The following is a 57,671-nucleotide window of genomic DNA, read 5'->3' on the forward strand; positions in this document are numbered from 1 at the left end:
GCCCAAAAACTTCACCAGTACAAAGTTGTTCACCAGCACAGTGCCGACCAACAACAAAACATATTCGGTCATAGTTATTACGTTCTTAAAATCCGATCTTGATATTATCGTGTTTTGTGACACCAATAACAACCAGTGAACGATGTGGTTTTACATACACGATGGAAAAATAGTCGTCTAATTGATGTATTTTGATGAATCAATAAGAAATTGAATCGTTTGCTGAATGTATTGTTAGCGAGAGGATACTACCTATTAATTTTCATCTAATGTGTGATTTTAAAAAAAGCCCGCCTCTCCCAGGTAGAAAAGAGAGGCGGGCAACGCATATTTACAAGCTAATTATTTAAACTTTCTGAGTGCTTGATGGACTGTGTTTATATCTTACTTGTGAAGGTACGAGTGATGACGTCTTGCTGTTGCTCTGTCGTTAGAGAGTTAAAACGTACCGCATAACCAGACACTCGAATCGTCAACTGAGGGTATTTCTCTGGATGTTCAACCGCATCCAATAACATCTCTCGGTCCAGAACGTTGACGTTAAGGTGTTGACCACCTTCAATCGCAATGCCCTCGTTGCTTGCTTCGTGATGGAAGTAACCATCCATTAGCGCAGCTAGGTTCTTCTTCTGACTCAAGTCATCTTTACCCAATGCGTTAGGCACAATTGAGAAAGTGTAAGAAATACCATCTTTAGCGTAAGCGAACGGTAATTTAGAAACCGATGCCAGAGACGCAACCGCCCCTTTTTCATCACGACCGTGCATTGGGTTTGCACCCGGTCCAAAAGGCATACCTGCGCGACGGCCATCTGGTGTATTACCCGTTTTTTTACCGTAAACCACGTTAGATGTGATTGTTAAAATCGATTGAGTTGGCACTGCTTCGCGGTAGGTGTGCATCTTCTGAATTTTCTTCATGAAGCGCTCAACTAGATCACAAGCGATGTCATCAACACGGGCATCGTTGTTACCAAATTTTGGATAATCACCTTCGATTTTAAAATCAACGGCGATGCCATCTTCATCACGAACGGGTTTCACGGTTGCGTATTTAATTGCTGCTAAAGAGTCTGCAACAACAGACAGACCTGCAATACCACACGCCATCGTGCGGTGCACGTCGCGATCCATCAATGCCATCAGTGATGCTTCGTAGCTGTAACGGTCATGTGAGTAATGGATGATGTTCAACGCTGTGACGTATTGCGTTGCTAGCCACTCCAACATATTGTCGAAACGAGGCATCAAAGCGTCAAAGTCGAGAATTTCATCTTGAACTTTGTCCACTACCGGACCCACTTGCGCTTTCGATTTTTCATCGATACCACCATTGATGGTGTAAAGCAGTGCTTTTGCAAGGTTGGCACGTGCACCAAAGAATTGCATGTGCTGACCAACAACCTGCGGGCTCACACAACAGGCAATCGCGTAGTCGTCATTGTCGAAATCAGGACGCATTAGATCGTCGTTTTCGTATTGAACCGAAGAGGTATCAATCGACACTTTTGCAGCATATTGTTTGAACGCTTCAGGCAATTGCTCTGACCAAAGAATCGTCATATTTGGTTCAGGAGCAGGGCCCATAGTATGTAGCGTATGTAAGTATCGGAATGTCGTTTTAGATACTAGTGTACGGCCATCAACACCCATACCTGCCATGGCTTCGGTTGCCCAGATTGGGTCGCCAGAAAACAATGAATCGTATTCTGGTGTGCGTAGGAAGCGAACCATGCGTAGCTTCATGATGAAGTGGTCAATCATTTCTTGCGCTTGTGATTCATCAATCAAATCGTTTGCGATATCGCGCTCTAGATAGACGTCTAGGAAAGTCGAAGTACGGCCCAGTGACATTGCTGCGCCGTTTTGCGATTTAACCGCCGCTAGGTAGCCAAAGTAGGTAAATTGGATCGCTTCTTGTGCTGTTTTTGCAGGTAGCGACATATCAATGCCGTATTTCAGACCCATTTGACGAATGTCTTCAAGTGCTTGAACTTGATCGGCTATTTCTTCGCGAAGACGAAGTGTTTTCTCAAGATCGTTGCCTTGTTCTAAGAACGTTTGTGTTGAATTGTATTGTTCTTTTTTGTCTGCTTTTAAGAAGTCGATACCGTATAGGGCGAGACGGCGATAGTCACCAATGATACGACCACGGCCATAAGCATCAGGAAGGCCCGTGATGATGCCGGATTTACGACAGGCTAGAATTTCTTTGGTGTAAAGGTCGAAACACGCTTTGTTGTGAGTTTTACGGTATTCAGTGAAGATTTTTTCAACCGTTGGATCCAATTCGCGGCCATAAACTTCGCACGAGTTTTTTACCATGCGAATCCCGCCATTGGCGATGATTGCACGTTTTAGCGGTTGATCAGTTTGTAAGCCAACGATCTTTTCCAGATCTTTGTTGATGTAGCCTGCATCGTGGGAAGTGATTGTTGAGGGCAAGTCTGTGTCAAAATCAATAGGGGCGTGTGTGCGGCTTTCTTGTTTTATGCCTTCAAGCACTTGGTTCCATAATGCTGAAGTGGATTTGCTAACCTCGGCTAAGAAAGACTCGTCTCCCTCATAGGGTGTATAGTTTTTTTGGATGAAGTCACGTGTGTTGACAGAGTTTTGCCATTCACCAGCAGTAAATCCAGCCCATGCATCTAGCATGTCAGTTGTCGGAATAGTCATAAGTAAATCCCTAAGTTATTGATAATTAGAATGGAGGCGACGAGTAGGACGGAACCATTCTTAACCCTTTTAATCGTATGGATTTATTTGGTATGAGTAAAATGAATGCTTTTCATTTTTTCAATGATTAAATTGCATTAATAATAGATTCAATTGGTTATGATTATTTTTTGCTAGAAAAGAGACAGAATTAAATGTGTGGTACTGTGAGAACACTATCTATGACAATGTTATGAGTTCTGTAATTTGAACTTATTTCGGTGTGATTTTATGACGCCTAGATTGGCTTAGATTTCATGGCGATTAAGATACAAAAAAAGCCGTGTCTTGCGACACGGCTTTTCTATAATCTGGCTCCTCCTGCTGGGCTCGAACCAGCGACCTGCGGATTAACAGTCCGTCGCTCTACCAACTGAGCTAAGGAGGAATTGCTTTGCTTGAAAGCGGGACGAATCTTACCGAGCACTCAAACTACTGTCAACAGTAAAAAAATACATTTTTAGAAAAAAATATTGAGTTAAGGGCTTTACTTTTCTGTATGGCTTGCCAGTAAAGGCTCGAGGTTAGTTATCCACTAAATTTGTGGATAAGTATGTTGATGAGATCTGGGTAAAGAAAATTGATATGCAACTAAGTTTTTATTTAATGAATCTTTAGTCAGAGTTATGCGTAAAATAAGCAAATAAAACAGAGATTTATCGATGTTAATCAAAAGGTATTCAAAGTGGATAAAAATCAATCTTTTGGGGATAAGAAAGTTTTAAGCTAATTTTTGGGGAAAAGTTGTGGAAACTATAATGTGAAGAATGTGTGTAGCTCTTCAACTAGGGCGAAGTACTATATCAGAGTCACTTTTGTATGGCTATAGCATTCTAGACAAACAAGAAAATTTATTAACAATGATGGTTAAATTCTCGATAGACGTAGATTTCATTAGCTAAGGTGTATATATATACAGCCAAAGCGCAGTAAAATTGAGGAAGGGTATGAGTAAAGTCTATGAATTGGTCTCCGATTATCAGCCGTCGGGCGATCAACCAGGAGCGATCAATCAGTTGCTTGAGGGGCTCGATGCTGGGCTAGCACATCAAACCTTGTTGGGGGTCACAGGCTCAGGTAAAACCTTCACACTAGCGAATGTGATTGCTCAAGCCCAACGACCTGCAATATTACTTGCGCCAAACAAAACGCTTGCTGCTCAGTTATATGGTGAGATGAAGTCATTCTTTCCTAATAATGCGGTTGAGTATTTTGTTTCTTACTACGATTACTACCAACCTGAAGCATACGTTCCCACAACAGATACTTTCATTGAAAAGGACGCTTCGGTTAACGCCCACATTGAGCAAATGCGACTGTCTGCCACTAAAGCTTTATTGGAACGGAAAGACGCTATTATAGTTGCTTCGGTTTCAGCTATCTATGGTTTGGGTGATCCGGAATCCTACTTACAAATGATGCTTCATTTGCGACGTGGAGATGTGATTGATCAGCGTGATATGCTTCGTCGCCTAGCGGAGCTCCAATACTCGCGCAATGATGTTGCTTTTGAGCGAGGGCAGTTCCGTGTCCGTGGCGAGGTGATTGATATATTCCCTGCTGAATCAGACCAAGACGCTGTGCGCGTTGAGATGTTTGACGATGAGGTGGATTGCATCAGTGTGTTCGATCCATTGACAGGCGTGGTGAAACAACGAGACTTGCCGCGCTATACCATCTATCCCAAGACACACTATGTCACGCCAAGAGATCGCATTCTTGAAGCGATTGAAAATATTAAAGTCGAACTAGAAGTGCGCAAAAAGCAGCTTCTAGATAACAACAAGCTACTGGAAGAGCAGCGAATTAGCCAGCGCACTCAATTCGATATCGAAATGATGAATGAGTTGGGCTTTTGCTCCGGTATCGAAAACTATTCTCGTTATCTCAGTGGACGCTCGGAAGGTGAGCCGCCACCAACCCTGTTTGACTACTTACCTCATGATGGCTTGTTGATCATCGATGAATCTCACGTGACAGTACCGCAGATAGGTGCCATGTATAAAGGTGACCGTTCGCGTAAAGAAACGCTGGTGGAGTTTGGTTTCCGTTTACCTTCAGCTTTGGATAATCGTCCACTGAAGTTTGAGGAGTTTGAAGCACTAGCGCCACAGACGATTTTCGTCTCTGCTACTCCTGGAAATTACGAACTAGAAAAATCGGCGGGTGATGTAGCGGATCAAGTCGTTCGCCCTACAGGCTTGCTTGACCCTGAGTTGGAGGTTCGCCCAGTAGCGACACAAGTCGACGACCTATTGTCTGAGATCCGTATTCGCGCTGCTAAAGATGAACGAGTTCTGGTTACAACACTGACCAAACGAATGGCTGAAGATCTCACCGAATACCTTCACGAACATGATGTTAAGGTACGTTATTTACACTCAGACATTGATACTGTTGAGCGTGTGGAAATTATCCGTGATCTTCGCCTTGGGGAATTTGACGTGCTGGTGGGAATAAACTTATTGAGAGAGGGCCTGGATATGCCAGAGGTCTCGTTAGTTGCAATTTTGGATGCGGATAAAGAGGGCTTCTTGCGGTCTGAACGCTCACTCATTCAGACCATTGGTCGTGCTGCGCGAAACATCGAAGGTAAAGCGATTCTATACGCTGACCGAATCACCAACTCAATGAGAAAGGCGATGGATGAAACTAACCGTCGTCGCGAGAAGCAGGAAGCGTACAACGAAGAAATGGGTATTTCGCCACAAGCGCTCAAACGAAATATCAAAGACATCATGGAACTTGGCGATATCACTAAGTCTAAACGCCAGCGTAACACTAAACAGGTACCATTATCGAAAGTGGCGGAGCCTTCGCAAACTTACGAGGCACTGTCCCCTCAGCAGCTAGAAAAAGAAATCAGTCGACTGGAGGCGGCGATGTATCAGCATGCGCAAGATTTAGAATTTGAGTTAGCGGCACAAAAGCGTGACGAGATTGAAAAACTACGAGCGCAGTTCATCGCAAATAGTTGAACAAACTTACCGATTTAGCTATCCAAGCATTTAGGTCGCTTGTAAAAAAAAGAAGCCAATAGGCAGTCGGGTCTATTGGCTTGTTTTGTGAACATATCGTTCACTAACAACGTCAGTTGGCTAGGTGACCCGAGGGGTCACTATCGTTACAGCATGGTTTGTGCCACTTTTTAAATAATTGATATTATTTTTGAATTTTTTCCTTTGCCCATAATTTAGCTAATGTTATTTGCAAAATGCAAAGCGTAATGCGATTATTGTTTAAAACACAACAAAATAATAGCTAGGTTATGCAACAAAAACCCGAAGGCCCAAAGTCTCGTTACCTTTTAATGGTCGAGGACACAGCATCTGTTGCGGCTCTGTACCGCTCATACCTGACACCGCTTGGCATAGATATCAATATTGTCGGCACAGGTAGGGATGCCATTGAGAGCCTAAATCATCGAATTCCAGATCTTATTTTACTCGATCTCCGTCTGCCAGATATGACGGGGATGGACGTTTTACATGCCGTTAAAAAGAGTCATCCCGACGTACCTATAATCTTTATGACCGCTCACGGTTCTATCGATACCGCTGTCGAGGCCATGCGTCATGGCTCACAAGACTTTTTAATCAAACCGTGTGAAGCAGACCGTTTACGTGTCACGGTTAACAATGCCATTCGTAAAGCGACCAAGCTAAAAAATGAAGCCGATAATCCAGGTAATCAGAGCTATCAGGGGTTTATCGGCAGTAGCCAAACCATGCAGCAGGTTTACCGTACGATAGATTCAGCGGCGAGCAGTAAAGCGAGTATTTTTATCACAGGTGAAAGTGGTACTGGTAAAGAGGTATGTGCCGAGGCTATTCACGCAGCAAGTAAACGTGGTGACAAACCTTTTATTGCAATTAACTGTGCTGCAATTCCAAAAGATTTGATTGAGAGTGAACTGTTTGGTCACGTAAAAGGGGCCTTTACTGGCGCTGCGAATGATCGTCAAGGGGCTGCTGAGTTAGCGGATGGCGGCACACTTTTTCTAGATGAGCTTTGTGAGATGGACTTGGATTTACAAACCAAGTTGCTACGATTTATTCAAACGGGCACATTCCAAAAAGTGGGTTCCTCAAAAATGAAGAGCGTGGATGTGCGCTTTGTGTGTGCCACTAACCGTGATCCCTGGAAAGAGGTACAAGAAGGTCGATTCCGTGAAGATTTGTACTATCGTTTGTATGTCATTCCTTTGCATTTACCGCCTTTACGCGAACGAGGCGAAGATGTTATTGAAATTGCATACTCACTGTTAGGTTACATGTCACACGAAGAAGGAAAAAGCTTCATACGTTTTGCGCCTGATGTCATCGAGCGATTCAACAGCTATGAGTGGCCGGGTAACGTTCGTCAGTTACAAAACGTGCTACGCAATATCGTTGTTCTAAACAACGGTAAAGAGATTACGTTGGACATGTTACCGCCACCGTTGAATCAACCGCTTGACCGTCCGTCGTCTGTGGCTAAATTAATTGAGCCGAAAGCGATGACCGCATCTGAGATTATGCCATTATGGATGACGGAAAAAATGGCAATCGAGCAAGCGATTGAAGCATGTGATGGCAATATTCCTCGAGCGGCGGGATACCTTGATGTCAGTCCGTCGACGATTTACCGCAAGTTACAGGCATGGAACGGCAAGGAAGAGCGGCAAAAAGTATGAGTGTAAATGTATTAAATCAGCAAAAAATAGATGAACTGTCGATGGAAATTGGCAGTGACAACGTACCTGTACTGTTCGATATCTTCCTAGGAGAAATGGATACCTATATCGAGAACTTATCCCAACTACAGGGGGCAGAGCGATTAGCTTACTCAAAAGAAATCAGCCACGCGCTGAAAAGTAGTGCTGCGAGCTTTGGGGCAGATCGCCTTTGTGAACTGGCGATGTCCATAGACAAAAAAGCGAAAGCCGATGATTTAACTGCGGAGTCTGAGGAATTAGAGGCGATGTTCGATCTTTTGCACGAAACTCGAGATGCTTATCGCTCTTGGCGACAGTAGCTATTTATTCCTATTAACCATTTTTCTTAGTAAACATCTGTTCTTACTGGATGCCTGAACTAAAACCCTTCGATGACAGAAGGGTTTTCATTATCAACAAACAACTTAAAAGAGGGCGCTAGTCAGGTAACGTGCTCCTAGATAGAAAGTTGTAGCTGATTTTCAATCGCTAGTTTGAGCTTGTTTCTATCGTGACGCCAGTCTCGGTTAGAGGAGGCGAGTGACTCCGTCACTACATTCCATTGACTTAAGACGTCTTGCTCGGTTTTTTCTGCTAGAACCACGTCTATTTTTCTTCCTTGGCAGGCACGTTCACACCATTCTAACTTTTGAGCCATCGTCATACGTCCTGCTGGGCCGTATTCTGGGCTCAGGTTAGCAACAAAAATGACTTTTGCTTTTGTGTTTGCTGCAATCGCTTTGCCGAGTTCAGGCAGCAATAAAGGAGGCATGATACTAGTTAAAAAACTGCCAGGGCCAAGAATAATCGCGTCCGCTTCCGCCAAAGCTGTGATGGCTTCTTTGGTAGCAGGCACTTCTGGTGAAAGATCCAAACGTCGCAAGTCTGCTTTCATTTCGTCGACATTTGTTTCTCCCGTAACCCACTTCCCATCTACGGATAACGCGGAAAGATCCGAAGGGTGTTCGGACATAGGAAGGATGTTAACGTCGACTTTTAACATATTGCGAATCAGATTAATGGCATCTAAAGGCCTGACCGATAAGTTATCGAGTGCAGTAAGCATCAAATTACCAAGATTATGACCATCAAGTTCGCCAGTGCCTTTGAAGCGATATTCAAACATCATAGAACTGATCGAAGGCTCTGTAATGAGCTGATTAATACAGTTACGTGTGTCTCCCCAAGCGATTCCTCCTTGGCAGTGACGAATTCTTCCTGTTGAACCACCATTGTCAGTCGTGGCAACAATCCCAGTTGCATTGCTGCCAAAATCTCGTAATGCGGCCAGCATTCGACCTAAGCCATGACCACCGCCAACAGCGACCACTTTTTTATCTGTGTAGATATTCATTATGTTCTTCTAATAATCTAATAAAAAACGGCTACAATTTATCTTAAGGAGTGTCTTAAAGGTACTCACTTAGCGGTAAATTGTGTCTCTAGAGAGTTTTTTATCACTCAAGTCTGGATTCCATTACAAATATTAAGTATTTTACACCGCAAAGCTATCAGAGATTTCATATCTCTGGTTGCCATAACTCCGAGCTCACTATTGCTAAGTCCTTGGATAAGCGTTTTGAGCCAGTGGCATACTGTCACAAGGGCATGATTGGAAATGGCCATGCCTCCCGTGTTTGGAAAGGTGTTCCGTGGCGCAACAATTCGAAGACAAATTTCATCGTAAGTTTTATTACTTGCGTCTGTCTGTGACCGACGTATGTAATTTCAAATGTACCTATTGCCTTCCTGATGGCTATAAGCCTTCGGGCAATAAAAACTCGTCTTTTTTATCTCTCCCTGAAATCAAACGGGTCGTAAAAGCATTCGCTGATTGTGGCACGTCAAAAGTGCGCATCACTGGTGGTGAGCCTAGCTTACGCAAAGATTTTACCGACATAATCCATTCAGTAGCGGCGACGCCTGGCATTCAAAAAGTTGCAACGACAACCAATGGCTATCGCATGGCAAAACAAGTCGCAGATTGGCGTGAAGCGGGTTTAACCCACATTAATGTCAGTGTGGATAGCCTTGACCCGCGTATGTTTCATCAAATCACAGGTGAAAATAAGTTTACTGAAGTCATGAATGGTATCGAACGTGCGTTCGAGGTCGGTTATGAGCAAGTAAAAGTTAATGTGGTGTTGATGAAAGATCTGAACCATCACGAGCTGCCAGCGTTTCTTAACTGGATAAAAGATCGTCCAATCCAACTGCGTTTCATTGAGTTGATGCAAACGGGTGAGATGGATGAGCTATTTAATAAGCACCATGTATCCGGAGTTGCAATTCGTAACCAGCTAATTGCAAATGGTTGGTTGCTGAAAGTGCGCTCGCATAATGATGGTCCTGCGCAAGTATTTGTTCATCCTGATTACAAGGGTGAAATAGGTCTTATCATGCCTTATGAAAAAGACTTTTGTGAAAGCTGCAACCGACTGCGCGTTTCTGCGATGGGTAAGCTGCACCTATGTCTGTTTGGAGACCACGGTGTAGAATTGCGTGATCTTTTGGAACGTGATGAGCAAGAGAGTGAGCTTATTGAACGTATCCAGGCGCAGTTACAAACCAAGTCGGTAAGCCATTTCTTGCATGATGGCAATACTGGTATGACGCCACACCTCGCGTCTATCGGCGGCTAACTTCATTCAACTTTTAGAGCGAGCTTAGTGATAAGCTGGCTCTAACTTTTTCCGAATCGATACCAAGCGTATCAAAGCTAATTAAGAGAATAGGTGAACAAATGGGTCACGCTGAAAGCAAATTCCAACCTGCAAATATTGCCGTTCTAACGGTATCTGACACTCGTACTGAAGAAAACGATACCTCTGGTCGTTACCTAGCTGAGCATGCTCAAGAAGCGGGTCACAACGTAGTAGACAAGCAAATTGTTATTGATGACATGTACAAGATCCGCGCGATTGTTTCTCAATGGATTGCTGATGAAAGCGTACAAGCGATCATGATTACTGGCGGTACAGGTTTCACCTCACGTGATAGCACGCCAGAAGCACTTAAGCCTCTATTTGATAAAGAAGTTGAAGGTTTTGGTGAGTTGTTCCGTATGGTGTCGTACGAAGAGATCGGTACGTCTACGATTCAGTCTCGTGCGATTGCTGGTTTTGCTAACCACACCGTGATCTTCGCAATGCCAGGTTCAACTGGTGCGTGCCGCACAGGCTGGACAAAAATTATTAAACAGCAGTTGGATGCAAGTCATCGCCCTTGTAACTTCATGCCACACCTATCTGTATAACCTTTCCTAAAAGCGAAGGAAAAACAATGACCCAATTTACACATATCAATGCTTCTGGCGAAGCAAACATGGTTGACGTGTCAGCAAAAACGGAGACGGTTCGTGAAGCTCGTGCTGAAGCATTTGTTCACATGGCCCCAGAAACACTTCAACTGATTGTCTCTGGCCAGCACCACAAAGGTGATGTATTTGCGACGGCTCGTATTGCTGGTATTCAAGCTGCGAAGAAAACCTGGGATTTGATTCCACTTTGTCATCCGCTACTACTCTCTAAAGTTGAAGTTCAACTGGAAGCTATCGAAGCAGAAAACAAAGTTCGCATCGAATCAGTATGTAAACTTGCGGGTAAAACTGGTGTGGAAATGGAAGCGCTCACGGCAGCTTCCGTTGCTGCTCTAACGATTTACGATATGTGTAAAGCAGTACAAAAAGACATGGTCATTGGTCAAGTTCGTCTACTAGAGAAAACGGGTGGTAAATCTGGTCACTTTAAGGTGGAATCATGATTAAAGTACTTTTCTTTGCTCAAACTCGCGAGCTGATTGGCATCGACAGTGTCGAGTTAGACGGGCCGTTTGAAACGGTTGAATCAATTCGTTCACATCTAGTGGAAGAAGGCACTAAGAAAGATGGCAAGTGGGATTTAGCGCTCGAGCCAGGAAAGCTACTTGCTGCAGTGAACCAATCCATCGTCCCTCTGGATACACAAGTAAAAGCAGGTGACGAAGTTGCGTTTTTCCCGCCGGTAACTGGGGGTTAAGATGGATTCTCGTGTTTCTGTACAAATTGAAGACTTTTCGGTTGAGCAAGAATATCAACGTCTATCTGAAGGGACGGCTGCCGGCGCTGTCGTTACATTCGTTGGTAAAGTTCGAGATATGAACCTTGGGGATAATGTCATTGGTTTACATCTAGAGCACTATCCGGGGATGACAGAGAAGAGCTTGAGCGACATTTGCGATCAAGCTGAGTCTCGCTGGCCACTATTAGGTGTACGCGTGATTCATCGTGTCGGAGACATGGATAGCGGTGATCAAATTGTATTTGTGGGCGTTTCCAGTGCGCACCGCGGCGCGGCATTTGATGCGTGCGAGTTCATCATGGATTATCTGAAAACCCAAGCACCATTTTGGAAAAAAGAGCGTACGACGAATGAAGATCGTTGGATTGAGTCGCGCGACACCGATCATCAAGCTGCACAGCGTTGGGAAAAATAGAACTAACCCGCATTCTAGTGAAAAAAGCTAAGTGCTAATGGCACTTAGCTTTTTTTGTATTTATCTTCATTGTATTGCTCACTTTGTTTCAATATTTCCTATCTTTTGTCTGGTGATATTCTTCACAATAAAAGTTTTTTGCCCAATATATAAACAATTATTTGTTAGACTTGATTTGTCATAAATGTTAAATGATGTGTAAATATCTAGCATAAGATGCTAGTAAATGGTTTAAACTCAGATTAATCGAAAGTTTCGCCTGTTAAATGTCGCTTCTGGTCTTTATTTGGCTGGTGAATGCTTTGGGGTTAGAGTTTACTGCTAGATATGTGTGGTTTAGTCAGCATTATTGGTTTTTTTGCTACATTTTTATGGCAAATTACTTCAATGATTGCTAATGTGTGCCGCAGTCTTTGTAAGGTTTTAGACTTTTGTGCTCAGAAAGTGCACTAAAAAAATCTAAAACTCTGACCGTTCCAGGCCCTTACAAAGAAGTCATGGATGCTAACGAAAAAATTTGGAGTTTTACGCATGTATAAGAATAAAATCACGCGCGCTTTATTTATTGGTGCTGGTCTTTCTCTCGCTCTAGCTGGTTGTGGTGAAAAGCCTGCGGAGAAACAAGCTGCTGAGCCTGCTCCGGCTCCAGCCCCTGAAGCTAAATCTGATTCTAAAGAGCCAAAACTTGCTGCTGTTCAAGAATTGGTGCGTGGTAACGGTACAGAAGTTGCGACAATAGACCCTCATAAATCTCAAGGTGTTCCAGAATCCCACGTGATTCGCGATCTTCTTGAAGGCCTTGTAAACCAAGATGCGGACGGTAACACTATCCCTGGTGTTGCAGAATCTTGGGAAACTGAAGACAACAAAACATACACTTTCCACTTACGTGAAGACGCAAAATGGTCAAACGGTGATCCTGTCACTGCAGGTGATTTCGTTTACAGCTTCCAACGTGCAGTCGATCCAGCAACCGCCTCTCCATATGCTTGGTACATGGAATACACCAAGATGAAGAACGCAAAAGACATTGTTGCGGGTAAAAAAGATAAGAGCGAGTTAGGTGTTAAAGCGGTTGACGACCACACGTTAGTGGTTGAGTTAGATACTGCAGTACCATATTTTGTAATGATGATGGGCCACACGACAGTGAAACCTGTTCATCAAGCAACTGTTGAAAAGTTCGGCGATCAATGGACGAAGCCAGAGAACTTTGTAGGTAACGGTGCTTATGTTGTTGACAACTGGGTTGTAAATGAGCGTTTGGTTCTAAAACGTAACGAACAGTACTGGGACAACGAAAACACGACGCTTGATCAAGTGACTTTCTTACCAATCGAGAACCAAGTAGCGGAAATGAACCGCTTCCTAGCGGGTGAAATCGACTTCACGAACGAGCTGCCTACAGAGCACTTCAAGCGTCTGAAGAAAGAGCACCCACAAGAAGTGTCTGTAACCGGTAACTTATGTACTTACTACTACATCTTCAATACGAAGAAAAAGCCGTTTGATGATGTTCGTGTGCGTAAAGCGATTTCTTATGCGATTGACCGTAACATTGTGACTGATGCGATTTTAGGTCAAGGTCAAAAGCCAGCTTACTTCCTAACACCTGAAATTACGGCAGGTTTCAACCCAGAAATCCCTGCATACGGCAAAATGACGCAAGAAGAGCGTAACGCAGAAGCTGCGCGTCTATTGGAAGAAGCGGGTTACGGCGCAGACAACCCTCTTGAATTTAACCTTCTATACAATACATCAGAGAACCACAAGAAACTTGCGGTTGCACTGGGTTCAATGTGGAAGAAGACACTTGGTCTTGACGTTACGCTAGAAAACCAAGAGTGGAAAACTTACCTATCTACCAAAGATTCTGGCAACTTTGAGGTTGCTCGTGCAGGTTGGTGTGGCGACTACAACGAAGCTTCATCTTTCCTAACGCTGATGATGAGTAATAACACTACTGGTGGTATTCACTACGACAGCAAAGAGTACGATGCGATCATGAACAAAGCATTTGCTTCAACTTCTGACGAAGAGCGTCAAGCGCTTTACCTAGAAGCAGAGAAGTTGATGGCAAAAGATATGCCAATCGCACCTATCTACCAGTACGTGAAATCACGTCTACTATCACCGAAAGTTGGTGGCTTCCCAGTAAATAACGCGGAAGACAAGATTTACTCTAAAGATCTCTACATCACAGAGTAATTCGTAACTCGATAGAACTATAAAAATGAGGCCCTACATGTGAGAAATTGCATGTAGCGCCTATCTTTAGTCCAAAAGAATTGGACGACTTCTTTAATTTAACTGTCACAGACTGAAAGAGTGAGTTTATGCTTAAATTCATCGCAAAAAGGATATTTGAGGCGATCCCAACAATGTTGGTTTTGATCACCGTATCTTTCTTTCTTATGCGCTTTGCACCGGGAAACCCTTTCTCGACAGAGCGTCCATTGCCACCCGAAGTAATGGCAAATATCGAAGCTAAATATGGCTTGGATAAACCTGTATTTGAACAATACACCACGTATTTGACCAATGTTATCCAAGGTGATTTCGGACCGTCATTTAAATACCTTGATTACTCAGTAAACGAGCTGATCGCGGTTGCCTTACCTGTTTCGGCTAAAGTGGGCTTCATCGCCTTTATCTTTACTTTGATAATGGGGGTTACCGTCGGTACCATTGCTGCGCTCAAGCAAAATACTTGGATTGATTACACCATTATGTCGACTGCGATGCTTGGTGTCGTAATGCCATCCTTCGTATTAGCGCCTGCGCTTATCTACATATTCTCGCTTCACTGGAATATCTTCCCTGCGGGCGGTTGGCAAGATGGTAGCTGGCAGTATTTAGTGCTTCCTGTTATTGGTATGTCGCTACTGTATGTTGCTACCTTTGCTCGTATTACGCGTGGTTCGATGATCGAAACCCTAAACAGTAACTTTATTCGTACGGCACGTGCTAAAGGTCTAAGTTACCGTTATATCATTATCAAACACGCTCTTAAGCCGGCACTTCTCCCTGTTGTTTCTTACATGGGTCCAGCTTTCGTAGGTATCATCACCGGTTCCGTTGTTATCGAAACCATTTTTGGTCTGCCTGGTATTGGTAAACTATTCGTTAACGCTGCGTTTAACCGTGACTACTCGCTAGTAATGGGGGTAACCATTCTGATTGGTTTCCTATTCATTCTATTCAACGCGATTGTAGATATTTTACTTGCAATGATTGACCCGAAAATTCGCTACTAACAGGGACGTTTGGTTATGTTAACGAAAAAAGAAAACCTAGAAGCGATTGAGAAATTCTCCGAAAACTTGGAGATTGAAGGTCGCAGTCTTTGGCAAGATGCTCGTATCCGTTTCATGCGCAACAAAGCGGCGATGGTGAGCTTATTCCTTCTTGTTCTAATGACGTTGGCGGTTATTATCCTGCCAATGATCGCACCGTACACATTTGATGATACTGACTGGTACGCGATGCACGTTGCACCGAATGCTGACCATTGGTTTGGTACTGACAGCTTAGGCCGTGATTTATACGTGCGTACGCTAATTGGAGGTCGTATTTCGTTGATGGTAGGTGTTATGGGTGCATTTGTAGCGGTACTGATTGGTACGCTTTACGGCGCAGCATCTGGTTTCATCGGCGGTAAAGTTGACCGCGTAATGATGCGTATTCTAGAAATTTTATACGCGGTACCGTTTATGTTCCTGGTGATTGTACTGGTAACATTCTTCGGTCGTAACATCATGCTGATCTTCGTTGCGATTGGTGCTATCGCATGGCTAGATATGGCGCGTATCGTACGTGGTCAGACTCTTAGTCTACGTAGCAAGGAGTTTATCGAAGCGGCACATGTGTGTGGTGTAAGCAACTGGAAAATCATTACTCGTCATATCGTACCTAACGTACTGGGTATTGTAGCGGTATACTCTACGCTGCTTATCCCAAGTATGATTCTAACGGAATCATTCCTATCATTCCTTGGTCTTGGTGTTCAGGAACCAATGACAAGTTGGGGCGCTCTTCTACAAGAAGGTGCACAGACAATGGAAGTAGCAATCTGGCAGCTGGCATTCCCAGCAGTGTTCATGGTTGTGACGCTATTCTGCTTCAACTACGTTGGTGACGGCCTGCGCGATGCGCTGGATCCAAAAGACAGATAATTAAAAGATAAGATTAAGGAAGCAATGATGAGCTTATTAGATGTCAAAGATCTGCGCGTCGAATTCACCACGCAAGATGGTATCGTAACCGCAGTAAACGATTTGAACTTCTCTCTCAACCAAGGCGAAACCTTAGGTATCGTTGGAGAGTCGGGATCAGGTAAATCTCAAACCGTATTCGCAATCATGGGCCTTTTGGCTAAGAACGGTATTATTTCTGGTAGCGCAAAGTTTGAAGGCAAAGAAATCCTAAACTTACCAGAAAAAGAACTGAACAAAGTGCGTGCGGAACAGATCGCAATGATCTTCCAAGACCCAATGACATCACTGAACCCTTACATGAAAGTGAGTGATCAGTTGATGGAAGTGCTTATGCTGCACAAAGGCATGGGCAAAGCGGAAGCATTTGAAGAATCAGTACGCATGCTGGAAGCGGTAAAAATCCCTGAAGCGCGTAAGCGTATCACGATGTACCCGCATGAGTTTTCAGGCGGTATGCGTCAGCGTGTAATGATCGCGATGGCGTTGTTATGTCGTCCTAAACTGCTTATTGCCGATGAGCCAACAACAGCACTTGATGTGACGGTACAAGCACAGATCATGGACTTGTTGAATGAGCTGAAATCTGAGTTCAACACAGCGATCATCATGATCACGCACGACCTTGGTGTGGTTGCAGGTTCGTGTGACAAGGTGCTGGTGATGTATGCAGGCCGTACTATGGAGTACGGCAACGTAAACGAAATTTTCTACAATCCAAGCCATCCTTATGCGGAGGGGCTGCTGAAGGCGATTCCTCGCCTCGATACTGAGGGTGAAATTCTGCCGACCATTCCTGGTAATCCACCAAACTTGCTTCGTCTACCGCCGGGCTGCCCTTATCAAGAGCGCTGTCACCGTGTGATGGATCGTTGTAAGCGCGAGGCGCCAATTCTGACACCATTTGGTGATGGTCGTCAGCGTGCATGTTTTTCTGAATGGGAGGCTTGGAACAAATGAACGCAGTAGACAAAAAACTAATTCTGGACATTTCTGAGCTGAAAGTTCACTTCAGCATTGCCTCAAAGTCGGCATGGCCGTGGTCAAAGCCTTCGAGCCTGAAAGCGGTAGATGGCGTGAACGTTCGACTATACGAAGGGGAAACGCTTGGTGTAGTAGGTGAATCAGGTTGTGGTAAATCGACGTTTGCTCGTGCCATCATTGGTCTGGTTGAAGCTACTGACGGCCAAGTAGTGTGGTTGGGTCAAGACCTTACTAAAATGAAAAGCGTTCAGCGCCGTGAGACGCGTAAAGAAATTCAGATGATTTTCCAAGACCCATTGGCATCGCTGAATCCGCGTATGACTGTTGGTGATATCATCGCTGAACCTCTTGAGACATTCTATCCAGAACTGTCTAAGCAGGAAGTGAAAGATCGCGTTAAAGAGATGATGGCGAAAGTTGGCCTATTACCTAACGTGATTAACCGTTACCCACACGAGTTCTCGGGTGGTCAGTGTCAGCGTATCGGGATAGCGCGTGCGCTTATCCTTAAGCCTAAGATGATCATTTGTGACGAGCCAGTATCGGCGCTTGATGTATCTATTCAAGCTCAGGTTGTTAACCTGCTTAAAGAGATTCAAAAAGAGTTAGGGCTTTCTCTGGTATTCATTGCGCATGACTTGTCTGTCGTTAAACACATTTCAGATCGCGTTTTAGTTATGTATTTAGGTAATGCCGTGGAACTTGGCGAGGCCGAGGCTCTGTTTGCTGATCCTAAGCACCCATATACGCGTGCGCTGATGTCTGCGGTTCCGATCCCGGACCCGGATATTGAGCGCAATAAGAAAATCCAAATGTTAGAGGGTGATCTTCCTTCACCTATCAACCCACCGTCGGGTTGTGTATTCCGAACTCGTTGCCCACAAGCAACCGAAGAGTGTGCGAAGACAAAGCCAACCATTTTAGGTAATGACGTTCACGCGGTATCTTGTTTACACGTTAGTGTATAAATTCAGCCTGTGACGGGCTTAAGCGCGACACCTTCATCGGGTCGCGCTTTTTTTATGTGTCTGATTTATACATTCGAATTTCTTGAACATGATGTCCTAAGTTCGATGATTCTCTGTTTGATAGGAAACGCTAATATAGACACAAACAGAACGAGAGGAGAGCAATCATGGGTAAGTTGGTTGAAGGTGTTTGGCAAGATGTCTGGTATGACACAAAATCAAATGGTGGCAAATTTGTGCGCGAAGATGCCGGATTCCGTAACTGGGTTAAAAACGACCCTGATGCGGAGTTTACACCAGAGTCCGGTCGATACCATTTGTATGTCTCTCTTGCTTGTCCGTGGGCACATCGAACCCTCATTTTCCGCAAGCTGAAAGGTTTAGAACCACATATTGATGTCACGGTCGTTTGCCCTGATATGCTCAGCCAAGGTTGGCAAATGGGGCTTCCTGAGCCATTGTTTGGTCACACGCGCATGTATCAAATTTACACGCAGGCCAAACCCGATTACACGGGCCGCGTAACCGTGCCTGTACTTTGGGATAAAAAGACCAATACTATTGTGTCAAACGAGTCGTCAGAGATCATTCGCATGTTCAATTCGGAATTCAATGCGTTAACAGGGAATCACGACGACTACTATCCAGATCATCTAAAACACGTTATTGATGAGTGGAACGATTTTGTTTATCCGAATGTCAACAACGGAGTGTATCGTTGTGGCTTCGCGACTACACAAGAGGCGTATGAAGAAGCGTTTGATTCTTTGTTTAATGCGTTAGATAAAATCGATGCTCACTTAGCGACGCATCGTTACTTAGCAGGGAACACAATTACTGAGGCTGATTGGCGTTTGTTTACGACTCTTATTCGTTTTGATGCGGTGTATGTGGGGCATTTCAAGTGTAACAAGCAGCGCATCGCAGACTACGAAAATATACAAGGCTACTTAAAAGAGTTATATCAAGTCGAAGGCGTCGAAGAAACGACGGATTTCTATCACATTAAACGCCACTACTACTTCAGCCACACTGGGATTAATCCGACGCAAGTTGTACCCAAAGGGCCTGATTTAGACTTAAATACTCCTCATGGAAGAGAAAGTATTGGCTAGTTTGCTGCTTTCATCGCAAATGAAAAAGTACTTAACGGTTAGTAATGCCGTTAAGTACTTTTGTGTCATCTAAATACCTGGAGTAGGAAGTTTACTTTTTCATTCATCGCCACCTTACTTAGCGCGTACGATGTCCATCACTAGCTTTCCGTCCACTTTTACAGGACCGTCCTCTTTAGCGCCGAGCGTATACTCAAACACGCCAGTCTTCATGCCACCTTTCTCTCCGTGGACCATTAACATCAGCATATCGCCTGATTCTACTGGTTCCATCAAAATTGCATTTACGTTTTCATTCTTTCCCATTTTTAACGGAGCGTAGCCGATAACAGGACCAGGCTTCATTGATTCGTCTGTTCGGTGGACAACCATCCACCCATTGTCATCAGCATGAGCCATTTCAGCGGTCACCGTTCCTCCGGACATATCTTGATCGACGCCTTTAATACTCGGGGCGGAAAAGCTGAATGAAGAAAAACTAATCAGAAACGCAGCTAAACCAAACTTTATCAGTGATGTATTGATGAAATCCTTCATATATATTCCTTAGCAGTCAATGAGTTTTTGCATTGCAGTAGCTTTTACGTATTTCCTAGCAAAAAAGTTTAGCTAAAACGTAAATAATGTCGATAAATTGAACAGGACCGTGCTGCTTTGGAGCCAATGCATTTTTTGGGAGTGGGTCAATCGGTGTAAGAACAAGCACGAGCAATGTCGATTAGGTATGGGGGGCGATAGGGAGAAAAGCTTTGTGCACCAGTAATTATAGGTTGTGCAGTGATTGGTATAAAAAACAAATAAGTGTTCTGGCCAGCAATAGAAAAAGCCCTCGACGAATCGAGGGCTTTGTATCTATATCCAACTAGATGTCAGAAGCGATTATTTAGCTTCTTGGTCTGCTTGGATAGCTGTTAGAGCGATGGTGTACACGATGTCGTCTACTAGCGCGCCACGAGACAAGTCGTTTACAGGCTTACGCATACCTTGCAGCATTGGACCGATAGATACTAGGTCAGCTGAACGTTGTACCGCTTTGTAAGTTGTGTTACCCGTGTTTAGGTCTGGGAATACAAATACTGTCGCTTTACCTGCAACTGGAGAGTTTGGTGCTTTAGAAGCAGCAACGTTTTCCATAATAGCAGCGTCGTACTGTAGAGGACCGTCAATGATAAGATCAGGACGTTTCTCTTGAGCCAGTTTTGTAGCTTCACGTACTTTATCAACGTCTGCACCCTTACCAGATTCACCAGTAGAGTAAGAGATCATTGCAACGCGTGGTTCGATACCGAATGCTGCTGCAGAGTCAGCAGATTGGATAGCGATTTCAGCAAGCTGTTCAGCAGTTGGATCTGGGTTGATTGCACAGTCACCGTAAACCAGTACCTGATCAGGCAGAAGCATGAAGAATACTGAAGATACGATAGACGCATTTGGTGCCGTCTTGATGATTTGGAACGGAGGAACGATAGTGTTCGCCGTAGTGTGAACAGCACCAGAAACTAGGCCGTCAACTTCGTCGTTCTCAAGCATCATTGTGCCTAGGAATACTGAATCTTGTAGCTTCTCACGAGCCACAACTTCAGTCATGCCTTTCGCACCGCGCAACTCAACTAGGCGAGCAACGTAGTTTTCACGAACAGCATCTGCATCGATGATGGTTACACCAGTACCTAGCTCAACGCCTTGTTGAGCTGCTACGCGACGGATTTCATCTGGGTTACCTAGAAGTACACAGTCTGCAATGCCGCGTTCAGCACAGATTGCCGCTGCTTTAACTGTGCGTGGTTCGTCACCTTCTGGAAGAACGATACGCTTACCTGCTTTACGAGCAAGTTCAGTTAGCTGGTAACGGAACGCTGGTGGGCTTAGACGACGAGACTTCTGAGTGCCTTCAGTCATAGACTCGATCCAGTTACCGTCAATGTGGCCAGCAACGTGTTCGTTGATGAACTCGATACGCTCTTTATCGTCTGCAGGTACTTCGATGCTGAAGCTCTGTAGGTTTAGAGACGTTTGCCAAGTGTTACCTTGTGCTTTGAAGATAGGTAGACCAGTGTCGAATGCTGGTTTACATAGGCCTTCGATTTCGCTAGGGATATCGTAACCGCCAGTTAGCAGTACTGCACCAATATCCACACCGTTCATTGCAGCAAGAGAAGCAGCAACGATAACATCAGGACGGTCTGCAGAAGTAACAAGTAGAGAACCCGGTTTGAAGTGCTCAATCATGTTTGGCAGAGAACGTGCACAGAAAGTGATGCTCTTGATGCGACGAGTGTTGATGTCACCTTCGTTGATGATATCTGCTTTCAGGTGTTTAGCCATGTCGATTGCACGAGTCGCAATCAGATCAATGCTCCATGGCACACAACCTAGTACACGAATTGGAGAAGTGTTGAAAATTTCCATCACTTTCAATTCGTTTTGTTTCGCGCTGTCTGCATCGTCAAAGATTTCAGATAGGTCAGGGCGAGTACGGCCAGCTTCGTCAACAGGAGCGTTTAGCTTGTTGATGATAACACCAGAGATGTTTTTGTTTTTAGTGCCGCCGAAGTTAGAACATGCTACTTCGATACGCTCTTTCAGTTGCGCAGGGTTATCAGTACCTGGAGTCGCAACTAGCACGATTTCTGCACCAAGTGTTGCCGCGATTTCCGCGTTTACTTGGTTTGCAAATGGGTGCTTACGAGTAGGTACAAGACCTTCGATTAGCGTAACGTCTGCGTCTTTGTTGATTTGGTTGTAACGTTCAACAACGGTTTCTAGCAGCTCGTCCATGTTGTCGTTACCGATTAGGCTTTCAGCAACAGACATCGCCATTGGTTCACCGATCTTCATATCGCTGTTACGACCAACGATAGTTGAAGTCAGATCTGGCTGATCACCACCTGAACGTGGCTGACAGATTGGCTTGTAGAAAGAAACTTTAACGCCTTTACGCTCCATAGCGCGAAGAACACCCATGCTAACGCTTGTTAGGCCAACGCCTGCGCTAGTAGGGATAAGCATAATAGTACGAGACATTCGTAGAGTACCTTTAGCTATTTGGGGGATAAAAGCTCAACTCTTATTCCATGAAGCTCGAAGAATAGGAGTTGAGCCCCTAAGAAATTCGTTTGAATTCCTGGCTAGCCGAGTGGCTAGCCAGGAATTCAATTAAAGACCTGTCAGGCGAGCAGTGTCTTCAGCGATGACTAGCTCTTCGTTAGTAGAGATAACCATTGCAGGGATACGGCTGTTTTCAGTCGTGATAACGCCTTCGCCGCCGAAGCGAGCTTTAAGGTTAGCTTCGCTATCTACTTCGATACCGAAGATGCCAAGACGGTTTAGAACCATTTCACGGATAGGGCCAGAGTTCTCGCCGATACCGCCAGTGAAAGTGATTGCGTCTAGACGGCCTTCCATTGAAGCAGTGTAGCCAGCAACGTATTTAGCTAGACGGTGGCAGAACACGTCCATTGCGCGTGTTGCTTCTTCTTTTTGACCGTAGTTGTCTTCAACGAAACGACAGTCAGAAGTCACTTCAGTTAGACCTTGAAGACCAGACTCTTTAGTTAGCATCGTGTTGATTTGATCAACAGAGTAACCTAGAGCGTCGTGTAGGTGGAAGACGATAGCAGGGTCGATGTCGCCACAGCGAGTACCCATTACCAGACCTTCAAGTGGAGTAAGACCCATAGAAGTGTCTACAGATTGACCGTTCTTGATCGCACATACAGATGCGCCGTTACCTAGGTGACAGTTGATGATGTTTACTTCTTCAACTGGTTTGTTTAGTAGGCCTGCAACTTCACGAGTGATGAACAAGTGAGAAGTACCGTGCATGCCGTAACGACGGATACCGTGTTCTTTGTATAGGTTGTATGGAAGAGCGTATAGGTAAGACTCTTCAGGCATAGTTTGGTGGAACGCAGTGTCAAATACAGCAACGTTTTTCAGCTCTGGGAAGTTTTTCTTAGCCGCTTCGATACCGATGATGTGAGCAGGGTTATGAAGAGGTGCAAATGTTGCAGCGTCTTGAATACCTTTTAGAACTTCATCAGTAATTAGTGCAGATTGAGTGAACTGCTCGCCGCCGTGAACGATACGGTGACCGATTGCGCCTAGGTTAGCTTTAAGCTCTGGCTTAGAAGCAAGAATAGTTTCTACCATAAACGCTAGTGCTTCTTCGTGAGCTGCACCATTGCCTAGTTGAGCTTCGTGCTTGCCATCAAGTTTCCACTTGATGCGAGCTTCAGGAAGGTGAAGACACTCAGCAAGACCTGACAAGTGCTCGTCGCCGTTCTCGGCATCAACAACGGCAAATTTAAGAGAAGAACTACCGCAGTTTAAAACTAAAACTAGCTTAGACATGTATGACTACCTGTTATTCGTCTGATAAAAAATCAGTTAAAGAATGAAAAATTAATCACAAGAATAGCCGATACCCAGAAGGCTGCGTACTAATCCTGGTCAAAAATTGTTCTAATTCCATATAAAGAAATAGTGATGAACCCTTCCATCACTATGATGCGATCCGTGCAGATAGATATCTCGGAGTTGCTTAAATTGTAAATAACAGCAACAATGAGATTGAGGGTCTGCAAAGGATAGCGATAATAAGCAATGATAACAAAAAAAATTTGAAAGAATATTAACTTTCATCAATTTTTTGTACCTTCAGTTGAAATGTTCAACTATTTTTTAGTGAGAGAGCGGTATGAGTAATAAAGTCGGATTGATCCATAGCCTGAAAGATGGCCAGAATTACATGGAGATCTGGCCGGTTCGTAAAGAGCTAAGCGCCATATTTCCGGAACAGCGTATCATTAAGGCGACTCGCTTTGGCATTAAAGTCATGCCGGCCGTTGCTGCGATCAGCGTACTCACTCAAATGGCATTCAACAATTACCACGCGTTACCTCAATCCATTGTTGTCGCCTTGTTTGCGATTAGCTTGCCACTTCAAGGCATTTGGTGGCTTGGTGCTCGATCCAACACGAAATTGCCGCCTTCTTTGGCCTCTTGGTATCGGGAGTTGCATCAAAAAATTGTGGAAACAGGTTTTGCATTAGAGCCTGTCAAAGCTCGCCCTCGTTACAAAGAGCTTGCGATAATATTGAACCGAGCGTTTCGCCAGCTCGATAAATCGTCATTAGAGCGTTGGTTCTAATTTAAATTGTTTGAAATGGAGTGTGCACTGGCCGCTCCATTTTTGATCCTGCCTCTATTACCTACTTTGACGGTCGTTGATGAAGCGAGCGAAGCTTTGTTTACCAAAGATTCTTTCCGGATGAAGAAGTCCCCCCGATCACAAATGTTGCTTTAGTGTTAAATCTTTCTTTTCTTTACTAAGACTTAGTAGTAATAATAAAAACAAGATGCGCAAGAAGTGCACAGTTATATGAACACAACAATACCGCCTTCAAACATTTGAATTCACGAGTCGATACACATATTGAAAGCTCGTGAAACAAGGACGAAGTCACATCAAGGAGTTATGATGAAAACGAAACGTTTATTAGCCACTGCCGTTCTATCAGCTACTGCTATTTTCTCTTCTACCAATGTACTGGCCGCCACTGCAACTGTCGCAGTTTCACAGATTGTCGAACACCCGGCGTTAGACGCGACGCGCCAAGGGTTACTTGATGGTTTGAAAGCGAAAGGCTACGAAGAAGGCAAAAATCTAGAATTTGATTATAAGACCGCACAGGGTAATCCAGCGATTGCGGTGCAAATTGCCCGTCAGTACGTCGGCGAAAATCCTGATGTGTTAGTTGGCATCGCGACACCTTCGGCACAAGCTTTGGTGTCGGCTACTCGCTCTATTCCTGTTGTCTTTACTGCGGTAACAGATCCGGTTGGTGCGAAATTGGTTAAGTCGATGGAACAACCAGGTAAAAACGTAACTGGCCTGTCTGATCTTTCACCCGTTGCTCAGCATGTCGATCTCATCCAAGAAATTCTTCCTCAGGTGAAAAGCATCGGGGTTGTATTTAATCCCGGTGAAGCTAATGCCGTGACTTTAGTTGAATTACTAAAAGAAAGCGCAAAAGCAAAAGGCATACAAGTGGTTGAAGCGACCGCACTAAAAAGCGCTGATGTTCAGTCTGCGACTCAAGCGATTGCAGCGAAATCAGACATTCTTTACGCCCCAACAGACAATACAGTTGCAAGTGCGATTGAAGGGATGATTGTGGCAGCGAATCAAGCGAAGAAACCTGTATTTGGTGGCGCGACGTCGTATGTCGAAAAGGGTGCAATTGCAGGCTTAGGTTTTGACTACTACCAGGTTGGTGTACAAACCGCGGATTATGTGGCGGCGATTCTTGATGGTCAAGAACCAGGCAAGCTGGATGTAAAAGTCGCGACGGGTTCTGACCTTGTAATTAATGAAAGCGCAGCATCTAAGCTCGGTATCAAGCTGCCAAGTTCTGTGGTTGAACGTGCGACAAGCATGCAATAAGTAACGTTCTTTTGGGGTAAAGACCGTCACGCTGGTTGGTAGAGGCTTGCCCCAAAATTGATACTCGCCAGACTTCTCGTGTAGAGCATTCTGCTAGAGAAGAAGGGGAGTATACGTTAGAAGTCTTACGTTCAGGTTGGTATTAGCCAGCCTGAGCATGCAGAAAGGAGCAGTTATGTCTGCATTTGCTTTTTTTGGTGCACTCGAAATTGGCTTGATTTATGGCCTAGTCGCTCTGGGTGTGTATCTTACGTTCCGTGTTCTCGACTTCCCCGATTTGAGTGTGGATGGCAGCTTTCCAATGGGAGCTGCGGTGGCTGCAACGGCGATTGTCGCAGGTATTAATCCTTGGCTTGCGACGATAATGGCGATGATAGCTGGTAGTATGACGGGGTGGGTAACCGCTTTTCTGGCTGTTCGGTGTGGTATTTTACACCTGTTAGCTTCCATTCTTACCATGATCGCTGCATTTTCAATTAATATTCGTATTATGGGCAAACCTAATATGGCGTTGCTTGGAGAGGATACGATTCTCACTCCGTTTGAAGCATTGGGCGATGCGATGTTTATTCGCCCTCTGGTTGTTGGGGTCTTAGTTCTTCTTTCCGCTTTCTTTGTCATTCGCCTGCTGAACAGCGACTTTGGTCTTGGTTTACGAGCCACGGGTGTGAATGCGCGTATGGTTTCTGCGCAAGGGGCGAGCACTGGCTTTTATACCTACTTTGGCTTGGCTTTATCTAACGGTTTTGTCGGATTCGCAGGCGCGTTGTTTGCACAAACGAACAGCTTTGCAGATGTGACCTCTGGCGTGGGCACCATTGTGGTTGGTTTGGCTGCTGTGATTTTGGGCCAGACCCTCATTCCGGGGCGAAAAATTTGGGTTGCGGTATTTGCTGTCATCATCGGTTCGGTACTTTATCGCCTTGCAGTGGCTTTCGCTTTGAGCTCTGGCATGTTTGGTTTACAAGCTTCAGACCTCAACCTGGTTACCGCAGTATTGGTGGCTGTGGCGCTTATTGCTCCAAAGCTAAAACAGAGCATGAGAGCGAAACAACGCGTTACTGATGCTAAACAAGCGGCATCAAAAAATGGTTCTGGGGAGGCATTATGATCGAACTAAATAATATTCAGGTCACGTTCAACCCTGGGACGATTTTGGAAAATCGTGCATTGAAAGGCGTCTCTTTAGAGGTTCCAGAGCATCAATTTCTTACCGTGATTGGTTCTAATGGCGCAGGAAAATCGACGTTGCTTGGTGCGGTGACAGGTGAGACGCCGATGATAGGTGGTCAGGTGATCATTGATGGCAAAGACGTCACCAAGCAGACGGTTGCCCAACGTGCAACGCAATGCGCCCGAGTGTTTCAAGATCCATTGGCCGGGACTTGTGGTGAACTGACGATAGAAGAGAACATGGCTCTCGCGCACATGCGTGGTAAAAAACGCAGCTGGGGGTTGGCGCTCTCTACCAAACGTCGCAAGCTGTTCCAAGAGCGAATTAGCATCCTCGGTCTTGGTTTAGAAGACCGCTTGGGCGATAGCATTGGGTTGCTGTCTGGTGGACAACGACAAGCCGTTAGCCTTGTGATGGCGACGTTATCGGAGAGTAAGTTGTTGTTGCTTGATGAACACACGGCTGCGCTTGATCCTCGTATGGCGGCGTTTGTTATCGACTTAACTAAACGTATTGTCGATGAGTTCGATTTAACCGTGATGATGGTGACGCATTCGATGAAAGACGCATTAGCATGTGGCGATAGGACCGTAATGCTTCACCAAGGTGAAATTGTGCTTGATGTGGCTGGAGAGCAGCGCGCTAACATGCAAGTACCAGACTTGTTGGATATGTTCTCCAAAGTGCGTGGTGAAGAGCTGGCAGATGACAGTCTTTTGTTGAACTAAGCGGTATCCGACAAGTCACTACGCCTACTAAGTGTGATCCTCCTTGGGAAAATTGGCTGATATGTCAACTCGCAGGGAGGATTTCTTGTCTCTAATTCTTCAATAACATAGTGGCATATCCGATGACGAGGAGTGCCCATAATGAACCTGCCATTTATTTTTCATAGTCAAACTATTGATGGTTTAGCTTTTAATGACGAGCAAGTTACAGTCAGACTGAAAACCGAGACATTGGATTTTGATTCCGTCTATGTGCGTATTGAGCCGGACAATGAAGAATATCTGGTCGATATGGCTCAAGTAGGAACAGCTGGTGAATTATTACTATGGGAGGCATCGTTTCGACCAAATCAAGATCGAGATGTCACACATTATGTGTTTAAGCTCCTCAAAGACGGACAACAATACTGGCTCGATGCACGAGGCGTACAAAAGCGTATTCCACCCAAAGAGTTCCACTTTAAGTTGAATGTAGAGCATCAACCACCAAGCTGGGTCCAAGAGCAAGTTTTCTATCAAATCTTTCCTGACCGTTTTTCTGCTAGTAAAAGTGAGTCTGATATTCGCCACGCTTATGCTCAGTATGATTCTGCATCGATCGTCAAGGCGTGGGGAGATGCGGTAGGCTCTCACCAAAATACCGGGGCACGTGAATTCTTTGGCGGCGACCTCAAAGGTGTGGAGCAAAAGTTGGACTATCTTGAACAGCTCGGCGTTACTGCGCTTTATTTTAATCCGATCTTTTCTTCACCAAGTAATCATAAATACGACACCACTGATTACTTCACTGTTGACCCTATGTTCGGCACCAACGATCAGTTTGCTGAACTGTGTGAGAAAATCCGTGGTAAGAATATGAAGATTGTCTTAGACGCGGTGTTTAACCACACGTCAGTGCATCATCCTTGGTTTGATATCCAACAAAAAGGAGAAGGAGCGTATGGCAATCCGCAGTCAAAGTTCCGTGATTACTACTTTTTCGAAGGCGAAACCAATCACTACATTGGTTGGAAAGGCATTGGTAACTTACCGGTTCTGAACTTTGAAAATGAACAGGTGCGCGACTACATCTACCAAAGTGAAGATTCTGTCATCAAGTATTGGCTGAAGCCACCGTACTTGGTTGATGGCTGGCGGTTTGATGTAATCCATATGCTTGGCGAAGGAGACGGCGCGAAAAACAATGCTCATTATGTGGCAGCGTTTCGTCATGCAACTAAGTCAGTAAACCCGAATGCTTATGTGTTAGGTGAGCACTTTTTTGAAGCAACGCAGTGGTTGCAAGGTGATCAAGAGGATGGGGCGATGAACTACTACGGTTTTGCTCATCCAGTCCGAGCTTTTATCGCACGACAAGATATTATGTACGATCCAATCAACATTGATGGTTTGGAGTTTAAAGCATGGTTGGACGAAGCCAGAGCAAAAATCCCATTTTCTAATCAGCTATCGCAGCTAAATCAACTCGATAGTCACGATACTGCTCGGTTTATCACATTGGTTGATGGTGATAAGCGTAAAATGAACATCGCGCTAGCAATGCTTATGACTTACGTTGGCACGCCTTGTATTTACTATGGGAGTGAAGTCGGTCTAGAAGGAGGGCTAGACCCGGATAATCGTCGTTGTTTTCCTTGGAATGAAATTGAAAGTTCACAATGGCTATCGCTTTACCAACAATGGATCAAGATCCGTAAACAATGTAAGCCTTTAGAGTCGGGCTGTATTCAATGGCTTCATTGTACTAACAACCAGTTGGCGTACGCACGTGTACTGGGTCGTGAAGCAGTCGTTGTAATGGTTAATCTCAGTGGTAATGAATGTTCAATCGATTTACCTATGTGGCAACTGGGCTTGGAGGTTAGCCAAGTTATATCGTTGTTAGATGACACAGAACAGGTTGATTATAAAGGTCATATCTCTGTCAATATGTCGGCACAGAGCTGCAAATTATGGCGACTAAAGTGACACCACACTCTATATTGATTAAACTCCTTTAATATATAAACGGTCTCAAACAGCGCGCACACATTTGTTTGGTCTCTTGTTATCTGGTGCTGCATTGCATGCGTCACCAGATAACGAGTATCAATTTAATAGCAGTCATAAGAGACTATTGACCTTTCATATGCATGGTACTCAATGGTAAACCAAAGGCGATTTAGCCTCTCATTTGTCATCTTTTTTCCTCTGGCGTTATTTGTAGTGGTTTTACTCGTGACAACGAAAAATTACTATGATGCGGTTAACCGCTATATCGATTCTGAGTATTCGCGTATCGAGCGTGCAATGTCTCGCGGTATTAAAGTACTCACGGCTTTAGATTACAGCTTCACCAACTATACCAATTACGCTAACCCACTGTTTGAAGAACATAATTCTTTAGTCAAAGAAGGGCTTTGTTATCTTTGGCCTATAGATGTGTTATTACTCGAAAGTGTTTATAGTGAAGGGTTACCTGCGGTTGACCTTGATTATATGATCGTAGGGGACGAAAGCTTATGTCAGCAAGGTTCAACGATTAACCAGTTAGCTGAACAAAAGGCGGGTTTTGCGCCGTCATTGTCATTTCTGCACGATATTGAATCGCACATTGTTGGAATTCATTACATTGACAAGCGCGGTTACGTTATCTCCTCACCCGATACCTACGCAAAAAATTTCACGAGAGAACTTTTGTCAACGCTAAAAGCCCGACCTTTTTGGCAAAAAACCGCGCAAGATAAAGTGAATATTACCTTGGCTGGACCAGGGCCAGTGTTGGACTCGATGGAAGGTCAAGTCATTAGTATGACGGTACCCGTCTATGAGAAAGGAGAACACCAAGGTGTTTTGTCTATTGATTTTGACATCAATACGCTCATGGCTTCGTCGCTAGGTCTTGTTGGTCAGTTTCATTTGGTTTCCAATTTACAATCCATTCCTTCAAACAGTACACGAATCAAACCAGTCGAATTAGAGCGATTGAGTGCGAATCACAGCATGTACTACGAGTACAACCTTTGGGATGAAGCTAAGAACCTAGCGGTTTTTGAAAAATACAGCCTTATTGTCGCACTATTTATTTACGTGCTGAGTACCGTCGTCTTGTTCTATGTGAATATGCATAGCGAGCGACGCTACTTTAAAGAACTGGCAGCAAGAGACCCAATGACCAGCTTATTGAATCGTCGAGGTATGCAAACCGTGTGGCGTAATAAGATGACAAAAAAACAGGTTGCTTTAGCAGTGTTCGATATTGATAACTTCAAGAAGATCAACGACACCTATGGTCATGATGTCGGTGATTCTGCAATTCAGCTTGTTGCAAAATGTATACGTGAAAATATTCGCCATACCGATGTTGCCTCAAGGTTTGGTGGCGAAGAGTTCGTTTTAGCGATTTATGACGAAGATTCAGAGGGCATTAAACTCATTTTAGACAGAGTAAAAAAGGCCATAGATGAGCGCTCGACACGCGTAACGAAAGAAGGCTTTACGATCTCTGGCGGTGTGGTGTTTAGTAAAGAGAGCCGAGTAGAAAACTTTGATGAATTGTTTAAAGCGGCGGATGAAAAGTTATATCAAGCCAAAAGTACCGGCAAAAATAAGATCTGTTACTAGGATTTAGATACAAAAAAGGACGAGATATTCGTCCTTTTTTGTGTTCGGGAGTTATGCAACCTGAGAGTTTAAGTCATCGCGGTAGCGTTGAATATGCTCAACAATTGGTGCGGCTTTGTTGAACGTTCTGATTTCTCTAAATAGGTCTTTTGCTTCAGGATAAGCTTGACGTAAGTAAGAGAACCATTGTTTTACGCGGTTTGGGTAATACAAGCCTTTATCGCCTTTCATCTCGAACTTGGAGTAATAGATGAGCAACTCAACCACCTCGGGCCATGACATTGGCTGGTGGTTATGTTTTACCATATTGCCTAAGTTAGGGATATTGAAAGCGCCTCGGCACACCATTAAAGAGCTAACGCCAGTCGTTTCAATGCAACGTTGACCGTCTTCATAATTCCAAATTTCACCATTCGCTATCAGTGGGATATCGAAACGTTCGCGAATTTGGTTGATGTAATCCCATTTTATCTCAGAAGCTTTATAACCACCTTGTTTAGTACGTGCGTGTACGGTCAGTTCATTTGCGCCAGCAGACTGAATGGCATCGACAATTTCAAAGCAATCTTCAGGGTTCTCCCAGCCAAGACGAATTTTTGCAGTTACGGGAATGGCTTCTGGAACGGCTTCTCGACAAGCTTTAACCACACGGTGAATGAGCTCTGGATGCTGGAGTAGCGCTGCACCACCTTTACTTTTGTTGACCATTTTGGCTGGGCAACCAAAGTTTATATCAATACCTCTGGCGCCAAGATTTGCCGCTTTAATTGCGTTCTCAGCCATCCAGTTTGGTTCTTGTCCCAACAATTGCACATGTACTGGCACACCAGATGCAGTCTGAGAACCTTGCAACAGCTCTGGGCATAAACGGTGAAATACATGATCGGGTAATAGCTGGTCGATTACCCGAACAAACTCCGTAACACACAGGTCATAGTCGTTTATCTCGGTCAGGATTTGGCGCATCAAATGATCTAAAACGCCTTCCATTGGGCCTAGTACAACTCGCATAGCTTGCCTAATACAGTTTGGTGGTAAAAAGGAGGGCGATTGTAGCGATGTAAGTTAAGTTTGTCATTAAAAGAGTCGAAGCGGCCAATGCAGTCAAACACACAACGTTAGGTTACGTGCTTTTGAGCTCTGAGGTATAATGCCGCCAAATTTATGGGAAACCAGATGCCATGCAATACACATTGATTGAAAAAGGTGAAGTTCACGTTGATGAATCTTGCCAATTTATCGAAGGCGCAGTGTTAGCTGCGAATCTGACGACAAAACCACTCGCTCCTGAAAAGTGGTTAGAGCCGCTATTAGGTGAGGGATTCAAAGCGATTCAACCAGCTGTGGAAGAGCAAATTCACAAGCAGCATAACCGAATTCAACGAAACGAATATTCCGTGCTAGAGCTAACAGGCAAAGAACCTGAACAACTTGCTGATTTTGCCGAAGGCTTTATGTCTGTTTGGCCAATGATTGAAGAACAGTGGCAAGACGTTGAGCTCAATGATGGATTACAGCGTATGCTGCAAGCATTACTGACCACTTTGATGCTGGCGATCGATGAGCCAGCAACGCAGCAACAGATGCGTGACGCAGGTATTGAAACGCCACCGGCCCTGACAGATTTAGTCGACCAGCTTGATTTAATGGTCGGTGAAGTCGCGCTGGGCGCGGATGAGTTGATGGTAGGCAATAAAGCTCAAAGCCTAAACCCATTCAAAGGTATCGGGCGCAATGATCCCTGTCCTTGTGAGAGCGGAAAAAAATTCAAGCAGTGCTGTGGTCAATCACGCGGCTAAATCGAATCGCCGCGCTATCCACTTAACAAAAAGCCGACCAGATGGTCGGCTTTTTGTTAATTTTTACGCGTCAGTAGGATTAACGAATTGGATTAACGCGTTTTGCAGGGAAGAATTGTGCAATTACAATTAATGCCAAAGCGATTAAATTGCCTGCAAAAATTACTACTAACCATTGTGGCATTGATAAATCAAGGAGCTGCCACACAACCTTAGAGCAATCACCATATGCTTCAAACATCCAAGGAACCCACTGATTGAGCGGAGCCCAGCTAGGGAATGTGACGAATAAATCGCAAGTCGCGAATGGTGATGGATTAAACTGGTAGTCAACGTGCTGCATTGCAAGTAACAAACCCTTGTAAGCACTTAATCCCCAGCCTATCAAACCTAGCCAGCGGAAAATTGGGTTCTTGGGTGCCAATATACCAACCATTGCAGCGACGCCCACTCCCATCATCGCGACTCTTTCATAAATACACATGACACATGGTGCAAGCATCATGACGTGCTGAAAATAGAGGGCACATGCTTCAAAGAAAACGACGAATAGCAGAAGCAGTAGCCACGATAAACGTCCCTTTGAAAACTGGTTAAGTGAATTTAAAATAGTCACGTTTTTGTTCCTGTCTGAAATAGAAAAAGCTCTGAATACTCAGAGCTTTTTATCGTGGATAAGTTTCCTAATCAACTCAAATTTTAGTGACCACCGGATACTACGGGAGTCAGATCACCACTATGAGGTAAAATCCAACCAGCTTCGTAGAAAGAAGCGGTTGCAGGCTCTAGGAAGAACATGATTCCCATCAGACCGACAATCGCAAGAACGACGGTGTAAGGCAGCGCCATGATAACCATTCGACCGTAAGACAGACGAATTAATGGAGCGAGAGCCGATGTGAGTAAGAATAGGAATGCCGCTTGACCGTTTGGCGTTGCAACAGAAGGCAGGTTAGTACCAGTATTGATTGCCACCGCCAGTAAGTCGAACTGATCACGAGTAATGAGGCCCTCAATGAGTGCAGTTTTTACTTCATTGATGTAAACCGTACCAACGAACACGTTATCCGACACCATAGATAATAAGCCATTCGCCACATAGAACAGAGCTAGCTGAGTACCTTTATCTTCAACGGCAAGCACCGCATCGATGACTGGTTTAAACAGTTCTTGGTCAATGATTACAGCAACGATCGAGAAAAATACTGCAAGCAGTGCAGTGAAGGGCAGGGCCTCTTCAAACGCTTTCCCCATGGAGTGCTCTTCAATGACACCAGTAAATGCGGTCGCTAAAATGATCACAGAAAGGCCAATTAAGCCGACAGCCGCTAAGTGCAAAGCGAGTGCAACGATCAACCAAACCGCAATAAGACCTTGAACCCAGAGTTTTGCGACATCTTGATTTGTTCGCGTTTTACGCTCTTCACGGTCAAAATCGACGAGGATCTGACGAACGTTGTTAGGAAGCTTCGCGCCGTAGCCAAACACTTTAAGCTTTTCAACTAAAGCACAAGTGATGAGACCACAGAAAAATACAGGTAGTGTCACTGGAGACATACGGATTAGGAATTCACCAAATAACCAACCCGCTTGGTCTGCAATAATTAAGTTTTGAGGTTCACCAACCATCGTGGTTACGCCACCTAAGGCAGTACCTACACCAGCATGCATCAACAAAGAGCGCAAAAAGGCACGATAGTTTTCTAGGTCATCACGCGTTAGTTCAGTGATCGTGTCATCTTGTGTATGGTCATGGTCACCGATAGGGTTACCAGACGCCACTTTGTGATAGATAGAGTAAAAGCCGATCGCCACGCTGATAACAACGGCGATAACCGTCAAGGCATCCAAAAACGCAGACAAAAATGCCGCAGCAAAGCAGAACGCGAGTGATAGTAGGGTTTTAGAGCGAATGCCAAGTAAAATTTTGGTAAAAATGAACAGCAATAGCTGCTTCATGAAGTAGATGCCCGCAACCATAAATACCAGAAGTAGCAGTACTTCGATATTTGCTACTAATTCGTGCTTAACTTGCGCAGGGCTAGTCATGCCGATAGCAATGGCTTCAATAGCAAGTAAACCGCCAGGTTGTAATGGGTAGCATTTTAATGCCATTGCTAGCGTGAAAATAAATTCAGCGACCAACAACCATCCAGCTACAAATGGGTTTATTAGGAAGAATACAATCGGGTTAATTATTAAGAAGGCTATAATGGCAACTTTGTACCAATCAGGCGCTTTACCAAGGAAGTTCTTGATAAAAGCGTTTCCGAGCGATATCGGCATGATAATTCTCTTTATAACAAAATTATGAATAGACACTACAATAGTGCTTAAGTATCTGTTTGTTAGACTTATTAACTAGTCTTTAAAAACAATAACTTAGTAAAACAACAATCCTTTGTTTATTGTAGTCTTGCCAAGTTACTTCCCCTGAACTCAAGCACCGCTCACTTTCGACCGCAAACTCTACACTCAGGCATTTATTAGTCAATAACAAAACGTGATGCTACCGACTAAAATGACTTTTTAAATGTAATAACGCGATCAAAACGGCGTTACTATACCATGAAAGTCTTAAAAAAATCCTCTTGGATTTTAAATGACGGTCAGTGACGAGAAAAGGCAAATTAAGAAAGAATATTAACCGTGATATACAAAGTAATTTTTCATATTTTGAATATAAAAATGTGACACGGTTGTCTTTATTTCTCCGAGATTTGTGAGCTGTTTAATTAAATAAAAATTCATATTTTACTGCTTTCGCTCGCATGTTAGAGCCTCTTAAATTGACACAACATATAGAGTATTAACTCTATGTTATGGAGTCGTTTCCACTATTGATCGTAAATTTTCTCAAACCGCTAAGTAGTGGTATGATGAGTAGTATCGACCCTCAGAAATCAATATTGGATAAAAAGTAGAATGGTCATAAAGGCGAAAAGCCCTGCGGGATTCGCAGAAAAATATATTATCGAGAGCATTTGGAACGGCCGTTTTCCTCCAGGCTCAATTTTACCTGCTGAGCGCGAGCTGTCCGAACTGATTGGTGTTACTCGAACGACTTTAAGAGAGGTTCTTCAACGACTAGCCCGTGATGGATGGCTGACTATCCAGCACGGCAAACCTACGAAAGTTAACCAATTTATGGAGACCTCTGGTCTGCATATTTTGGATACTTTAATGACGCTAGACGTTGATAATGCGACAAACATTGTAGAAGATCTGCTTGCGGCACGTACTAACATCAGTCCTATCTTTATGCGCTATGCATTTAAAGCGAACAAAGAGAGCTCTGAGCGTACAATTAAGAACGTAATCGAATCTTGTGAAGCTTTAATGAATGCGGCTTCCTGGGACGAATTCATCGCTTCTTCGCCGTATGCTGAAAAAGTTCTGCAGAATGTGAAAGAAGATAACGAGAAAGATGAAGCGAAGCGTCAAGAAATCTTGATTGCTAAAACGTTCAACTTTTACGATTATATGCTTTTCCAGCGCCTAGCATTCCATTCAGGAAATCAAATTTACGGTTTGATCTTTAATGGTTTGAAGAAGCTCTACGATCGTGTCGGTAGCTACTACTTCTCAAATCCAGCTTCTCGTGAGCTAGCTCTGAAGTTTTACCATCAATTGCTCGAAACTTGTGAAAGTGGCCAGCGTGAGCAACTACCAGTAGTGATTCGTCATTATGGTATGGAAAGTGCGTTGATCTGGAACGAAATGAAAAAGCAATTACCAACGAACTTCACGGAAGACGACAGCTAAGCGCTGACAAGTTGAATAAACGAAAACCGCAGTGCCTTAGGCCTGCGGTTTTTTTGTTTTTATTTATAAGTCGGCGACGGACCTAGCACCAATAATAAGGCATGGAACGTTTATCCTGCTAGCGAGAGTCTGGGCAACGGTAGATATAATGACTCTACGACATCTGAAAGGACATGGTCGTAAGTATTGAAGATGGTCAATGACAAGTCCGATGTGACGCCATAAAGCTCTGCTTCTGTTAAGTCGACATGACTCCCTGTCACGTATTCATTTAGCGTCTCTATTGAGCGCGTGGAAGCAGGAGAGGTAATGCTAAGTGGAGCGATAACCGCTAGTTGGTTTAGCTTACGCATCATGACCGATGCATAGTTTTTGAAACGCTCATTTCCGCCTTGTTCTCCTAAATCTTGAATGCTGATTCGTAACTGAGTCAGGGTCTCCAAGCTATCCATAATGTTTTGCCAGTTCATGTGATACTCATTATGTAAGTCATCTCTTTGTTCAACCGCTAGCCATGCGATGGTTACTTCATCCATCAAAAACAAGCAATGACGAATTAACTTACCATGCTCCATCTGGTTTCTTGCAACACTATGGTCATTCCATTGTTCAAGTAGTTTCCCTACTTTAATCTGTAATACGCGATACATGGGTTTGTTTTCAAACCGTGATGTTTCGACTAAAAGATGCAGCTTGTTAGTCAGAGCATCATGAAGAGCGTCCAATTTTTGTTGATCGTTTTGTTGGAATTGAAGCGAGTAGTGAGTAGCAGCTCGGTGGTGTCTCAGAAGGTGAACAACATCTCGCAACAATGTTAACAGCTGATATTTGCGCGCATGTTGCTGCTCTCGTTTAGAAGATAAGTGATATATTCCGGCTAAAATAGCGATGGACAATAGTGTGGAAATCAAAACAAACATAACCAACTCCTTGTTAGTGTTTGGACCTAACAAGGAAGATTGCAGTTTTGATGCCACTAATTAAATTCTATTAAAACAGTAATTTAGGATTGTGATGGGAGAGGTGCTGTACAAGTTTGGTGCACAAATTCCCCAAAAGTGTGAATTCAGTCAAAAAAAGTCCCCGCTGAACTGGCGAGGACTTTTTAAATTTGATTGTAAAGCTACAACTTACATTACACGCATGCCAGGTTGAGCGCCTTCGTGTGGCTCAAGGATCCACAGGTCGCTACCACCAGGGCCTGCCGCTAGGATCATACCTTCAGACATACCAAACTTCATCTTACGAGGTTTTAGGTTTGCTACCATTACCGTTAGCTTGCCTTCTAGCTCTTCAGGTTTGTAAGCTGACTTGATGCCAGAGAATACCTGACGAGTTTCACCACCGATGTCCAATTGGAACTTAAGCAGTTTGTTGGCTTTTGGTACTTCTTCACAAGAGATGATACGAGCGATACGCATATCTACTGCAGCAAAAGCATCGAACTCAATCTCTTCAGCGATTGGTTCTTTGTCTAGCTCGGTTTGGCTAGCCTTGTTCTTTTCCGCTTCAGCTTTCTCTTTCGCCGCCATTTCTGCCGCCGCATCTTCTTTAGACGCTTCGATCATCGCTTCAACATTCTTCGGATCGATACGGTTGAACAGTGCTTTGAACTTAGTGATCTCGTGGCCTGTTAGTGGAGCAGCGATGTTTTCCCAAGTTAGCTCTTGGTTTAGAAACGCTTCAGTACGCGCAGCTAGCGATGGCATTACTGGTTTCAGGTAAGTCATCAGTACGCGGAATAGGTTGATACCGACAGAACAGATGTCTTGTAGTTCCTGATCTTTGCCTTCTTCTTTTGCTACAACCCACGGTGCTTTTTCATCAACGTATTGGTTAGCTTTGTCTGCCAATGCCGTGATTTCACGGATTGCACGACCAAACTCACGCGTTTCGTAAAGCTCAGCGATACGGTCAGCAGCAGCAACAAATTCGTTGTAAAGTTCAGGCTCTGCAAAGTTGTCAGACAGTTTGCCTTCAAAACGTTTCGCGATGAAACCTGCGTTACGAGATGCAAGGTTAACGATCTTGTTAACAACGTCAGCGTTTACGCGCTGAGTGAAGTCTTCAAGGTTAAGATCTAGATCATCGATACGGCTGTTTAGCTTCGCAGCGTAGTAGTAACGTAGACACTCAGGGTCTAGGTGCTCTAGGTAAGTGCTTGCTTTTACGAACGTACCTTTAGACTTCGACATTTTCGCGCCGTTTACGGTTACGTAACCGTGTACGAATACGTTGTTAGGCTTGCGGAAGCCAGAACCTTCTAGCATTGCTGGCCAAAATAGGCTGTGGAAGTAAACGATGTCTTTACCGATGAAGTGGTACAGCTCTGCTGAGCTGTCTTTTTTCCAATACTCGTCGAAATCTAGGTCGTCGCGCTTGTCACATAGATTTTTGAAAGAGCCCATGTAGCCGATAGGCGCGTCTAGCCATACGTAGAAGAATTTGTTCTTCTCACCAGGGATCTCGAAGCCAAAGTATGGTGCATCACGTGAGATATCCCATTGCTGCAAACCAGATTCGAACCATTCTTGCATTTTGTTCGCTGTTTCAGCTTGTAGCGAGCCAGAGCGAGTCCACTCTTTTAGCATGCTTTCAAACTGAGGCAGGTCGAAGAAGAAGTGCTCTGAATCTTTCATTACTGGCGTCGCACCAGAAACCGCAGATTTAGGATTGATCAGTTCTGTTGGGCTATAAGTCTCACCACAGTTGTCACAGTTGTCACCGTACTGGTCTTCAGACTTACATTTTGGACAGGTACCTTTTACGAAACGGTCCGGTAAGAACATCTCTTTTTCTGGATCGAACAGCTGAGAGATAGTGCGGCTAGAGATAAAGCCATTTTTCTTCAACTCAAGATAAATGTGTGACGCTAGCTCACGGTTCTCATCTGAGTGTGTGCTGTGGTAGTTATCAAAGCTGATATCAAATCCAGCGAAGTCTTTTTGGTGCTCTTCGCTAACTGCGGCAATCATTTCTTCAGGAGTAATACCCATCTGTTGCGCTTTAAGCATGATTGGCGTGCCGTGAGCATCGTCAGCACAGATGAAGTTTACAGTGTTGCCGCGTAGGCGTTGGTAACGAACCCAAATGTCCGCTTGGATATGCTCAAGCATATGACCAAGGTGGATCGAACCGTTAGCGTACGGAAGGGCACAAGTTACCAGCATTTTCCTTGACGGAAAGTTTTTTGGATCGTTTGCCATACTTAATATTCGCTTTTCTTGATAGGTATAAATAAATTTTGATGGATAATACTACCCCATGAACTGATTAACTCCAAGGTGTCAAACTGCGGAATGCCTTAGTTTTTTTGGGGTTCTGGTTGAGCCTGGACGGTGGTAGCATGACATCTAAAAGGAGGGCTTATGCATCAGTTCACTTCAAAACAAGATTTTTGTCACTGGTTTAACCAATTCCAACATCCACAGTTGGTGGAAAGCTGGGCAGATATTCATGGCGCAATTTCGATTACGACACAGGGTTCTATTGATATAACGTTGCCATTCGCAAGTAATGAGCTTCAAACCGTACTGCATGACTGGATCAAACAGCAGCAAGCCTCGGGTAAAGTGGCTGAATTCCCATTTAATATTCGCCTTGGAGTTAAAGCTTTAGAAACTCAAGTGGCTAACTCGGTTAAGGGTGTTAAGAACATCATTGCCGTCAGTTCTGCGAAAGGTGGCGTTGGTAAATCTACTACCGCAGTTAACTTAGCGTTGGCGATTGCTCAATCTGGGGCGAAAGTGGGATTGTTGGATGCAGATATCTATGGTCCGTCTGTACCTATGATGTTGGGGCAAGAAGATGCTAAACCAGAAGTTCGTGATGGCAAGTGGATGGAACCCATTTTTGCTCACGGCATCTATACTCATTCTATCGGTTATTTGGTGGATAAATCAGAAGCGGCGATATGGCGCGGTCCAATGGCTTCAAAAGCGTTGTCGCAGTTATTAACTGAAACAGATTGGCCAGATTTGGATTATTTGGTGATTGATATGCCGCCAGGTACGGGGGATATTCAATTGACTCTGTCACAACAAATTCCGGTAACAGGTAGCGTGCTAGTCACAACACCGCAAGATTTAGCCCTTGCCGATGCAAGGAAGGGAGCGGCAATGTTTAACAAAGTCCATGTCCCGGTTATTGGTGTTGTGGAAAACATGAGTTATCACATTTGTAGTCAATGTGGCGCGAAAGAGCATATTTTTGGTATGGGCGGAGCTGAAAAAATGTCGCAAGAATTTGGCTTAGCATTGTTAGGACAAATTCCGCTTCATATCTCTATGCGAGAAGATATTGACGCTGGCGTGCCAACGGTAGCAAGACGCCCAGAAAGTGAGCATGCAGGGTATTATAAGCAACTTGCCGATCGCGTATGTAGCACGATGTTTTGGCAAGGCAAAGCAAAACCAGATGCGATTAGCTTTACAATGGTGAACTAAGTTTACTATGCCTGTTGGTTGATAATTGCACATTTTAACGTTTGCTCGGAGGTTAATCCTCTGAGCAGGCAGAAACTTATGACTAAACCCTAATTCCAACTAGTAACTATGGGGTGAACTCCCTATAATCAGACAGTTTATCTTTTTATGTGACTAGAAATCATCATCGGGTGCAAACTAATGTCTGATAATAATCAATGCGTCATCGTAGGTATTGCTGGCGCTTCTGCTTCTGGAAAAAGTCTGATCGCGAGCACTATTTATAATGAGCTTCGCGCGAAAGTAGGCGATCATCAAATCGGTGTCATCACGGAAGATTGCTACTACAACGACCAAAGCCACCTAAGCATGGAAGAGCGAGTAAAGACGAACTACGATCACCCGAGTGCGTTGGACCACGACCTACTGTGTGAGCACCTAGAAAAACTGGTACGTGGTGAAGCAGTAGAAGTGCCTGAGTACAGCTACACTGAGCACACAAGAACAATTAACACCACCACAATGACACCTAAAAAGGTGATCATTCTAGAAGGTATCCTTCTTCTTACAGACCCTCGTCTTCGTGATTTGATGCATGCGACAGTATTTATGGACACACCGTTAGATATTTGCTTGCTTCGCCGTGTTAAGCGTGATGTGGAAGAACGAGGCCGAACTATGGAGTCTGTTCTTAAGCAATACCAACAAACAGTACGTCCGATGTTCATGCAGTTTATCGAACCTTCTAAGCAATATGCGGACATTATTGTTCCTCGCGGTGGTAAAAACCGTATCGCAATTGATGTATTAAAAGCTCACATTGCAAGACTTTTGAAAGCTTAAGCCTATAGACGGCTATATCGCTTTATTTTTAGGAGAAGAAGTGGCACCTTAAGTGCCACTTCTTTTTTTGTTTTTAAATTAGTCAGTTGCAGGTTAAAACCAGACACTTTTCACGCTTTTGTGGAACTGTCAGCGGCAAATGGAGTCTGCGCTTATAATTGTAAAAACACTCGAGCAAGGAAAAACAAATGAAGAAACTGCTCTTAATTCTAGCAATACCGATTGTGGTCATTTTGGTCGCAATTTTAGCGTTAACCATCTTCGTCAATCCGAATCAGTTTAAACCCCTTATTGTTGAGCAAGCGCAAAAGCAAACGGGATTAGAGTTGGTGATTGAAGGGGATATCAGTTGGCAATTTTTCCCATCAATTGGCTTTGAGTTGGGACATACAGAATTGCGAAACCCACAAGGCTTTAGTAAACCCAATTTATTCAAAGTTGATACCGTTGGTGTAGACATCTCTGTTATGCCACTTTTTAGTCAACAGCTTGAAATTGGAAACGTCACGCTTGATGGTGCTGAGTTCTACATTGAAACCAAGAAAGATGGCAGCAAGAATATTGATGCATTGACGAAAGCCCAAACACAACAAGCAGAACAAGAGAGCAATGCTGCGCCTACGCAAAATGGTGAAACGCAAACTTCTGGTTCTGATTGGAGTATTAATCTTGCTGGCGTTACGGTTTCTAACGGTTCATTAGAAATGCAGGATAAGCAAGCCGGTAGTTACACCAAACTTTATGATATTTCATTAAACCTTTCCGAATTCGCTTTTGACAACTGGACAACGGCTGATTTTGGCGTGAAGGGCGAAATGAACGACCAAAAGTTCACCGCGAAAGGTCAGGCAGACTTTAAGCTAGAAAAAGGTTTGGCAAACTACGCGCTAAAGAACATCAACTTTGATGCGACATACTCTGACCCTGCCAATAAAATTGAATCGGCAACGATCGGTTTAGACACGTTTGAATTCGATAAAGTAAATAACCTGACTTATGCCATTAAGGGTGTCGCTGGTGGTATGAAGTTAGATATGCAGGGTGCTGGTCAACTTAGCGTGGACAAGGCTATCAGCAAAGTACAGTTGGATAAGTTAACTCTTAAATCGACTTTTGAGGGTGATGCTTTACCTCAGTCCCCGATGAAAGTCGACATGGTGTCTGATCTGTCTTTCGACCTAACGAAAAACCATCTGAGTTTTGTTCTAGAGAAGTTAACAGCGAATGCTATCGCCCTAGATGGTAAGGCAGATGTGACACTCGGTGATATTCCTAAAGTACGCTTTGCTCTCCATAGCCCCAATATCGATCTTGATGAGTTTTTAGGGTTAGATAAGCAAGCTGCCGAAGGTAATAAGCCTGCTTCTGGTGGCGAGAGTGCTCCTGCCGGACCTGAGGTTGAGCCTGATTTGTCTGCGTTGAAAACGTTAGATGTAAAGGGTGACATTACCATCGACAAATTCAAAGCGGCAAATGCGAAGATGGAAGCGGTAAAAACGAGCTTCACTGTAAATCGTGGCGTGTTTGAGCTTACATCTTTTAGTTCGAAGTTGTACCAAGGCTCAATCTCAGCGACAGCGAAGTTAGATGCACGCCAATCACCAGCGACTTACAGTGTTAAAAAGTCAATCAAAGGCGTGAAAGTTCAACCGCTACTTATAGACGTTGCTGAAAACGACAAACTTGAAGGGACAGGTAACATTGATGTGAATGTTACAGGTAAGAGTCTCACGCCTACCGGTATCAAGAAGAATCTATCTGGTACGGTTGTTATCAATTTTGCTGACGGTGCGGTGAATGGCATCAACGTTGCTCAGTTGATTCGTGAAAACTATGCGAAATTTAAAGGGCAAAAAGTTGAAGGCACCAATGAAGCTAAGAAAACAGACTTCAGTGCGATGACGGCGACATTGAAACTCAACAAAGGTGTTGTATCAACGGATAATATGCAAGCTCAGTCTCCATTGTTACGTGTTCGTGGTAAAGGTACCGCAAACTACATTAATGAAACAGTCGACTTTACTATCAGCACGTCAGTTGTAGGCAGCCTAGAAGGCCAGGGCGGTAAAGATATAGATGAGCTGAAAGACATCACGATTCCAATCAATGTGTCTGGTAAGTGGGCAGAACCTAAATTCAAGCTCGTATTCGATGATGTTCTGAAGCAGAAAGCTCAGAAAGAAATCGATCGTGGCGTAGAGAAGCTAACGGACAAAATCAAAGACGAGAAAACCAAAGATGCGGTCGATGGTTTATTGAAGAATCTTTTCAACTAACCGTGCGTGAAAATCAAAAGGGTTGGCATTTTGCCAACCCTTTTTAAATTACTCTGCGAGTGTTACCAATCGACGCCTTTGAGGGCTTTTACGCCAGATTCAAATGCGTGCTTTACATTTTTCACTTCAGAAACGGTATCGGCCATTTCAATCAGGGTTCGATGTGCGCCACGCCCAGTAATAATAACCGACTGCATTTTAGGTCGTTTGCTCAGCGCTTCGACCACTTCGTCTAAGTCGATGTAGCCGTAGCTCACCATATAAGTTAGCTCGTCAAACAAGATGACATCGATAGAGTCGTCTTGCAGCATGCGTTTACATTCTTGCCATACGCCTTGCGCTGCTTCGGTATCAGCGGCTTTGTTTTGAGTTTCCCATGTAAAGCCGGTCGCCATTACTTGGAATTCAACGCCGAGTTTCTCAAGTAGGTTGCGCTCACCGTTGTCCCAAGTACCTTTAATAAACTGCGCGACAGCACAATTCAAACCATGACCCACTGCGCGTGCGATCGTACCGAATCCTGATGTCGATTTACCTTTACCATTTCCGGTAATGATCAGTAGCAGACCTTTTTCATCTTGAGCAGCAGCGATTTTTGCGTCTACCTGTTCTTTGACTTTTTGTTGGCGAGCTTTATGGCGTGCTTCTTTATTTTCTTCGATAGACATAATACTTCCTCAATTCCTTTTCGTGCTGTGCCCAAGCTAATTTGGGTTCATTGATTTATCTCGCTATGATAGACCAACATATCGTGAAGAAAAACCACCGATAATTCAGGGAATAAAATGAAGAAAATACTTGTTGTTTGTATGGGAAACATTTGTCGGTCACCAACTGGAGAGGCAGTGTTAAGAGCGAAAGCTCAAAAGTTAGGCGTTGAAGTAGAGGTTGATTCGGCAGGTACAATTGGCTACCACGCAGGAAACCGACCAGATTCAAGAGCGATGGCAGCAGGAAAGCAGCGAGGTTATTCTTTTAAAGGAATGCAAGCGCGCCAAGTCACCATTGATGACTTTGAAAAGTTTGACCTTATATTAGCCGCAGATAAAGCAAATTTGGCCGATTTATTGGATATTTGTCCGTTGAAGTATCGACACAAAGTATCGTTATTTTTAAGTCATTCTGAGTCAGGTTACGACGAAGTCCCGGACCCATATTATGGTGGGGAAGATGGCTTTGAACTGGTGCTTGATTTAATCGAAGAGGCATCAGACGCAATTTTGAAGAAGCTATAATCGCCGTGCTTGAAGACAATAGAAAAAGGGATGAGCTCAGCTCATCCCTTTTTATTCGTGTTAACCCGCTAGTATGTCGGTTGCGACTTTGTAGCTTGGGTCTTCCTTCACGTTAATTTCAACCAAGCTGCCAGCTTTGTCCAAAAGTTTACGACAATCTGGGCTTAGGTGACGAAGGTGCAGCGTTTTACCTTGAGCATTGTAACGCTCAGCCAGTGTTTCAATGGCTTCAATTGCAGAGTGATCAGTCACGCGAGAGTCTGCAAAATCGACAATCACATCTTTTGGATCTTCAGGCGCGTTAAACAACTCCAGGAAGTTAGCCGCAGAGCCAAAGAAAATAGGGCCGTGAATCTTGTACTCTTTTGAACCTTCCTCGTTTAAGCACGTGTCGGCATAGATGTGCTTAGCGTGTTGCCATGCAAACATTAATGCAGAAACGATAACACCAACCGCTACGGCAACAGCAAGGTCAGTAAGAACAGTAACAACGGTCACAAGAACAATAACGAAGAAGTCTTGCTTCGGTACGCGGCGTGCTAGCTTAAATGTTGCCCATTCGAATGTACCAATGACAACCATGAACATCACACCAACCAGAGCAGCGAGTGGGATCATTTCAATTAGCGAAGAAGCGAATAAGATAAACATCAATAGAGCGATAGCCGCAACGATACCAGATAGACGGCCGCGACCACCTGAGTTTACGTTGATCATCGACTGACCAATCATCGCACAACCACCCATTGCGCCAAACACAGAACACGTCATGTTTGCCATACCTTGACCGATACATTCGCGGTTAGATTGACCACGAGTATTCGTCATCTCATCTAAAACTGTCAGTGTTAGTAGAGATTCAATTAGACCAATGGCCGCGAGAATGATCGCGTATGGAAGAATGATTTGTAGTGTCTCTAGTGTAAATGGTACCGCAGGAATAGAGAAGGTTGGTAGTGAACCTGCGAGTGTTGCAGCTTCATCACCAGACATTGTACGCAGGAAGTCAACAACAGTGCGAGTTTCCAGATCCAAGCCAACCACTAAAGCCGTCACCGTTACGATCGCAACAAGTGAAGAGGGTACAGCTGTTGTGATTTTTGGTAGAAAGTGAATGATTGCCATAGTCAGCGCAACCAAACCAAGCATTAGCAGCATCTGGTCTTGTGGTAGCCAAGTCAGCATGCCGTTGATGTCTGGCGCTTTAAACTGACCCAACTGAGCTAGGAAGATAACAATAGCCAGACCGTTCACAAAACCGATCATCACAGGGTGAGGTACGATACGGATGAACTTACCCAATTTAAACATACCAGCGGCAATTTGAAGAATACCAGCGAGCATGATGGCTGCGAATAGGTACTGGACACCGTGAGTCGCGACAAGCGAAACCATTACGACTGCCATGGCACCTGTTGCACCAGAGATCATGCCAGGACGACCACCGAAAATGGAAGTAATAAGACCAACGATGAATGCAGCGTAAAGACCGACCATCGGATCTACGCCTGCGACGAACGCAAATGCGACAGCTTCAGGAACCAATGCTAGCGCAACGGTTAAGCCTGATAGCACATCATTTTTTACGGAGTGCTTAGAAAATTGGGGAAATTCGAACATGTTTGTTTTTAAGTTCTCTTTGCAATGAGTTAAACCCGACACATATTCGTATTTGCACAAGCCACTGGAAGGTTGAATTTTAATCAAACATTGCAGTGTAAACCGTAGTATTAAAAGAGCAGCATCAGAATGGTGTCGAAAACTTGAGTCGGCGCATGCTACCGAAAAGTGTGATTAAGTTCAAGAATGATACGAATAATGGCGTACAAATGTGATCACGAATTGGTATTTATATGAACAATTTTTTGGGCAAATATGAAGATAAAAAAGGCTACCAGATGGTAGCCTTTAATTTATTTATGCCGTTAAGCAGTTGAACGTAATGATTTAGCCTAGTTAAAGTTAGGCTTTGTCATCTCTGCCGATGCACGGTTTTTAGCCACTTGGCTACCAGCACCTTTAGCTTGGTAACGTTCGGTTTTGAACGGTGCTGCTGCAACCGTGATTTCGCGTAGCTCTTGAGGGCCAGGTGCTTTCGTCATCGGTGCGCTAGCGTTTAGCTTAGCCGCAACTTTAATGGCTTCGACTTTAGGCTCTGGTTTATCTACTGGCGCTTCGGCCGCAATCTCTTTTTCTGCTTCAACGATAGGCTCTTCAGCAGGTGCCGTTTCTACAATGGCATCAACCGGTTCAGCATGTTCAGTTACAGGAGTTTCAACGATAGGCTCTACCGAGGCTGTTTCTATTACTGCTGATTCAGCTTTTTCTGTGATTACTGTTTCCACAGCAGGTGCTTCCACAACGGGTGCTTCTACTACTGGAGCTTCCACTTTCGCTTCAACGGTTTCTTGAACCTTGTGTTCAACAACTGGCGCATCTGTTACGACAGGCTGCTCGCGACGAATAATCACTTTACCCATTGCCATTTCTGGACAAGCAAAGCCACCTTGGATTGCAGGTACTGCTGCTACAGCTTCTTCCTTAACTCGCTCTTCCTTCTTAGGTGCTGGTTTCGGAATGTAACGTGGCATTACTTTACCCATAGCCATTTCAGGAGAAGCGACACCTCCCTTACGTAGGCGGAATGGGTTAGGGCGGCGATCACGGCCACGGCGACGACGCTGGCCGCTTGCACGCAGGTGACGTGGCGAACGACGATTACGACGTTGCTTAGACTCTGCTTGCTTGTTGTCTTGCTGTGCCTCTACCGCTGCTTCTGTTGGCTTTTCAACTTTAGCTTCAACCGTTTCTTGAGTCTTAACCGCTGTTTCTTCGGCTTTCTTCTCAATAGCTTCTTGGTCCTTAACGCGTACAGACTTGTTCAATTTGCGACGTTGGCGGCGCTCTTTCACTTTTTCTGCTTTCGCATTTTGCTGCTTCGGTTTGCTCTCTTCTGGTTTTGTTTCAGTACGAGCTTCCGCTGCTAGCTGCAGACCTTTTTCCGCTACTTTTGCGTTTGCTTTCTGCTCTTGGGCTTTATCTGCCTGTTGAGCTTTAGGTTTACGCTTTTGGTTACGGTTTTGCGGTTTATTTGTTTGTTGTTGAGCTTCGTTTTGCTCATTAGCCTGCTCATCACGAGGCTTACGACGACGTCGGTTATCGCGATTGTCGCGGTTATCACGATTATCACGCTGGTTGTTATTGCGACGACGATCGTTGCGATCACGTTTGTTACGTCGATTATCGCGATTTGGTTTTTTCTCTTCCTGAGGTTTCTGTTCTTCTTTTGTTTCTTCAGAACCACCGAATAGGAAGCTACCAAGTGCTTTAAACAGACGGCTGAACAATCCAGGTTTCTCTTCTTGTTCAACGTTTTGTTCTTTCTTCTTCGCCTCAGGAGCTGGTTTAGCTGCTGGTGCAGGTGCGGTTTGAGACGGAGCAGCAAAGCCTTTAAGAACTGGCTCTTCAATTCGTTTTGGTTTTACGTCAACTTCAGCTGGCTCTTTACCTTCTGCTTCTTTCATTGCTTCCAGTTTCTTAGGAAGTAAGTAAGAAATCAGATCGAACTCTTCGCCTTCACGAACACGGATAACTTCAAAGTGCGGTGTTTCCATATCAGAGTTAGGAACAACCGTAATTTTCACTTCTTGAATGCGTTCGATATGGTTTACTGAACGACGTTTTTCGTTCAATAAGTAAGAGGCGATTGGCACAGGTACGACTGCAAGTACTTGTGCTGTGTTGTCTTTTAGCGCTTCCTCTTCAATTAAACGAAGTACAGAAAGTGCTAGAGATTCGTTGTCGCGAACGACACCAGTTCCGCTACAGCGAGGACAGATGTGATGGCTTGCTTCTGCAAGAGAAGGGCTCAAGCGCTGGCGTGACATCTCCAACAAACCAAAGCGAGAAATACGACCGATTTGTACACGAGCGCGATCAAGACGAACGGCTTCACGTAGACGGTTTTCTACTTCTCGTTGGTGACGAACTGGGGTCATATCGATAAAGTCGATAACCACTAAGCCACCCAAGTCACGTAGACGTAATTGGCGAGCAATTTCGTCGGCTGCTTCTAGGTTCGTGTTTAGAGCTGTTTCTTCAATATCGCCGCCCTTGGTTGCACGAGCAGAGTTGATATCGATAGACGTTAGTGCTTCAGTCGGGTCAATAACAATAGAACCACCAGATGGCAGACGCACTTCACGTTGGAAAGCCGATTCAATTTGGCTTTCGATTTGGTAGTGGCTGAATAGTGGAACTTCGCCTTCATATTTCTTAACGCGGTTAAGGAAATCAGGGCGCACCAATTGAATGTGCTCTTTTGCACGTTCGTAGATGGTGTTGCTATCAATTAAGATTTCGCCAATATCACGACGCAAATAGTCACGGATTGCACGAACGATAACGTTACTTTCTTGGTGGATTAAGAATGGAGCAGGGTTAGAGTCCGCTGCACCTTTGATTGCACCCCAGTGGTTAAGTAGTACATTCAAATCCCACTCAAGCTCTTCAGCACTCTTGCCAACGCCAGCAGTACGTACGATTAGGCCCATGCCCTGAGGCAGTTCCAAAGTACTTAATGCGGCTTTTAGTTGAGTTCGCTCGTCACCTTCGATTCGACGAGAAATACCGCCAGCACGAGGGTTGTTAGGCATCAGAACAAGGTAACTACCAGCAAGAGAAATGAAAGTAGTAAGAGCAGCGCCCTTGCTTCCACGTTCTTCTTTTTCCACTTGAACGATTACTTCTTGGCCTTCCGTTAGCACTTCTTTGATGCTTGGACGACCTTGGTAGGTGTAACCTTCAGGGAAATATTCGCGGGCAATTTCTTTGAGAGGGAGGAAACCGTGACGCTCGGCGCCGTAATCAACAAATGCGGCTTCTAAGCTTGGTTCGATACGTGTGATACGTCCTTTGTAGATATTCGCTTTTTTAGATTCATGCCCTGGACTCTCGATATCAAGATCGAAAAGTCGCTGGCCATCAACCAGAGCGACACGCAACTCTTCTTTTTGAGTTGCGTTAATTAACATTCTTTTCATTGAAAATTCTCGTTGTCTTTTCTTTTATATCTTTCTTGTCGACTTGCCACTGTTTTTTCGCTCTTTCACGGTGCCAGATCCCATGGCTTGTATTTTGCAGCCTCCCGGCTGGAAGGGGATGCTCTCGGGCACTTCAGTCATCACAAGCCTCTTGTGGTTTCTGTTGGAAACGTAGACTTGTGACCCGCTATTTGGGCGGTAGGTACTCAACGTGAATATGCGAGGAGTAGGGTGGCAAGAGTGTTGAATTCGATGTGTCTCACGCCAATGCTGCACTCGACCTTCAACGATCTACTCACATTGCTTGAGGATAAATGATTGGTAATGAATAAAATGTAACCAAACCTTCCTTAGCAGCTGTGAACTATAGCAGTGCGCGTGGCTATCAGCAATCTGCTTTCACGCAAACGATAGAAAATTTGCCGCTAAACTCAAAATTTCTATTTTATAACTGGCTGTTTCATAAGCAATTGAGATGTGCAAACTGTTCAAGACAGAAAACAAATTGAGAACTTGATTGAGAGTTTTAATAATTTAAACAAAAGCTTGGCGAAATTTAGACCAGTATGTGCCACCGAGTGTTTCTTTTACGACAAGAATAATGTGAAGTCGCACGAAATTGAGTTTACAATACGGCTCATGAACGAAATAAGAACAAAAGTCCAGTTCGTCGACATTGACGAAGATATGGCGGGTCAGCGCATTGATAATTTTTTGCGCAACCAATTAAAAGACATTCCTAAAAGCATGATTTACAGAATTGTGCGTAAGGGCGAAGTGCGCGTAAATAAAAAGCGTATAAAAGCAGAGTACAAGTTAAAAGCAGGCGATCTCGTTCGTATTCCACCGGTTACCGTCGAGAAAAAAGATGACGATGTCGCACCAAGTACGAAACTTAACAAAGTCGCTGAGTTGGAAAATATGATTATCTTCGAAGATGATCATATGTTGATTCTAAACAAACCATCTGGCACCGCTGTGCATGGTGGCAGTGGTTTAAAGTTTGGTGCGATTGAAGCGCTTAGGGCTCTGCGTCCTCAAGCTCGCTTTCTTGAACTTGTGCATCGTATTGACCGTGATACTTCAGGGATTTTGCTGGTTGCTAAGAAGCGTTCTGCACTTCGTCACTTGCAAGCCCAGTTTCGTGAAAAGACAGTAAAGAAGTTTTACTTAGCTCTTGTCATGGGGCAATGGAAAAGCAGTTGTAAGGTTGTGAACGCGCCACTGCTCAAAAACGAAGTGAACAGTATTGTTCGTGTTAACCCTAATGGTAAGCCGTCAGAAACGCGTTTTAAGATTTTGGAAAAGTTCGAACAAGCTACATTGATTCAGGCGAGTCCGATTACTGGTCGAACTCACCAAATCCGAGTTCATACGCAATACACTGGTCACCCAATCGCTTGGGATGATCGCTACGGTGATCGCCGCTTTGATGCTTATACAGGTCAAGTTGGTTTAGATCGTTTGTTCCTACACGCGGCAAACATCAAGTTCCAACACCCATCAAATGATGAGTGGATGGAAATCAACGCACCGATGGAACCGAAACTAGAAAAAGTGTTGGCGGGTTTAAGAAACGCGTAACCATGTTTTCCTCGCGGATGCAAAAGGGAGCCACAGGCTCCCTTTTATCGTATTTGGGTTAAAGGACATCGAGTCCTTGAACATGCAACATATCAATCAAATCAATCAATGGTAGTCCGACAAGTGTGTTCGGGTCTTTACCAACTAATTTCGTAAACAAGCAAATTCCCATGCCTTCGCTTTTAAAGCTGCCTGCGCAGTAAAAAGGTTCTTCCCTGTCGACGTAGCGTTCGATTTGTTCAAGCGTTAAATCTCTAAAGTGCACCTCGAAAGAATCAAAGCCGACTTCTGTATGGTTTGTGACGGTGTTATGTACCGCAAGACCAGTATAGAAAGTGATGACTTTTCCACTTTGAGCCAAAAGTTGATTTATCGCGTTATCTCTATTTAAAGGCTTGCCAACGATTTCACCATTAATGACACAAACTTGGTCACTGCCGATAACTAAACTTGCTTTATCCGTCTGGCAAGATATTGCTTTCTCTTGGGCCAGTCTCTGCACAAGTTCAGTTGGCGTTTCTTGGTCAAAAGGTGTTTCATCGCAATCAGGTGATAAACAAACGAATGGTAGTGAGAGCTTTTCAAGCAGTTGTTTACGAAAAGGGGAAGTTGAGGCTAAAACCAGTTGGTAATTTTTCATTTTGAATTACAATTCGTGGGAGCATTTCCAATAGGATAATCGATCAAAAATGATTCTGGCTAATGCTCTGTATGTTAAGCGCAAAAAAGTACAACTTTTTTGCCTTTTTCTTTGACTAATTTTGATTTGGAAGATAATATTCGCGCCCTATGCAAAAGGTAAAAATACCGCGAACGGTTGACCCAGCTAAAGCTGCACAGAAACGATTGGATTACGATGGCATCATCCAAGCTAGTCTTTTCAAGCGCTTAGTGGAAACAACTGAAGGCGTAAAACGCGACGCAGAAGTCTCATTGTCATTTGGGATGGATGAACAGCGACTCGTTGTTATCTCTGGTAAAGCTAACATCGAAGTCGATTTAGAGTGTCAGCGTTGTAATGAGGTATTCGCACATGAGTGCGAAGTTGAATTCCTTTCTACTCCTTACTACGGTGAGAAAACAGAACAGGAAGCACCAGAAATTTATGATTTGGTAGATCTAAATGAATATGGTGAATTAGACCTCATACAACTTGTTGAAGACGAGTTCATCTTAGCATTACCTCAAATTGCGATGCACGATGAAGCGGATTGTAGCGTTGATTCAAATAACATGGTTTTTGGTGAGATTCCTGAAGAAATTGAGGAAGAAAAACCGAATCCATTCGACGTTTTGAAAAGTCTGAAAAAGTAATAGGTGTGGTAGCCGATTCTTCTTCAGGTTTTTAACCCAATAGTATAGGAGTAGGGTCAATGGCCGTACAGAAAAACCGTAAAACTCGTTCTAAGCGCGGTATGCGTCGTTCACACGATGCGCTAACTACAGCTGCTCTATCTGTAGACGCGACTTCTGGTGAAACTCACCTACGCCACAACGTAACTGCTGAAGGTTACTACCGTGGTCAAAAGGTTATCAACAAGTAAGGTTGAACCTTTGCAAAGTATTACCGTTGCACTTGATGCAATGGGCGGGGATTTCGGTCCACGCGTAACAGTGCCTGCCGCCGTGCAGGCACTGTCTCATTTCCCAGAGCTAAAAGTGATTCTTATTGGTGATCAATCTCTGATCACGTCTCAATTATCTCAACTCGGTACCTCGACCAGTTCCCGCTTGACTATTCTTCACAGCGAGAAAGTTATCTCGAACTCAGAAAAACCTTCATTGGCGTTACGTAATAGCCAAAATAGTTCTATGCGTATGGCTATCGATTTGGTTTCTGAGCAGAAAGCGGATGCTTGTGTTAGTGGTGGCAACACCGGTGCATTAATGGCACTATCGCGTTTCATTCTTAAGTTACTTCCTGGCATTGAACGTCCTGCTTTAGTTTCCGCTTTACCGACGATTACCGGAAAGCGTACTTGGATGCTGGATCTGGGGGCGAATGTATCGTGCGATGCTGATAGCTTGTTCCAATTTGCTGTAATGGGCAGTGCATTAGCTGAAGAACACTTGGGTCGTCCTCCTCGCGTTGCTGTACTCAATATTGGCGCAGAAGAGATTAAAGGTAACGATTTAGTCAAACGTTGCGCAGAAATGCTTTCTCAGACCGATGCGATTAACTTTGTCGGTTATATTGAAGGTAATCAAATTTTGCATGATGTTGCGGACGTCATTGTTTGTGATGGATTTGTCGGCAACGTATGCTTAAAAGCCAGTGAGGGAACAGCTCAACTTTTTATCGAAAAAATTAAAACCAGCATAATGGCATCAACGATAAAGGGTTGGATAGCTAGAAAGTTGTTTTCTAGGCTGTTTAATGAACTAAAAACACTGAACCCCGACCAGTATAACGGCGCAAGTTTGCTAGGATTGCGCGGCATTGTCATAAAAAGCCATGGAAGTGCGGATGTATCTGCGATTGTCAATGCACTTGGCGAGGCAGTACACGAGGTCAAACGACAAGTACCAAGCCGTATTAGCGATCGTTTGGAAGCGGTTTTACTCGAGAGGCATTATTAGTCTTCATGTATAGCAAAATTTTAGGTACTGGCAGCTACCTGCCATCTCAGGTGCGTACAAACGCAGATCTAGAGAAAATGGTAGATACAAGTGATGAGTGGATCGTTGCTCGCACGGGTATTAAAGAGCGTCGAATTGCTGCAGAAAACGAAACTGTAGCAGACATGGCATTCTACGCAGCTGAAAACGCTATCGATATGGCGGGTATTGATAAAAACGATATCGACCTGATTATCGTAGCCACAACGAGCAGTAGCCATACTTTCCCTTCATCTGCGTGTCAGGTGCAGGCAAAGCTTGGCATTAAAGGTTGTCCAGCTTTTGACTTAGCCGCTGCTTGTTCTGGTTTTGTGTACGCATTATCTGTTGCAGACCAACATATCAAATCTGGTATGTGCAAAAACGTACTTGTGATTGGTTCAGATGCTTTGTCTAAAACGTGTGATCCGACAGACCGTTCAACCATTATCCTATTTGGTGATGGTGCCGGAGCCGTTGTCGTAGGCGCTAGCCAAGAGCCTGGCATTATCTCTACCCACATATACTCGGATGGTCAATTCGGAGAGCTTCTAAGCCTACCTGTACCTGTGCGGGGGCAAGATGCGGATAAATGGCTTCATATGGCTGGGAACGAAGTATTCAAAGTCGCTGTAACTCAGCTATCGAAACTAGTAAAAGATACGCTTGAAGCCAACAACATGCATAAGTCTGAACTAGACTGGCTAGTGCCGCACCAAGCGAACTACCGCATTATTTCAGCGACAGCGAAGAAACTTTCGATGTCACTAGACCAAGTCGTGATTACACTTGATAAACACGGCAACACATCAGCTGCGACGGTGCCAACAGCACTAGATGAAGCGGTACGTGATGGTCGTATTAAACGCGGTCAAACTCTGCTTCTTGAAGCGTTTGGCGGCGGATTCACTTGGGGCTCGGCCCTTGTGAAGTTCTAAGTTTCACAAGAATTCAAAATTTAAGGTGCACTTGGTGCATCTTATTTCTTTTTACTTTGCTTAAAGGAAAACAACATGAGCAAGTTTGCTATCGTATTTCCAGGTCAAGGTTCTCAAGCTGTAGGTATGCTTGCAGAACTAGGCGAACAATATGACGTAGTAAAACAAACATTTGCAGAAGCATCTGACGCACTAGGTTACGATCTATGGGCGCTTGTTCAAAATGGACCTGCAGAAGATTTAAACGAGACTTTCCGTACTCAACCAGCTTTGCTAGCTTCATCTGTTGCAATCTGGCGTGTATGGCAGGAACTTGGCTTAGAGCAACCAGCAAACCTAGCCGGTCACAGCCTAGGTGAGTACTCAGCACTTGTATGTGCGGGTGTTATCGACTTTAAAGAAGCCATCAAGCTGGTTGAATTACGTGGTCAACTTATGCAAGAAGCAGTACCAGCTGGTACTGGCGCAATGTACGCGATTATCGGTTTGGCTGATGATGCGATTGCAAAAGCGTGTGAAGACGCAGCGCAAGGCGAAGTGGTCTCTCCAGTAAACTTTAACTCGCCTGGTCAAGTCGTTATCGCTGGTAGCAAAGACGCAGTAGAGCGAGCTGGTGCGCTATGTAAAGAAGCTGGTGCGAAGCGTGCGCTTCCTCTTCCTGTTTCAGTACCTTCACACTGTGCACTTATGAAGCCAGCAGCGGAAAAACTTGCTGTAGCTCTTGAGTCTATCGAATTTAACTCACCACAGCTGCCAGTTATCAACAACGTTGATGTGGTTGCTGAGACAGATCCTGCAAAAATCAAAGATGCGCTTGTTCGTCAGCTACATAGCCCAGTTCGTTGGACTGAAACAGTTGAACTGATGCACGAACAAGGCGTAGAAAATCTTCTTGAGCTTGGTCCTGGTAAAGTTTTAACAGGTCTAACAAAACGTATCGTGAAAACGCTAACTGCAGCAGCAGTGAATGATATCGCATCGCTAGACGCTGCGAAGTAATCCATCAAGCGATAAATTTGCGATAAGAAAAGGAAACACAACATGATGAATCTAGAAGGTAAGATCGCGCTAGTTACCGGCGCAAGCCGTGGTATTGGCCGCGCGATCGCGGAACTTCTTGTCGAGCGAGGTGCTACGGTTATCGGTACTGCTACTTCTGAAAGTGGTGCGGCTGCTATCAGCGAGTATCTTGGTGATAACGGTAAAGGCTTAGCGCTTAACGTGACTGATGTCGAGTCTATCGAAGCGACATTAAAAACGATCAACGAAGAATTTGGTGTGATCGATATTCTGGTGAATAACGCTGGTATTACTCGTGACAACCTATTGATGCGCATGAAAGATGATGAGTGGAACGACATCATCGATACCAACCTAACGCCTATCTACCGCATGTCTAAAGCGGTTTTACGCGGTATGATGAAAAAACGTGCGGGTCGTATCATCAACGTAGGCTCTGTTGTTGGTACCATGGGTAATGCTGGTCAAACTAACTACGCAGCAGCGAAAGCGGGCGTGATTGGTTTTACTAAATCAATGGCTCGTGAAGTTGCGTCTCGTGGTGTAACAGTGAACACTGTTGCTCCTGGTTTCATCGAAACTGACATGACTAAGGCGCTAAGTGATGACCAACGTGCGGCAACTTTGTCGAACGTGCCAGCAGGTCGTTTAGGTGACCCACGTGAAATTGCATCAGCAGTAGTTTTCCTTGCTTCTCCTGAAGCAGCGTACATTACTGGTGAAACTTTGCATGTAAATGGTGGCATGTACATGGTTTAATGCGACAGTTTATGCAAAATAAGCTATTTTACATTGTGAAAAATAGCCTATAGTTGCAGTTAACTGTCATGAACTTGTCATGCTTATGCGCAAGATTTGTGCATGATTTAAGTCAAAAATGTATTGAAATTCGGTTAAATTCGCTAATTTTGTGGTTTGACCAGCAAGGACCCCCTTGCAACTTTCAATAGTTCGAATAAACTACGGAATCATCGCATTAGGCGAAATCTGTAAAGGAAAAGAAAAATGAGCAACATCGAAGAACGCGTAA

General features: G+C 44.3%; 48 protein-coding genes, 1 tRNA gene, 1 pseudogene and 1 riboswitch (1 of these 51 running past the window's edge). Of the genes and pseudogenes, 34 read left to right on the forward strand and 16 right to left on the reverse strand.

The window, feature by feature from the left end; all coding sequences use genetic code 11:
• From R7P35_RS19145 to R7P35_RS19155, 3 genes and pseudogenes are all read right to left on the reverse strand, one after another.
• A pseudogene (locus R7P35_RS19145) lies at nucleotides 1–72 on the reverse strand (electron transport complex subunit RsxA); the annotation flags it as partial.
• A gap of 305 nt (nucleotides 73–377) precedes the next feature.
• Nucleotides 378–2,675 (reverse strand): formate C-acetyltransferase, encoded by a 2,298-nt coding sequence (pflB, locus tag R7P35_RS19150; RefSeq protein WP_065274718.1) that lies wholly within the window; start codon nucleotides 2,673–2,675, stop codon nucleotides 378–380.
• A gap of 351 nt (nucleotides 2,676–3,026) precedes the next feature.
• Nucleotides 3,027–3,102 (reverse strand) — tRNA-Asn (locus R7P35_RS19155).
• 559 nt (nucleotides 3,103–3,661) lie between these two features.
• Between R7P35_RS19155 and uvrB the strand changes: the two genes are divergently transcribed.
• The 3 genes from uvrB to luxU all read left to right on the forward strand — a co-directional run bounded on the left by uvrB (nucleotide 3,662) and on the right by luxU (nucleotide 7,730).
• Nucleotides 3,662–5,692 carry an excinuclease ABC subunit UvrB gene (gene uvrB, locus R7P35_RS19160; RefSeq protein ID WP_258458471.1) on the forward strand — a complete coding sequence of 677 codons (2,031 nt, stop codon included), beginning with the start codon at nucleotides 3,662–3,664 and terminating at the stop codon, nucleotides 5,690–5,692.
• A gap of 290 nt (nucleotides 5,693–5,982) precedes the next feature.
• Nucleotides 5,983–7,389, forward strand: a complete 1,407-nt coding sequence (gene luxO / locus R7P35_RS19165) for a quorum-sensing sigma-54 dependent transcriptional regulator LuxO (protein ID WP_005380768.1) — start codon at nucleotides 5,983–5,985, stop codon at nucleotides 7,387–7,389.
• Nucleotides 7,386–7,730: a quorum-sensing phosphorelay protein LuxU gene (luxU, locus tag R7P35_RS19170; RefSeq protein WP_136976695.1), complete on the forward strand. Its 345-nt coding sequence runs from the start codon at nucleotides 7,386–7,388 to the stop codon at nucleotides 7,728–7,730. Before luxO ends, luxU begins: the two co-directional genes overlap by 4 nt.
• Nucleotides 7,731–7,867: 137 nt before the next feature.
• Here the strand turns inward: luxU and R7P35_RS19175 are convergent, their stop codons facing one another.
• The gene (locus R7P35_RS19175) at nucleotides 7,868–8,764 is read right to left on the reverse strand and encodes a YvcK family protein (protein WP_005388931.1); all 897 of its coding nucleotides are present in this window, start codon (nucleotides 8,762–8,764) and stop codon (nucleotides 7,868–7,870) included.
• 175 nt (nucleotides 8,765–8,939) lie between these two features.
• Nucleotides 8,940–9,074, forward strand: a riboswitch (molybdenum cofactor riboswitch).
• Here R7P35_RS19175 and moaA point away from each other — a divergent pair.
• From moaA to R7P35_RS19230, 11 genes are all read left to right on the forward strand, one after another.
• Complete coding sequence (moaA, locus tag R7P35_RS19180) at nucleotides 9,063–10,052, forward strand: GTP 3',8-cyclase MoaA (RefSeq protein WP_017636052.1); 990 nt, start codon at nucleotides 9,063–9,065, stop codon at nucleotides 10,050–10,052. It overlaps the preceding riboswitch by 12 nt.
• Nucleotides 10,053–10,153: 101 nt before the next feature.
• Nucleotides 10,154–10,666 carry a molybdenum cofactor biosynthesis protein B gene (gene moaB / locus R7P35_RS19185; protein WP_005388935.1) on the forward strand — a complete coding sequence of 171 codons (513 nt, stop codon included), beginning with the start codon at nucleotides 10,154–10,156 and terminating at the stop codon, nucleotides 10,664–10,666.
• 26 nt (nucleotides 10,667–10,692) lie between these two features.
• Nucleotides 10,693–11,172 carry a cyclic pyranopterin monophosphate synthase MoaC gene (gene moaC / locus R7P35_RS19190; RefSeq protein ID WP_005380779.1) on the forward strand — a complete coding sequence of 160 codons (480 nt, stop codon included), beginning with the start codon at nucleotides 10,693–10,695 and terminating at the stop codon, nucleotides 11,170–11,172.
• Nucleotides 11,169–11,426, forward strand: coding sequence for a molybdopterin synthase sulfur carrier subunit (gene moaD, locus R7P35_RS19195; protein WP_170890430.1), 258 nt, complete (start codon nucleotides 11,169–11,171; stop codon nucleotides 11,424–11,426). Before moaC ends, moaD begins: the two co-directional genes overlap by 4 nt.
• A gap of 1 nt (nucleotide 11,427) precedes the next feature.
• Nucleotides 11,428–11,883, forward strand: coding sequence for a molybdopterin synthase catalytic subunit MoaE (gene moaE, locus R7P35_RS19200; RefSeq protein ID WP_005380781.1), 456 nt, complete (start codon nucleotides 11,428–11,430; stop codon nucleotides 11,881–11,883).
• Nucleotides 11,884–12,414: 531 nt separating this feature from the next.
• Nucleotides 12,415–14,091 (forward strand): ABC transporter substrate-binding protein, encoded by a 1,677-nt coding sequence (locus R7P35_RS19205; RefSeq protein ID WP_017633862.1) that lies wholly within the window; start codon nucleotides 12,415–12,417, stop codon nucleotides 14,089–14,091.
• Nucleotides 14,092–14,219: 128 nt separating this feature from the next.
• Nucleotides 14,220–15,140, forward strand: a complete 921-nt coding sequence (oppB, locus tag R7P35_RS19210; RefSeq protein ID WP_005380786.1) for an oligopeptide ABC transporter permease OppB — start codon at nucleotides 14,220–14,222, stop codon at nucleotides 15,138–15,140.
• Nucleotides 15,141–15,155: 15 nt separating this feature from the next.
• Nucleotides 15,156–16,058 carry an oligopeptide ABC transporter permease OppC gene (gene oppC, locus R7P35_RS19215; protein ID WP_017633861.1) on the forward strand — a complete coding sequence of 301 codons (903 nt, stop codon included), beginning with the start codon at nucleotides 15,156–15,158 and terminating at the stop codon, nucleotides 16,056–16,058.
• A 27-nt stretch (nucleotides 16,059–16,085) separates the two neighbouring features.
• A complete protein-coding gene (locus R7P35_RS19220) occupies nucleotides 16,086–17,057 on the forward strand; it encodes an ABC transporter ATP-binding protein (protein WP_005380792.1) in 972 nt (323 codons plus the stop codon).
• Nucleotides 17,036–18,049, forward strand: coding sequence for a murein tripeptide/oligopeptide ABC transporter ATP binding protein OppF (gene oppF / locus R7P35_RS19225; protein WP_005387265.1), 1,014 nt, complete (start codon nucleotides 17,036–17,038; stop codon nucleotides 18,047–18,049). Before R7P35_RS19220 ends, oppF begins: the two co-directional genes overlap by 22 nt.
• A 167-nt stretch (nucleotides 18,050–18,216) precedes the next feature.
• On the forward strand, nucleotides 18,217–19,164 hold the full coding sequence (locus R7P35_RS19230) for a glutathione S-transferase family protein (RefSeq protein ID WP_213886606.1): 948 nt from the start codon (nucleotides 18,217–18,219) through the stop codon (nucleotides 19,162–19,164).
• Nucleotides 19,165–19,278: 114 nt separating this feature from the next.
• On the opposite strand, the gene R7P35_RS19235 is transcribed toward R7P35_RS19230, so the two are convergent.
• From R7P35_RS19235 to R7P35_RS19245, 3 genes are all read right to left on the reverse strand, one after another.
• The gene (locus R7P35_RS19235; RefSeq protein WP_005380804.1) at nucleotides 19,279–19,701 is read right to left on the reverse strand and encodes a hypothetical protein; all 423 of its coding nucleotides are present in this window, start codon (nucleotides 19,699–19,701) and stop codon (nucleotides 19,279–19,281) included.
• Between the two features lie 342 nt (nucleotides 19,702–20,043).
• Nucleotides 20,044–22,188: a phosphate acetyltransferase gene (gene pta / locus R7P35_RS19240; RefSeq protein WP_005380805.1), complete on the reverse strand. Its 2,145-nt coding sequence runs from the start codon at nucleotides 22,186–22,188 to the stop codon at nucleotides 20,044–20,046.
• A gap of 132 nt (nucleotides 22,189–22,320) precedes the next feature.
• Nucleotides 22,321–23,517, reverse strand: coding sequence for an acetate kinase (locus tag R7P35_RS19245; protein ID WP_005380807.1), 1,197 nt, complete (start codon nucleotides 23,515–23,517; stop codon nucleotides 22,321–22,323).
• A gap of 346 nt (nucleotides 23,518–23,863) precedes the next feature.
• Here R7P35_RS19245 and yfbV point away from each other — a divergent pair, with 346 nt between their 5' ends.
• The 6 genes from yfbV (at nucleotide 23,864) to R7P35_RS19275 (ending at nucleotide 31,117) form a co-directional block, all read left to right on the forward strand.
• Entirely contained in the window at nucleotides 23,864–24,316 is a 453-nt protein-coding gene (yfbV, locus tag R7P35_RS19250; protein ID WP_005380809.1) for a terminus macrodomain insulation protein YfbV, read from the forward strand.
• A gap of 330 nt (nucleotides 24,317–24,646) precedes the next feature.
• Nucleotides 24,647–25,612, forward strand: a complete 966-nt coding sequence (locus R7P35_RS19255) for an ABC transporter substrate-binding protein (RefSeq protein ID WP_017633858.1) — start codon at nucleotides 24,647–24,649, stop codon at nucleotides 25,610–25,612.
• Between the two features lie 175 nt (nucleotides 25,613–25,787).
• The gene (locus tag R7P35_RS19260) at nucleotides 25,788–26,723 is read left to right on the forward strand and encodes an ABC transporter permease (protein WP_012841584.1); all 936 of its coding nucleotides are present in this window, start codon (nucleotides 25,788–25,790) and stop codon (nucleotides 26,721–26,723) included.
• Nucleotides 26,720–27,514, forward strand: coding sequence for an ABC transporter ATP-binding protein (locus tag R7P35_RS19265; RefSeq protein WP_005387275.1), 795 nt, complete (start codon nucleotides 26,720–26,722; stop codon nucleotides 27,512–27,514). The genes R7P35_RS19260 and R7P35_RS19265 overlap by 4 nt, the downstream gene beginning before the upstream one ends.
• Nucleotides 27,515–27,655: 141 nt before the next feature.
• A complete protein-coding gene (gene malZ / locus R7P35_RS19270; RefSeq protein WP_222712461.1) occupies nucleotides 27,656–29,482 on the forward strand; it encodes a maltodextrin glucosidase in 1,827 nt (608 codons plus the stop codon).
• Between the two features lie 174 nt (nucleotides 29,483–29,656).
• Nucleotides 29,657–31,117: a sensor domain-containing diguanylate cyclase gene (locus tag R7P35_RS19275; protein WP_005380815.1), complete on the forward strand. Its 1,461-nt coding sequence runs from the start codon at nucleotides 29,657–29,659 to the stop codon at nucleotides 31,115–31,117.
• Nucleotides 31,118–31,168: 51 nt separating this feature from the next.
• Here the strand turns inward: R7P35_RS19275 and dusC are convergent, their stop codons facing one another.
• Nucleotides 31,169–32,128, reverse strand: a complete 960-nt coding sequence (gene dusC / locus R7P35_RS19280; protein ID WP_005380816.1) for a tRNA dihydrouridine(16) synthase DusC — start codon at nucleotides 32,126–32,128, stop codon at nucleotides 31,169–31,171.
• Between the two features lie 170 nt (nucleotides 32,129–32,298).
• Here dusC and R7P35_RS19285 point away from each other — a divergent pair, with 170 nt between their 5' ends.
• Nucleotides 32,299–32,916, forward strand: a complete 618-nt coding sequence (locus R7P35_RS19285; RefSeq protein ID WP_033905759.1) for a YecA family protein — start codon at nucleotides 32,299–32,301, stop codon at nucleotides 32,914–32,916.
• Between the two features lie 79 nt (nucleotides 32,917–32,995).
• Here the strand turns inward: R7P35_RS19285 and dsbB are convergent, their stop codons facing one another.
• Nucleotides 32,996–33,532 carry a disulfide bond formation protein DsbB gene (gene dsbB, locus R7P35_RS19290; protein ID WP_031779052.1) on the reverse strand — a complete coding sequence of 179 codons (537 nt, stop codon included), beginning with the start codon at nucleotides 33,530–33,532 and terminating at the stop codon, nucleotides 32,996–32,998.
• An 83-nt stretch (nucleotides 33,533–33,615) separates the two neighbouring features.
• A complete protein-coding gene (nhaB, locus tag R7P35_RS19295; protein ID WP_005380822.1) occupies nucleotides 33,616–35,202 on the reverse strand; it encodes a Na(+)/H(+) antiporter NhaB in 1,587 nt (528 codons plus the stop codon).
• A gap of 639 nt (nucleotides 35,203–35,841) precedes the next feature.
• Between nhaB and fadR the strand changes: the two genes are divergently transcribed.
• Entirely contained in the window at nucleotides 35,842–36,681 is an 840-nt protein-coding gene (fadR, locus tag R7P35_RS19300; RefSeq protein WP_005380824.1) for a fatty acid metabolism transcriptional regulator FadR, read from the forward strand.
• A 110-nt stretch (nucleotides 36,682–36,791) separates the two neighbouring features.
• On the opposite strand, the gene R7P35_RS19305 is transcribed toward fadR, so the two are convergent.
• Complete coding sequence (locus tag R7P35_RS19305; RefSeq protein WP_258458470.1) at nucleotides 36,792–37,601, reverse strand: hypothetical protein; 810 nt, start codon at nucleotides 37,599–37,601, stop codon at nucleotides 36,792–36,794.
• Between the two features lie 210 nt (nucleotides 37,602–37,811).
• A complete protein-coding gene (gene metG, locus R7P35_RS19310) occupies nucleotides 37,812–39,887 on the reverse strand; it encodes a methionine--tRNA ligase (protein WP_005387290.1) in 2,076 nt (691 codons plus the stop codon).
• Between the two features lie 162 nt (nucleotides 39,888–40,049).
• Here metG and apbC point away from each other — a divergent pair, with 162 nt between their 5' ends.
• The 3 genes from apbC (at nucleotide 40,050) to R7P35_RS19325 (ending at nucleotide 44,224) form a co-directional block, all read left to right on the forward strand.
• Nucleotides 40,050–41,126, forward strand: a complete 1,077-nt coding sequence (gene apbC, locus R7P35_RS19315) for an iron-sulfur cluster carrier protein ApbC (RefSeq protein ID WP_167415357.1) — start codon at nucleotides 40,050–40,052, stop codon at nucleotides 41,124–41,126.
• A gap of 180 nt (nucleotides 41,127–41,306) precedes the next feature.
• Complete coding sequence (udk, locus tag R7P35_RS19320; protein ID WP_005380833.1) at nucleotides 41,307–41,948, forward strand: uridine kinase; 642 nt, start codon at nucleotides 41,307–41,309, stop codon at nucleotides 41,946–41,948.
• A 188-nt stretch (nucleotides 41,949–42,136) separates the two neighbouring features.
• On the forward strand, nucleotides 42,137–44,224 hold the full coding sequence (locus R7P35_RS19325; RefSeq protein WP_025767218.1) for an AsmA family protein: 2,088 nt from the start codon (nucleotides 42,137–42,139) through the stop codon (nucleotides 44,222–44,224).
• Nucleotides 44,225–44,286: 62 nt separating this feature from the next.
• Here the strand turns inward: R7P35_RS19325 and cobO are convergent, their stop codons facing one another.
• Nucleotides 44,287–44,892, reverse strand: coding sequence for a cob(I)yrinic acid a,c-diamide adenosyltransferase (gene cobO / locus R7P35_RS19330; protein WP_213904870.1), 606 nt, complete (start codon nucleotides 44,890–44,892; stop codon nucleotides 44,287–44,289).
• A gap of 117 nt (nucleotides 44,893–45,009) precedes the next feature.
• On the opposite strand from cobO, the gene R7P35_RS19335 reads away from it, so the two are divergent.
• On the forward strand, nucleotides 45,010–45,459 hold the full coding sequence (locus R7P35_RS19335; protein WP_025767219.1) for a low molecular weight protein-tyrosine-phosphatase: 450 nt from the start codon (nucleotides 45,010–45,012) through the stop codon (nucleotides 45,457–45,459).
• Nucleotides 45,460–45,519: 60 nt separating this feature from the next.
• On the opposite strand, the gene R7P35_RS19340 is transcribed toward R7P35_RS19335, so the two are convergent.
• Nucleotides 45,520–47,079: a SulP family inorganic anion transporter gene (locus tag R7P35_RS19340; protein WP_005380840.1), complete on the reverse strand. Its 1,560-nt coding sequence runs from the start codon at nucleotides 47,077–47,079 to the stop codon at nucleotides 45,520–45,522.
• Nucleotides 47,080–47,411: 332 nt separating this feature from the next.
• A complete protein-coding gene (rne, locus tag R7P35_RS19345; RefSeq protein ID WP_167415354.1) occupies nucleotides 47,412–50,501 on the reverse strand; it encodes a ribonuclease E in 3,090 nt (1,029 codons plus the stop codon).
• A gap of 639 nt (nucleotides 50,502–51,140) precedes the next feature.
• Between rne and rluC the strand changes: the two genes are divergently transcribed.
• Nucleotides 51,141–52,085 (forward strand): 23S rRNA pseudouridine(955/2504/2580) synthase RluC, encoded by a 945-nt coding sequence (rluC, locus tag R7P35_RS19350; RefSeq protein WP_021033985.1) that lies wholly within the window; start codon nucleotides 51,141–51,143, stop codon nucleotides 52,083–52,085.
• Between the two features lie 58 nt (nucleotides 52,086–52,143).
• Here the strand turns inward: rluC and R7P35_RS19355 are convergent, their stop codons facing one another.
• Nucleotides 52,144–52,725: a Maf family protein gene (locus R7P35_RS19355; protein ID WP_005380845.1), complete on the reverse strand. Its 582-nt coding sequence runs from the start codon at nucleotides 52,723–52,725 to the stop codon at nucleotides 52,144–52,146.
• 149 nt (nucleotides 52,726–52,874) lie between these two features.
• On the opposite strand from R7P35_RS19355, the gene yceD reads away from it, so the two are divergent.
• From yceD to acpP, 7 genes are all read left to right on the forward strand, one after another.
• Nucleotides 52,875–53,399 (forward strand): 23S rRNA accumulation protein YceD, encoded by a 525-nt coding sequence (gene yceD / locus R7P35_RS19360; RefSeq protein ID WP_005387307.1) that lies wholly within the window; start codon nucleotides 52,875–52,877, stop codon nucleotides 53,397–53,399.
• 59 nt (nucleotides 53,400–53,458) lie between these two features.
• Complete coding sequence (gene rpmF / locus R7P35_RS19365) at nucleotides 53,459–53,629, forward strand: 50S ribosomal protein L32 (RefSeq protein ID WP_005396978.1); 171 nt, start codon at nucleotides 53,459–53,461, stop codon at nucleotides 53,627–53,629.
• A 10-nt stretch (nucleotides 53,630–53,639) separates the two neighbouring features.
• A complete protein-coding gene (plsX, locus tag R7P35_RS19370; RefSeq protein ID WP_017633846.1) occupies nucleotides 53,640–54,665 on the forward strand; it encodes a phosphate acyltransferase PlsX in 1,026 nt (341 codons plus the stop codon).
• A 5-nt stretch (nucleotides 54,666–54,670) separates the two neighbouring features.
• On the forward strand, nucleotides 54,671–55,621 hold the full coding sequence (locus R7P35_RS19375) for a beta-ketoacyl-ACP synthase III (protein WP_017821385.1): 951 nt from the start codon (nucleotides 54,671–54,673) through the stop codon (nucleotides 55,619–55,621).
• Between the two features lie 75 nt (nucleotides 55,622–55,696).
• Nucleotides 55,697–56,620 (forward strand): ACP S-malonyltransferase, encoded by a 924-nt coding sequence (fabD, locus tag R7P35_RS19380; protein WP_005387313.1) that lies wholly within the window; start codon nucleotides 55,697–55,699, stop codon nucleotides 56,618–56,620.
• Nucleotides 56,621–56,665: 45 nt separating this feature from the next.
• Nucleotides 56,666–57,400, forward strand: a complete 735-nt coding sequence (gene fabG / locus R7P35_RS19385) for a 3-oxoacyl-ACP reductase FabG (protein ID WP_025767222.1) — start codon at nucleotides 56,666–56,668, stop codon at nucleotides 57,398–57,400.
• Nucleotides 57,401–57,646: 246 nt separating this feature from the next.
• Nucleotides 57,647–57,671, forward strand: partial view of an acyl carrier protein gene (gene acpP, locus R7P35_RS19390; RefSeq protein ID WP_004406112.1) — the 5' end (the start) only. The gene runs 209 nt beyond the window's last position; 25 of the gene's 234 nt are visible here — the first part of the coding sequence; its start codon is at nucleotides 57,647–57,649; the stop codon falls past the right edge of the window.

This window comes from Vibrio sp. Vb0304 (genome assembly GCF_033338995.1).
Lineage (GTDB): Bacteria > Pseudomonadota > Gammaproteobacteria > Enterobacterales > Vibrionaceae > Vibrio > Vibrio alginolyticus.

Bases quoted from the DNA above. Each gene is read 5' to 3' on its own strand.
- pflB (WP_065274718.1), bottom strand. From the start codon at position 2,675: ATGACTATTCCGACAACTGACATGCTAGATGCATGGGCTGGATTTACT.
- uvrB (WP_258458471.1), top strand. From the start codon at position 3,662: ATGAGTAAAGTCTATGAATTGGTCTCCGATTATCAGCCGTCGGGCGAT.
- luxO (WP_005380768.1), top strand. From the start codon at position 5,983: ATGCAACAAAAACCCGAAGGCCCAAAGTCTCGTTACCTTTTAATGGTC.
- luxU (WP_136976695.1), top strand. From the start codon at position 7,386: ATGAGTGTAAATGTATTAAATCAGCAAAAAATAGATGAACTGTCGATG.
- R7P35_RS19175 (WP_005388931.1), bottom strand. From the start codon at position 8,764: ATGAATATCTACACAGATAAAAAAGTGGTCGCTGTTGGCGGTGGTCAT.
- moaB (WP_005388935.1), top strand. From the start codon at position 10,154: ATGGGTCACGCTGAAAGCAAATTCCAACCTGCAAATATTGCCGTTCTA.
- moaC (WP_005380779.1), top strand. From the start codon at position 10,693: ATGACCCAATTTACACATATCAATGCTTCTGGCGAAGCAAACATGGTT.
- moaD (WP_170890430.1), top strand. From the start codon at position 11,169: ATGATTAAAGTACTTTTCTTTGCTCAAACTCGCGAGCTGATTGGCATC.
- moaE (WP_005380781.1), top strand. From the start codon at position 11,428: ATGGATTCTCGTGTTTCTGTACAAATTGAAGACTTTTCGGTTGAGCAA.
- R7P35_RS19205 (WP_017633862.1), top strand. From the start codon at position 12,415: ATGTATAAGAATAAAATCACGCGCGCTTTATTTATTGGTGCTGGTCTT.
- oppB (WP_005380786.1), top strand. From the start codon at position 14,220: ATGCTTAAATTCATCGCAAAAAGGATATTTGAGGCGATCCCAACAATG.
- oppC (WP_017633861.1), top strand. From the start codon at position 15,156: ATGTTAACGAAAAAAGAAAACCTAGAAGCGATTGAGAAATTCTCCGAA.
- R7P35_RS19220 (WP_005380792.1), top strand. From the start codon at position 16,086: ATGAGCTTATTAGATGTCAAAGATCTGCGCGTCGAATTCACCACGCAA.
- oppF (WP_005387265.1), top strand. From the start codon at position 17,036: ATGGGAGGCTTGGAACAAATGAACGCAGTAGACAAAAAACTAATTCTG.
- R7P35_RS19230 (WP_213886606.1), top strand. From the start codon at position 18,217: ATGGGTAAGTTGGTTGAAGGTGTTTGGCAAGATGTCTGGTATGACACA.
- R7P35_RS19235 (WP_005380804.1), bottom strand. From the start codon at position 19,701: ATGAAGGATTTCATCAATACATCACTGATAAAGTTTGGTTTAGCTGCG.
- pta (WP_005380805.1), bottom strand. From the start codon at position 22,188: ATGTCTCGTACTATTATGCTTATCCCTACTAGCGCAGGCGTTGGCCTA.
- R7P35_RS19245 (WP_005380807.1), bottom strand. From the start codon at position 23,517: ATGTCTAAGCTAGTTTTAGTTTTAAACTGCGGTAGTTCTTCTCTTAAA.
- yfbV (WP_005380809.1), top strand. From the start codon at position 23,864: ATGAGTAATAAAGTCGGATTGATCCATAGCCTGAAAGATGGCCAGAAT.
- R7P35_RS19255 (WP_017633858.1), top strand. From the start codon at position 24,647: ATGAAAACGAAACGTTTATTAGCCACTGCCGTTCTATCAGCTACTGCT.
- R7P35_RS19260 (WP_012841584.1), top strand. From the start codon at position 25,788: ATGTCTGCATTTGCTTTTTTTGGTGCACTCGAAATTGGCTTGATTTAT.
- R7P35_RS19265 (WP_005387275.1), top strand. From the start codon at position 26,720: ATGATCGAACTAAATAATATTCAGGTCACGTTCAACCCTGGGACGATT.
- malZ (WP_222712461.1), top strand. From the start codon at position 27,656: ATGAACCTGCCATTTATTTTTCATAGTCAAACTATTGATGGTTTAGCT.
- R7P35_RS19275 (WP_005380815.1), top strand. From the start codon at position 29,657: ATGGTAAACCAAAGGCGATTTAGCCTCTCATTTGTCATCTTTTTTCCT.
- dusC (WP_005380816.1), bottom strand. From the start codon at position 32,128: ATGCGAGTTGTACTAGGCCCAATGGAAGGCGTTTTAGATCATTTGATG.
- R7P35_RS19285 (WP_033905759.1), top strand. From the start codon at position 32,299: ATGCAATACACATTGATTGAAAAAGGTGAAGTTCACGTTGATGAATCT.
- nhaB (WP_005380822.1), bottom strand. From the start codon at position 35,202: ATGCCGATATCGCTCGGAAACGCTTTTATCAAGAACTTCCTTGGTAAA.
- fadR (WP_005380824.1), top strand. From the start codon at position 35,842: ATGGTCATAAAGGCGAAAAGCCCTGCGGGATTCGCAGAAAAATATATT.
- R7P35_RS19305 (WP_258458470.1), bottom strand. From the start codon at position 37,601: ATGTTTGTTTTGATTTCCACACTATTGTCCATCGCTATTTTAGCCGGA.
- metG (WP_005387290.1), bottom strand. From the start codon at position 39,887: ATGGCAAACGATCCAAAAAACTTTCCGTCAAGGAAAATGCTGGTAACT.
- apbC (WP_167415357.1), top strand. From the start codon at position 40,050: ATGCATCAGTTCACTTCAAAACAAGATTTTTGTCACTGGTTTAACCAA.
- udk (WP_005380833.1), top strand. From the start codon at position 41,307: ATGTCTGATAATAATCAATGCGTCATCGTAGGTATTGCTGGCGCTTCT.
- R7P35_RS19325 (WP_025767218.1), top strand. From the start codon at position 42,137: ATGAAGAAACTGCTCTTAATTCTAGCAATACCGATTGTGGTCATTTTG.
- cobO (WP_213904870.1), bottom strand. From the start codon at position 44,892: ATGTCTATCGAAGAAAATAAAGAAGCACGCCATAAAGCTCGCCAACAA.
- R7P35_RS19335 (WP_025767219.1), top strand. From the start codon at position 45,010: ATGAAGAAAATACTTGTTGTTTGTATGGGAAACATTTGTCGGTCACCA.
- R7P35_RS19340 (WP_005380840.1), bottom strand. From the start codon at position 47,079: ATGTTCGAATTTCCCCAATTTTCTAAGCACTCCGTAAAAAATGATGTG.
- rne (WP_167415354.1), bottom strand. From the start codon at position 50,501: ATGAAAAGAATGTTAATTAACGCAACTCAAAAAGAAGAGTTGCGTGTC.
- rluC (WP_021033985.1), top strand. From the start codon at position 51,141: ATGAACGAAATAAGAACAAAAGTCCAGTTCGTCGACATTGACGAAGAT.
- R7P35_RS19355 (WP_005380845.1), bottom strand. From the start codon at position 52,725: ATGAAAAATTACCAACTGGTTTTAGCCTCAACTTCCCCTTTTCGTAAA.
- yceD (WP_005387307.1), top strand. From the start codon at position 52,875: ATGCAAAAGGTAAAAATACCGCGAACGGTTGACCCAGCTAAAGCTGCA.
- rpmF (WP_005396978.1), top strand. From the start codon at position 53,459: ATGGCCGTACAGAAAAACCGTAAAACTCGTTCTAAGCGCGGTATGCGT.
- R7P35_RS19375 (WP_017821385.1), top strand. From the start codon at position 54,671: ATGTATAGCAAAATTTTAGGTACTGGCAGCTACCTGCCATCTCAGGTG.
- fabD (WP_005387313.1), top strand. From the start codon at position 55,697: ATGAGCAAGTTTGCTATCGTATTTCCAGGTCAAGGTTCTCAAGCTGTA.
- fabG (WP_025767222.1), top strand. From the start codon at position 56,666: ATGAATCTAGAAGGTAAGATCGCGCTAGTTACCGGCGCAAGCCGTGGT.